The 56,820-nt window shown below is 70.8% G+C and carries 49 protein-coding genes and 1 pseudogene (2 of these 50 only partly in view); 17 read left to right on the forward strand and 33 right to left on the reverse strand.

The window, feature by feature from the left end; genetic code table 11:
* The 6 genes from IEY95_RS26880 to IEY95_RS26905 all read right to left on the reverse strand — a co-directional run.
* Positions 1-346, reverse strand: the start of a protein-coding gene (locus IEY95_RS26880; RefSeq protein WP_189188700.1) for a 2,3-dihydro-2,3-dihydroxybenzoate dehydrogenase. 452 nt of this gene lie to the left of the window's left edge; only the first 346 of its 798 coding nucleotides appear in the window; its start codon is at positions 344-346; its stop codon lies off the left edge, out of view.
* Positions 343-1,881, reverse strand: coding sequence for an amidohydrolase family protein (locus IEY95_RS26885; RefSeq protein WP_189188701.1), 1,539 nt, complete (start codon positions 1,879-1,881; stop codon positions 343-345). The genes IEY95_RS26880 and IEY95_RS26885 overlap by 4 nt, the downstream gene beginning before the upstream one ends.
* Entirely contained in the window at positions 1,881-2,219 is a 339-nt protein-coding gene (locus IEY95_RS26890) for a phosphopantetheine-binding protein (RefSeq protein WP_189188702.1), read from the reverse strand. The genes IEY95_RS26885 and IEY95_RS26890 overlap by 1 nt, the downstream gene beginning before the upstream one ends.
* Before the next feature lie 82 nt (positions 2,220-2,301).
* Positions 2,302-4,023, reverse strand: coding sequence for a (2,3-dihydroxybenzoyl)adenylate synthase (locus IEY95_RS26895; protein WP_189188703.1), 1,722 nt, complete (start codon positions 4,021-4,023; stop codon positions 2,302-2,304).
* Positions 4,020-5,099: a ketoacyl-ACP synthase III family protein gene (locus tag IEY95_RS26900; protein ID WP_229703401.1), complete on the reverse strand. Its 1,080-nt coding sequence runs from the start codon at positions 5,097-5,099 to the stop codon at positions 4,020-4,022. The genes IEY95_RS26895 and IEY95_RS26900 overlap by 4 nt, the downstream gene beginning before the upstream one ends.
* Before the next feature lie 11 nt (positions 5,100-5,110).
* Positions 5,111-6,505: a salicylate synthase gene (locus IEY95_RS26905; RefSeq protein WP_229703402.1), complete on the reverse strand. Its 1,395-nt coding sequence runs from the start codon at positions 6,503-6,505 to the stop codon at positions 5,111-5,113.
* 165 nt (positions 6,506-6,670) lie between these two features.
* On the opposite strand from IEY95_RS26905, the gene IEY95_RS26910 reads away from it, so the two are divergent.
* Positions 6,671-7,075 (forward strand): VOC family protein, encoded by a 405-nt coding sequence (locus IEY95_RS26910; protein WP_189188705.1) that lies wholly within the window; start codon positions 6,671-6,673, stop codon positions 7,073-7,075.
* A gap of 230 nt (positions 7,076-7,305) precedes the next feature.
* On the opposite strand, the gene IEY95_RS26915 is transcribed toward IEY95_RS26910, so the two are convergent.
* Both IEY95_RS26915 and IEY95_RS26920 read right to left on the reverse strand, forming a co-directional pair.
* Positions 7,306-7,950, reverse strand: a complete 645-nt coding sequence (locus IEY95_RS26915; RefSeq protein WP_229703403.1) for a site-specific integrase — start codon at positions 7,948-7,950, stop codon at positions 7,306-7,308.
* Positions 7,951-8,225: 275 nt separating this feature from the next.
* Entirely contained in the window at positions 8,226-9,818 is a 1,593-nt protein-coding gene (locus IEY95_RS26920) for an FAD-binding oxidoreductase (RefSeq protein ID WP_189188706.1), read from the reverse strand.
* Positions 9,819-10,000: 182 nt separating this feature from the next.
* On the opposite strand from IEY95_RS26920, the pseudogene IEY95_RS50775 reads away from it, so the two are divergent.
* Both IEY95_RS50775 and IEY95_RS26930 read left to right on the forward strand, forming a co-directional pair.
* Positions 10,001-10,307 (forward strand): annotated as a pseudogene (locus tag IEY95_RS50775) (transposase); the annotation flags it as partial.
* A gap of 404 nt (positions 10,308-10,711) precedes the next feature.
* On the forward strand, positions 10,712-11,659 hold the full coding sequence (locus tag IEY95_RS26930) for a right-handed parallel beta-helix repeat-containing protein (protein WP_189188707.1): 948 nt from the start codon (positions 10,712-10,714) through the stop codon (positions 11,657-11,659).
* 258 nt (positions 11,660-11,917) lie between these two features.
* On the opposite strand, the gene IEY95_RS26935 is transcribed toward IEY95_RS26930, so the two are convergent.
* On the reverse strand, positions 11,918-13,048 hold the full coding sequence (locus IEY95_RS26935; RefSeq protein ID WP_189188708.1) for a helix-turn-helix transcriptional regulator: 1,131 nt from the start codon (positions 13,046-13,048) through the stop codon (positions 11,918-11,920).
* Between the two features lie 1,066 nt (positions 13,049-14,114).
* On the opposite strand from IEY95_RS26935, the gene IEY95_RS26940 reads away from it, so the two are divergent.
* Together IEY95_RS26940 and IEY95_RS26945 are read left to right on the forward strand one after the other, a co-directional pair.
* Positions 14,115-14,645, forward strand: a complete 531-nt coding sequence (locus IEY95_RS26940; RefSeq protein WP_189188709.1) for a winged helix-turn-helix transcriptional regulator — start codon at positions 14,115-14,117, stop codon at positions 14,643-14,645.
* Between the two features lie 278 nt (positions 14,646-14,923).
* Positions 14,924-16,876 carry an NAD-binding protein gene (locus IEY95_RS26945; protein WP_189188803.1) on the forward strand — a complete coding sequence of 651 codons (1,953 nt, stop codon included), beginning with the start codon at positions 14,924-14,926 and terminating at the stop codon, positions 16,874-16,876.
* 132 nt (positions 16,877-17,008) lie between these two features.
* On the opposite strand, the gene IEY95_RS26950 is transcribed toward IEY95_RS26945, so the two are convergent.
* On the reverse strand, positions 17,009-18,865 hold the full coding sequence (locus tag IEY95_RS26950; RefSeq protein WP_189188710.1) for a S9 family peptidase: 1,857 nt from the start codon (positions 18,863-18,865) through the stop codon (positions 17,009-17,011).
* A gap of 206 nt (positions 18,866-19,071) precedes the next feature.
* Between IEY95_RS26950 and IEY95_RS26955 the strand changes: the two genes are divergently transcribed.
* A complete protein-coding gene (locus tag IEY95_RS26955) occupies positions 19,072-19,446 on the forward strand; it encodes a nuclear transport factor 2 family protein (protein WP_189188711.1) in 375 nt (124 codons plus the stop codon).
* 44 nt (positions 19,447-19,490) lie between these two features.
* Positions 19,491-20,354 carry an SURF1 family protein gene (locus IEY95_RS26960; protein ID WP_189188712.1) on the forward strand — a complete coding sequence of 288 codons (864 nt, stop codon included), beginning with the start codon at positions 19,491-19,493 and terminating at the stop codon, positions 20,352-20,354.
* 143 nt (positions 20,355-20,497) lie between these two features.
* Here the strand turns inward: IEY95_RS26960 and IEY95_RS26965 are convergent, their stop codons facing one another.
* The 4 genes from IEY95_RS26965 to IEY95_RS26980 all read right to left on the reverse strand — a co-directional run bounded on the left by IEY95_RS26965 (position 20,498) and on the right by IEY95_RS26980 (position 25,055).
* Entirely contained in the window at positions 20,498-21,640 is a 1,143-nt protein-coding gene (locus tag IEY95_RS26965; RefSeq protein ID WP_229703405.1) for a hypothetical protein, read from the reverse strand.
* A complete protein-coding gene (locus tag IEY95_RS26970; RefSeq protein ID WP_189188804.1) occupies positions 21,637-22,212 on the reverse strand; it encodes a SigE family RNA polymerase sigma factor in 576 nt (191 codons plus the stop codon). The genes IEY95_RS26965 and IEY95_RS26970 overlap by 4 nt, the downstream gene beginning before the upstream one ends.
* A 469-nt stretch (positions 22,213-22,681) precedes the next feature.
* Positions 22,682-23,746, reverse strand: a complete 1,065-nt coding sequence (locus IEY95_RS26975; RefSeq protein WP_189188713.1) for an aspartate-semialdehyde dehydrogenase — start codon at positions 23,744-23,746, stop codon at positions 22,682-22,684.
* Positions 23,747-23,777: 31 nt separating this feature from the next.
* Positions 23,778-25,055, reverse strand: a complete 1,278-nt coding sequence (locus IEY95_RS26980; RefSeq protein ID WP_189188714.1) for an aspartate kinase — start codon at positions 25,053-25,055, stop codon at positions 23,778-23,780.
* 397 nt (positions 25,056-25,452) lie between these two features.
* Between IEY95_RS26980 and IEY95_RS26985 the strand changes: the two genes are divergently transcribed.
* Positions 25,453-26,172, forward strand: coding sequence for a sulfite exporter TauE/SafE family protein (locus tag IEY95_RS26985; protein WP_189188715.1), 720 nt, complete (start codon positions 25,453-25,455; stop codon positions 26,170-26,172).
* Positions 26,173-26,202: 30 nt separating this feature from the next.
* Positions 26,203-26,493, forward strand: a complete 291-nt coding sequence (locus IEY95_RS26990; protein ID WP_189188716.1) for a hypothetical protein — start codon at positions 26,203-26,205, stop codon at positions 26,491-26,493.
* Positions 26,494-26,509: 16 nt separating this feature from the next.
* Here the strand turns inward: IEY95_RS26990 and IEY95_RS26995 are convergent, their stop codons facing one another.
* From IEY95_RS26995 to IEY95_RS27005, 3 genes are all read right to left on the reverse strand, one after another.
* Entirely contained in the window at positions 26,510-27,169 is a 660-nt protein-coding gene (locus tag IEY95_RS26995) for a DUF5063 domain-containing protein (protein WP_189188717.1), read from the reverse strand.
* Complete coding sequence (gene recR, locus IEY95_RS27000; protein WP_018529216.1) at positions 27,162-27,761, reverse strand: recombination mediator RecR; 600 nt, start codon at positions 27,759-27,761, stop codon at positions 27,162-27,164. The genes IEY95_RS26995 and recR overlap by 8 nt, the downstream gene beginning before the upstream one ends.
* Before the next feature lie 77 nt (positions 27,762-27,838).
* Entirely contained in the window at positions 27,839-28,183 is a 345-nt protein-coding gene (locus IEY95_RS27005) for a YbaB/EbfC family nucleoid-associated protein (protein ID WP_189188806.1), read from the reverse strand.
* A 278-nt stretch (positions 28,184-28,461) separates the two neighbouring features.
* On the opposite strand from IEY95_RS27005, the gene IEY95_RS27010 reads away from it, so the two are divergent.
* The gene (locus tag IEY95_RS27010; protein ID WP_189188718.1) at positions 28,462-29,202 is read left to right on the forward strand and encodes an SLATT domain-containing protein; all 741 of its coding nucleotides are present in this window, start codon (positions 28,462-28,464) and stop codon (positions 29,200-29,202) included.
* A gap of 124 nt (positions 29,203-29,326) precedes the next feature.
* Here the strand turns inward: IEY95_RS27010 and IEY95_RS27015 are convergent, their stop codons facing one another.
* From IEY95_RS27015 to IEY95_RS27040, 6 genes are all read right to left on the reverse strand, one after another.
* Complete coding sequence (locus tag IEY95_RS27015) at positions 29,327-30,274, reverse strand: NmrA family NAD(P)-binding protein (RefSeq protein WP_189188719.1); 948 nt, start codon at positions 30,272-30,274, stop codon at positions 29,327-29,329.
* A gap of 213 nt (positions 30,275-30,487) precedes the next feature.
* Positions 30,488-31,939: a M20/M25/M40 family metallo-hydrolase gene (locus IEY95_RS27020; RefSeq protein WP_189188720.1), complete on the reverse strand. Its 1,452-nt coding sequence runs from the start codon at positions 31,937-31,939 to the stop codon at positions 30,488-30,490.
* 135 nt (positions 31,940-32,074) lie between these two features.
* Positions 32,075-33,607 (reverse strand): substrate-binding domain-containing protein, encoded by a 1,533-nt coding sequence (locus IEY95_RS27025; protein WP_189188807.1) that lies wholly within the window; start codon positions 33,605-33,607, stop codon positions 32,075-32,077.
* Positions 33,608-33,735: 128 nt separating this feature from the next.
* Positions 33,736-35,697, reverse strand: a complete 1,962-nt coding sequence (locus tag IEY95_RS27030) for a serine/threonine-protein kinase (RefSeq protein ID WP_189188721.1) — start codon at positions 35,695-35,697, stop codon at positions 33,736-33,738.
* 79 nt (positions 35,698-35,776) lie between these two features.
* Positions 35,777-36,277, reverse strand: coding sequence for a MarR family winged helix-turn-helix transcriptional regulator (locus tag IEY95_RS27035; protein ID WP_189188722.1), 501 nt, complete (start codon positions 36,275-36,277; stop codon positions 35,777-35,779).
* Positions 36,274-36,903 carry a type 1 glutamine amidotransferase family protein gene (locus IEY95_RS27040; protein WP_189188723.1) on the reverse strand — a complete coding sequence of 210 codons (630 nt, stop codon included), beginning with the start codon at positions 36,901-36,903 and terminating at the stop codon, positions 36,274-36,276. The genes IEY95_RS27035 and IEY95_RS27040 overlap by 4 nt, the downstream gene beginning before the upstream one ends.
* A 170-nt stretch (positions 36,904-37,073) precedes the next feature.
* Between IEY95_RS27040 and IEY95_RS27045 the strand changes: the two genes are divergently transcribed.
* From IEY95_RS27045 to IEY95_RS27055, 3 genes are all read left to right on the forward strand, one after another.
* Complete coding sequence (locus IEY95_RS27045; protein WP_189188724.1) at positions 37,074-38,429, forward strand: aspartate aminotransferase family protein; 1,356 nt, start codon at positions 37,074-37,076, stop codon at positions 38,427-38,429.
* 248 nt (positions 38,430-38,677) lie between these two features.
* Entirely contained in the window at positions 38,678-39,391 is a 714-nt protein-coding gene (locus tag IEY95_RS27050; protein ID WP_189188725.1) for a GntR family transcriptional regulator, read from the forward strand.
* Positions 39,392-39,537: 146 nt separating this feature from the next.
* Positions 39,538-40,188: a putative DNA-mimic protein gene (locus IEY95_RS27055; RefSeq protein WP_189188726.1), complete on the forward strand. Its 651-nt coding sequence runs from the start codon at positions 39,538-39,540 to the stop codon at positions 40,186-40,188.
* A 411-nt stretch (positions 40,189-40,599) separates the two neighbouring features.
* Here the strand turns inward: IEY95_RS27055 and IEY95_RS27060 are convergent, their stop codons facing one another.
* Positions 40,600-41,883, reverse strand: a complete 1,284-nt coding sequence (locus IEY95_RS27060; protein WP_189188727.1) for an adenylosuccinate synthase — start codon at positions 41,881-41,883, stop codon at positions 40,600-40,602.
* A 192-nt stretch (positions 41,884-42,075) separates the two neighbouring features.
* Here IEY95_RS27060 and IEY95_RS27065 point away from each other — a divergent pair, with 192 nt between their 5' ends.
* Entirely contained in the window at positions 42,076-42,930 is an 855-nt protein-coding gene (locus IEY95_RS27065) for a diacylglycerol kinase family protein (protein WP_189188728.1), read from the forward strand.
* Positions 42,931-43,236: 306 nt separating this feature from the next.
* Here IEY95_RS27065 and IEY95_RS27070 read toward each other — a convergent pair whose 3' ends face one another.
* Positions 43,237-43,746 (reverse strand): GbsR/MarR family transcriptional regulator, encoded by a 510-nt coding sequence (locus IEY95_RS27070; RefSeq protein WP_189188729.1) that lies wholly within the window; start codon positions 43,744-43,746, stop codon positions 43,237-43,239.
* A 103-nt stretch (positions 43,747-43,849) separates the two neighbouring features.
* Between IEY95_RS27070 and IEY95_RS27075 the strand changes: the two genes are divergently transcribed.
* Both IEY95_RS27075 and IEY95_RS27080 read left to right on the forward strand, forming a co-directional pair.
* A complete protein-coding gene (locus IEY95_RS27075; protein ID WP_189188730.1) occupies positions 43,850-44,767 on the forward strand; it encodes an ABC transporter ATP-binding protein in 918 nt (305 codons plus the stop codon).
* Positions 44,764-46,377 carry an ABC transporter permease gene (locus IEY95_RS27080; RefSeq protein ID WP_189188731.1) on the forward strand — a complete coding sequence of 538 codons (1,614 nt, stop codon included), beginning with the start codon at positions 44,764-44,766 and terminating at the stop codon, positions 46,375-46,377. The genes IEY95_RS27075 and IEY95_RS27080 overlap by 4 nt, the downstream gene beginning before the upstream one ends.
* A 76-nt stretch (positions 46,378-46,453) precedes the next feature.
* Here the strand turns inward: IEY95_RS27080 and IEY95_RS27085 are convergent, their stop codons facing one another.
* The 8 genes from IEY95_RS27085 to IEY95_RS27120 form a co-directional block, all read right to left on the reverse strand.
* Positions 46,454-47,674: a cytochrome P450 gene (locus tag IEY95_RS27085; RefSeq protein WP_189188732.1), complete on the reverse strand. Its 1,221-nt coding sequence runs from the start codon at positions 47,672-47,674 to the stop codon at positions 46,454-46,456.
* An 86-nt stretch (positions 47,675-47,760) separates the two neighbouring features.
* On the reverse strand, positions 47,761-48,555 hold the full coding sequence (locus IEY95_RS27090) for a response regulator (RefSeq protein ID WP_268240514.1): 795 nt from the start codon (positions 48,553-48,555) through the stop codon (positions 47,761-47,763).
* Complete coding sequence (locus IEY95_RS27095) at positions 48,552-49,904, reverse strand: sensor histidine kinase (protein WP_189188733.1); 1,353 nt, start codon at positions 49,902-49,904, stop codon at positions 48,552-48,554. Before IEY95_RS27095 ends, IEY95_RS27090 begins: the two co-directional genes overlap by 4 nt.
* A gap of 466 nt (positions 49,905-50,370) precedes the next feature.
* Positions 50,371-51,051 (reverse strand): response regulator, encoded by a 681-nt coding sequence (locus IEY95_RS27100; RefSeq protein ID WP_189188734.1) that lies wholly within the window; start codon positions 51,049-51,051, stop codon positions 50,371-50,373.
* On the reverse strand, positions 51,048-52,541 hold the full coding sequence (locus tag IEY95_RS27105) for a sensor histidine kinase (protein WP_189188809.1): 1,494 nt from the start codon (positions 52,539-52,541) through the stop codon (positions 51,048-51,050). The genes IEY95_RS27100 and IEY95_RS27105 overlap by 4 nt, the downstream gene beginning before the upstream one ends.
* 211 nt (positions 52,542-52,752) lie before the next feature.
* Complete coding sequence (locus tag IEY95_RS27110; protein ID WP_373294556.1) at positions 52,753-53,976, reverse strand: acyltransferase family protein; 1,224 nt, start codon at positions 53,974-53,976, stop codon at positions 52,753-52,755.
* Positions 53,977-54,052: 76 nt separating this feature from the next.
* Positions 54,053-54,949 (reverse strand): alpha/beta hydrolase, encoded by an 897-nt coding sequence (locus tag IEY95_RS27115; RefSeq protein ID WP_189188811.1) that lies wholly within the window; start codon positions 54,947-54,949, stop codon positions 54,053-54,055.
* 436 nt (positions 54,950-55,385) lie between these two features.
* Complete coding sequence (locus IEY95_RS27120; protein WP_189188735.1) at positions 55,386-56,363, reverse strand: alpha/beta hydrolase; 978 nt, start codon at positions 56,361-56,363, stop codon at positions 55,386-55,388.
* Between the two features lie 184 nt (positions 56,364-56,547).
* Here IEY95_RS27120 and IEY95_RS27125 point away from each other — a divergent pair, with 184 nt between their 5' ends.
* A protein-coding gene (locus IEY95_RS27125; RefSeq protein ID WP_189188736.1) for a TetR/AcrR family transcriptional regulator crosses the window boundary here: on the forward strand, positions 56,548-56,820 show its beginning. The gene runs 354 nt beyond the window's last position; the window shows 273 of its 627 coding nt (coding positions 1-273); the start codon lies at positions 56,548-56,550; the stop codon falls past the right edge of the window.

The following is a 56,820-nucleotide window of genomic DNA, read 5'->3' on the forward strand; positions in this document are numbered from 1 at the left end:
TGAACTCCCAGTCCTCGTCGCTGTATCCGGTGACCTCCCCGGTGCGCAGCACCCCGGCCGCGTTCACCAGGTGGTCCAGTGGCCCGAGTTCGGCCTCGGTGCGCTCCACCGCGGCGTCCACCTCGGCGCTGGAGCGCACGTCGGCGCCCAGCGCCAGCACGCTCGCCCCGTCGGCCTCCAGCTCCTTCACCAGCGGCTCCAGGGCGGCCCCGTCGGCGTCGAGCAGGGCGACCCGGGCACCGGCGGCGGCAAGCTCGCGGGCCACGGAAGCACCGATGCCGCCGGCGGCGCCGGTGACGAGGGCCGTACTGCCGTACAGGGCGGCCTGCACCTTGGACTCGCTCATCCCGCCTGCCTCCATCCCGTGTGATGTGCGGCCGCCGCCCGGCGGCGCCGTTCAAGCGTCTCGGTCCGGCGGCGCAGCACCGCCGCGACCGTGTCGGCGTCCACGCCCAGGCAGCGCACCGTGAAGGAGGACAGGGCCTCCAGGTACTCCGCCTCCAGGGCGTCCTCGTCGAGCTCCGTGGAGCGGCCGTCCTCGATCAGGACCCGGCCGGCGACGACGACGGTCTCCACGTCCATGGAGCCGCCGAGCGACAGGAACCCCTCCAACGGGCGCGGATTGAGCAGATAGCGCCAGTCGCCGGCGGGCACTAGCAGCAGGTCCGCCTGCTTGCCCGGCTCCAGGCTGCCGATCCGCTCGCCCTGGTCCAGGCCCCGGGCGGGCAGCCGGGTGGCCATCGCGAGAGCGTCGGTGGGCAGCACCTCGGTCGGGTCGGCGTACATCTCGTTGTAGAGCTGCCACACCGCCCGCATCGCCTCCGGCATCCCGCCGAGCGGTACGGCGGCCCCGTCGGTCGACACCGACACGTCCAGCCCGGCCCGCCGGAATTCCGGGATCACCCGGGTCTCGGAGACGGTGGACTCGCCGGCCTGCCCGTACTTCGCGGGCGAGTGGCTGATGTGCGCGCCCGCGTCGATGAGCAGCGCCCGCTCCCCCGGGTCGGCGAAGCCGCAGTGCACCGCCATGAACCGGTTCGACAGCAGCCCGGCGTCGGCGAACCGCCGTACCGGAGTGGCGCCGTAGTAGGCCAGCATCACGTCGGCCTCGTTGCGCAGCGCGCCCACGTGGGTGGCGAACGGGACGTCGTAGCGGGCGATCAGGTCGGCGAACCCGGCGGCGAGTTCGTCACTCATGTTGGTGCCGTAGACGGCGGTGGGCCAGGCCCGTACGAGACCGTCGGGGTCGGCAGCGCACTCGTCGAGCAGTTCCTCGATGCGCTGGAGCTCGAGGTCGGTGTCGCGGGTGCGCCGGAAGCGGCTGTCGCCGGGGGCGCAGACCGCGTCGGCGGCCCAGGTGCTCACCGTGACCCGCATCCCCAGATCCCGGGCGGCCCGGGCCAGCGCCTGCGGCTGGTTGAGGGAGCCGACGTCGCCCAGCGTGGTGACACCAGAGCGCAGCTGGGTCCACATCGAGTAGCGGGCGATGGCGAGGGCCTCGTCGGGGGTGAGCCGGTCGACATGGTCGTGGAAGGTGTCGAAGACGACGGAGATCTGCGGCACGTCGCCGCCCAGCGCCATGAACACCGGTTTGTCGTCGCGGTCCGAGGCGGAACGCAGCGCGCCCTTGAAGGGGAAGCGCATCGCGAACATCTCGTGCCAGTGGGCGTTGACGAAACCGGGCAGGATCATCCGGTCGTGGGCGTCGATGACGCGCAGCCCGCCGGCTCGGTGCTCCGGCCGGATCGCCGCCTCGACCTCGGCGCTCGGACCGGCGGCGACGATCAAGCCGTCCGCCGCGAGCACCGCGCCGTCGGGCACGACCCGGTCGGTGGTGTCCGCGGGGTAGAGCACCCCGCCACGGATCAGCAGGGCGCCCATCACGCCGCTCCCGTCTCACGCACGGCCCACGCCTCGCCGAGGTGCCGGTGCCAGGCGTCGAGGGTCGGGGCGCCGGTGAGCGCGGCGAAGTCGACGGGGATGCCCTGCCGACGCCACCGGGTCACCAGCAGCATGGCCTCCAGCGACCCGAGCCCGAGGTGCACCAGATGGGCGTCACCGTCGATCTCTTCGGGCGGGACACCGATGGCCTGGCCGACGTCACGACGCAGCTCGTCGAGGGAGAGGGGGGTGGTGCGGCGGGGGGCGCGGGGCCGTACGGAGGAAGTGGGGGAGGAAGGGGCAGTAGGGGCAGGAGATGGGGTGGTGGGTACGGTCATGGTGTTCACCTCGTGGGTGTCGATGCGGGCGGTGATGGCGGCGCCGGGGCGGACCTGTCGCCTCGTCGGTGTCGAAGGGGCGTCACCTCGTCGGTGCCGGAACAGGGGCGGGCGCGACGGCCGCAGCAGCCGGGGTGGGCGGGGCCTGCCCCCAGTCGCGGGAGTACTCCGGGTCGGCGGCGGCCGCCGACAGGACCTTCTTGTCGATCTTCCCGAGCGGTGTGAGCGGCAGGTCCGCCACATACTCGGCGCGGTCCGGCAGCTTGAAGTCGGCCAGCCCCCGCTCCTGCAGCGCGGCCTTGAGCGCGCTGAGCGGCGGCGCCTCCTCCTCGGCCCGGCTGACGAGGAACGCGTAGATCCGCTCCCCGAGGAACTCGTCGGGCACCGGTACGACGGCCGCCGTGGCGATACCCGGAACGGTGACGAGGTGTGCCTCCACCTCCCCGGCGGCGATCTTGTCCCCGCCCCGGATGACGACGTCCTTGATCCGCCCCTCGACCACGAGCCGCCCCTCGGGGGTGATGCTGGCCAGGTCGCCGGTGCGGTAGAACCCGTCTTCGGTGAAGGCCCGCGCGTTGTGCTCGGGAGCCCGGTAGTAGCCGCGCAGGGTGTACGGCCCGCGGGTCAGCAGCTCCCCGGCCTCACCGACCGGAACCGGTGCACCGGTCGACGGGTCGACGATCAGCACCTCGTCCGCCTCCGACACCGGCCGCCCCTGCGTGTGCAGCACGGCGTGCGGATCGTCGTCCGGCCGGGTCATCGTGAGCAGCCCCTCGGCCATGCCGAACACCTGCTGCAGCCGGCACCCGAGTTCCGGCGCGATCCGCGCGGCCAGCTCCGGTTCGAGCCGGGCCCCGCCGATCTGCAGGACCTCGAGGCTGGACAAGTCCGCGTCGGACCACTGCCGCTCCTCCAACCAGAGCCGGGCCACGGTCGGCACCACCGAGGTCAGGGTGACGCGCTCGGCCTCGATCAGCCGGAAGCAGTCGTCGGCGGTGGGATCGGGCGCGAGCACGACGGTCCCACCGGACGACAGTGTGCCGACGACTCCGGGACAGCCCCAGGCGAAGTTGAACTCCACTGGCAGCGCGGCGAGATAGACCGACCCGGGCCCGAGTCCCGACTGCCCGGCCACCGTGCGGGTCTGGTACGCGTAGTCGTCATGGGTCCGCGGAATGAGCTTCGGCAGCGCGGTCGTACCACCCGACAGCAGGAAGAAGGCCACGTCGGACGGGTCGTTGGCGGGCAACGGCAGCGGCTCGGCGTCGACCTTCTCCAGGGGTACGACGAGGCCGTCGCCGTCCGCGGCGCCCGTGCCGCTGGTACCGTCCATGACGAACACCCGCCGCAGCGCGGGGAGTTCGGCTGCGAGCTGCCGCCCGAGGGCGGTGTGGTCGAAGCCGCGGAAGAGACCGGGCACCACATACCCGGACGCCCCCGACAGCTCGCACAGGTGCCGCACCTCCTGGGCGCGGTGCGAGGTGAGCGAGAACACCGGCTTGGCGCCGGCCCGGAACAGGGCGAAGGCCGTCTCCACGAACTGTGCGACGTTGGGCAGCTGGAGCACGATCCGGTCGCCCGGCCGCACTCCCTCACGGACGAACCCGGCGGCCCTGCGGTCAACCCGGTCGGCCAGTTCGTCGTAGCTGATGCGCTCCGGGCCGGCGACGAGGGCCGTGGCGGCGCCGTACGCGTCGGCCCATGCGCGGGGCAGCGAGCCGAGGTCGATGCCGCGCCACTGCCCGGCGCGGCGGTAGCGCTCGGCGGTCTCGGCGGGCCAGGGTGTGCAGCCGTCGAGCATCATCGGTCGTCCTCCTTGACCATGTCGTTCGTCCGGTCGATCGTTTGGTCGTCCGCGTACTCACCAGTGATCTCCACAACCGCGCAGGCGACCTCCATGCCGGGCCCGGCCGCGAGGAGCAGCACGTGGTCGCCCGGCGTGACCTCGCCCCGGGTCCACAGGTGCTCCAGGGCGATGAAGGGGTCGGCGGCGCCGACGTGGCCGATGTCCCGGCTGAACTCCCAGGTGCCGAGGGAGGGTTCGATGTCCAGGGGTGCGAGGTAGATGCTGTGCAGCGCTCCCCTGGCGTACCCGGTGTGGCAGACGCGGGCCACCTTCTCCAGGCTGGTGCCGGCCTCGTCGAGGACGCGGTCGACGGTGTCGGCGACCACCTCGCCGAAGTGCACGCTCGGCGCGGACGTCCCCTGTTCCCACTGCCGGCGCAGATGGGCGTTGCGCTCCTCGAAGTTGAGCGAGCGGCCGACGGTGATGCCGGGCGGAAAGAGCTGCTCGCCGGCACGGTGCAGTTCCTCCAGTGCGGGCGCGGATGCCGAGCCGATGGACACCAGCCGGGCGAACCCGCCGCGCCGGGAGACGACGGCGGCCGCACCGCCGTCCGCGAGGAGGAACAGCTTGGAGGAGTTCCAGCGGTCCACGACGGGGGCGGAGAAGTTGTCGCCGGAGGTGACGAGCACGGCATCCCGGGAGGGATCGGCGGCCAGCCGGTGTGCCGCCAACTCCAGTGCGGCGAGCATGCCGAGACAGCCGGGCCCGATCTGGGCGGCGCCGATCGGACGGTCGAGGGTGTGCCGCAACACGTAGTGCGGCGCGGACCAGCCGTCGGGCCCCTGGTGGTAGGTGGCGCAGTGCAGCAGCGCCCCGAAGTCGTCCGGGTTGAGCCCGGTGGCGGCGCTGCGGCGCAGGGCGGCGCGCGCGGCGCGTACGGCCATGTCGGGAGCGGGCAGCTCACCGGCGACCCGAACGGCCCGCATGCCGGAGGTGTCCCGGTCGGCGGCGTCGTACCAGCCGTGGGCCACAGCCTCCTCGGTACTGACGGCGTCCGGAAGCCAGCTGCCGACACCCGCCAGCCATATGTCCATGCCGGCGACCCTCATCGCTGGTCCCCGTCGCGGGGGTCGTCCGTCGCCGGGACCAGGAACCGGGCGACGCTGTCGAGCTTCTCGCACGTCTCCTCGAACTCCCGCTCGGGCGTGGAGTGTCCGACGATGCCGGCCCCGGCGCGCAGCCAGGTGCGTTCGCCCTGGCGGTAGGCGCTGCGCAGCACGAGGGCCGCGTCCATGGCGCCGGAGTGGTCGACGGTGAGGACGGCGCCGCTGTACAGCCCGCGCGCCTCGGTCTCGTACCGCCGGATGGAGTCGTAGGCGGCAGCCTTGGGCACACCGGAGGCGGTGACGGCGGGAAAGACGGCGCCGAAGGCGTCCCACGCGTTCCGCCCCGGGGCGAGCCTCCCGGCAACGCGGGAGGCGAGGTGCTGCACGCTTCCCCGCTCCCTCACGGCCATGAACTCGGGGACCTCCACGGACCCCTCGACGCACACGTCGACCAGTTCGTCCGCGCCGACCTTGACCGAGATGGCGTGCTCGTAGACCTCCTTCGGGGAGCCGAAGAGGTCGGCGCGCAGGCTCTCGTTGACCAGGACGTCCTCGGTGAGGGCACGGGTGCCGGCCAGCGGCTGGCTCACGACCCGCCCGTCCTCGGAGACCTGGACGACGATCTCGGGGCTGAAGCCGATGGCCTCGGTGCCGCCGAGGTCGAGCATGAAGGAGCGGGCGGGGTTGTTGCCGCGCCGCCCGGCGACGTACGTGGCGGTCAGATCGGTCCGCCCCGGCACCTCTACGACCCGGGACAGGATCACCTTGTGCAGCTCACCGGCGTTGATGTCGTCGACGGCGTGCTGGACGGCGGCCCGGTAGTGGCTGCCGTCGGTGGCGTGGACATCGAGGGCCCGAGGCTGCCCACCACCGGCAGGCGCCTGGTCGATGACGGTGTTGACGAGAGCGTCGAGCGTGGTCTGATCGGCGGCGCGCAGGAGGGCGTGCCCCTCGCCGAAGCGGACCTCGGCGCGCGGCACGATGAGCTGCATCAGCCGCTGGTCGCCGAGGTGCCGGCGGTCGCCGCCCTTGGCGTACGACAGCTCGAAGGCGGCCCAGCCGTAGGCGCGCCAGTGGGGCACCTCGACCTGGGCGAGCAGCTCGGAGACGAGCCGCAGCGGCTGGTCGCTCCAGGGCAGCTCGACGTCGGGCACCCCGTCCTGGCGCAGCCGCGCACCGTCCCGGTCGAGGGTCAGCTCGGCGCGCACACCGCCCGCGTAGGCCCAGCTCCCCCCGTTCTCGTAGACGACGTACGACTCGTGCAGCCCGGAGTCGGCGAGCCGCGCCGCGATGAGCAAGGGGTCTTCGCTGAGCGGCAGTTGGGTCTCGTAGTAGTGACGCGAGGCAAGGGCGATCATCTGGGTGGTCCCTCCCGTGAGGCTGTTACCTTCCATGAGGTTACGGAGGTAACAGCCCCGGGTCGCCGCCCAGCCGATCAGGCCTCCTTCTCGAACTGCCAAACCGAGCTACGAGGGGGGCGAGGCATATAGGACAGGAACAGACCTATAAGAGGGCTACTTTCGTAGAGCCCAACGCCCCCCACGCAGGAGGAACAAGAGATGCTGCGAGGTCTCACGACGGTCCGCTTCCACACCACCGACCTGGAGTCCGCGAAGTCCTGGTACACCGAACTCCTCGGCATCGAGCCCTACTTCGATCGCCCCGGCTACGCGGAGTTCCGCATCGGCGACTACGAGCACGAGCTGGGCCTGCTGGACAGCAAGTACGCCGGAGTCCTGGGCGCACACGGCGAGGGGAGCGCCGTGGGCGGCCCGGTGATCTACTGGCACGTGGATGACGTCCGGGCCGCCCTGGACCGCCTGTTGTCCCTGGGCGCAACACTCCACGAACCGATCCGCGAGTTCGGCGTGGGCTTCATCGGCGCCTCGGTCGTGGACCCCTTCGGCAACACCCTGGGCATCATGCAGAACCGCCACTACCTGGACATCCTCTCCACCCGCTGACCCGGCGATGCGTGGGCCCGCCCCACACCGCACTTCACGCCCTGCGATGACACGCCCAGGACGGCTCCTTGGGAGCCATCTGGGAGCCGAATCGCTCCCGGAACCCCTCCCGGACCACCCGAGACCACGGCAGCCCAATGCCCTGACCAGGTAAAACAGCAAACCCACCGATGTGGATCAGGCCCGAACCTCATTCGGGACGAAGAGGTCGAAGCGGAGTACAGCAACCGCTATGCCTGCTGCTGACCGTCCATGTCCGACGGCTCTTCCTGCTTGCGCTTGCTCCTCTTCTTGCCGTCCTTCTGCTTGCTGCCGCCCAGGGCCTTGCCCAGCTTCCGGAGCGCTCGCCGGGTCTCCGACGAGGGCACGTGGGTGTAGACCTCCACGGTCACCGCGATCTCGGAGTGGCGCAGGTTCTGCATGGCGATCCGGGGGTGGACGTCGAGCGCGGCCAGGAGCGAGGCGCAGGTGTGGCGGGTGTCGTGGACGCGGATGCGACGGACGCCCGCACGCTCACAGCGGCGATCGAATTCGCGGGAGAAGGTTCTCGGCTCCACCGGGGTGCCGTAGCGGGTGGTGAACACACGGTCCGATTCCGTCCAGAGATCCTTTGCCTGCTCCTTCGCGGCCTGCTGCTCTTTCCGTCGGAGGAGCAGGGCGGCCAGGCAGATGTCCGGCAGCGGGAGCACCGCCTCCGAGGCCTCCGTCTTGGCCATGTCGGTGTGCAGGAGGCGCCGGCGGACGCGCTGTAGCTGGTGCTGGATACGCAGCTCCCCCGCGTCCAGGTTCACGTCCGACCAGGTGAGGCCGAGAACTTCACCCTTGCGGAGGCCGAGGACAAGGATCAGGGCGTAGGCGCAGTAGAACTCTTGCACCCGCTGCACCGCACGGCCAAGGGCAGCCGTTCCTTCGTTCTCCTTCAGATTTTCCAGTGCGGTTTTGGGAGTCTGCCGAGCAGCCCCGACAAGGTCGAACGGTCGAACGCAGCGGACTCAGTCTCATCAGGCATGCGCCGCGCTCCGAGGACAGGCGACCTCCGGCGACGCCAGGCCGACACATGCCACGTGCCGGCGCGTTCCAGTCCGCCTCACCACATAGGACACGGTGTAAGTCGACAACCTCATCCGATAGGAAACCTAGCGGTTTGGGCTCAATGCGTGCCGATTGCTTGCGGGTAGTCGAAGAAGCCGGTCGGGTCGTATTTCCGCTTCACCTTGACCAGGCGGGGGTAGTTCGTGCCGTAGTAGGCCTGCCGCCAGTTCTTCAGCGTCGGGTCGGGGAAGTTCTGGTATGCCTGGTCGGGCGACTTGCCGGGGAAGATGTCGTCGTAGAACTGCTTGAGCCAGTGGAGGTTGGCTTCGGCGACGCTGGGGAGGTCGTAGTCGGCCCACGAGGTCTCGGCGGCGAAGACGAAGAGGTCGTTTCGGTGGACGAACGCGGTCGCGCTCGGTGGTACCTGGTTGATCTCACCGCCGAGGGCGAACATCGCGAACCCGGCTCCGTCCTCGTTGTTGCTGCCAGGCCAGTCCAGCAGGCGCTCGGCTGCCGCGCTGACCTGCTGATCGGTCAAGAGAGTGCGGGAGTCCAGGATCGCCGATTTGGTGGCGAAGCGATCGATCGGTGTGGTCGCGCTCAGCAGTACGCTCGCCTCACCGGGCGTGACCTGACGAACGGACGCGCTGTTGCGGGCGCGTTCCTCGGCCGTGCCGATCTTGAGCAGCGGGTCGAGGATGGCACGCAGTTCCTGGACGGTGCCGTAGAACTGGCCGATGGCGTTGACGTTGGCGTTCGCATGGATCTGTGTCCTGGTCGTCCCGTTGGTACCGATACCCAGACGCAGATGGAACCGCCTGTCGCCCACGGTGTCCTGGGCGATGTGCTGCGCGGCGGCGATGGCCGGCAGTACGGAGTCCAGGCTCCAGCGGAGCTGGTAGAAGCCCACGGTGCCCTCGAACTGCTCGTACTGGAAGGTGAACGAGGTGTTGACGCCGAAGTTGTTGCCGGCTCCGCCGCGGCAGCCCCAGAACAGGTCGGGGTGTGAGTCCTTGCTGGCCTTGACCGTGCGTCCGTCGGCGAGCACGACGGTCGTGGCAACGAGCCGGTCGCAGGTCAGGCCGAACATCTTGTCGCTGAAGCCGATACCGCCGCCAAGCACCAGCCCTGCGACCCCGACGCTGGGGCAACGACCGGTCGGCACGAACATGCCGTGGTCCTCCAACAGCGGATGCAGGTCGCCATTGGTGACGCCGGCCCCTACGGTGACGGTACCGGCGTCGTGCACGACCTTCATCGGCCCGTAGACCCGAGAGCGGGCACCGCCCGGCACCGGGGTGGAGACGATGCTCTTCATGCGGGCCATGTTCAGCAGCAGGCCCGTGGTGGTCGAATACCCGGCGTAGTTGTGTCCCAGCCCGGTGCGCGGTACGGCGGGCAGCCCTACCGAGCGAGCCCAGCGGATCGCTTCGGACACGTCCTCGGTAGTTGCGCAGGCGACAATGCCGGCAGGCCGAATTCCGGCGTACCTGTGGTTGAACGGCAAGGCCAGCGACTCGTACACAGAGCCATACGGCCGATAGAGGGTGGCCCCGGGGGACAGCGCATCAGCCAACCGCTTCCAGTCCCGAGCGCCAACCGGCCCCGCTGCCTCAGCTGCCGCGGCCGCACTCCCCGGTGCCTGCAGCCCCAGCGCCCCACCAACGCCGCCCAGCACACCTGCCCGCAGCACGTCCCGCCTGTCGATCACAGTGCCCTACCCTCACGCAGCGGTCGCAGGCTCGTCCTGCGATCCCATCGGCCAGTTCACTGATCGTCGACCGGTGCCATCCCCGTCGGCTGCCCACTCGCCAGACCCGCCACGCGAAAGGACGAGAGACGCACCGCCAAGCGGCTCAGACACACACCAGGGCCGTTTCCCGCCCGTCCAGGGCGAACATCCACTTGATCACAGAGCGAAATGGTCTGCCCCTGTCCATCGGGATCTCCGGCGCCAATCTGCACGACAGCCAGGCTTTGATCCCGCGGCAAGGCATACCGCCGATCCGGTCCCGCCGCGGCCGGCGGCGGCGCAGGCCGAGCACGCTCCACGGTGACAGGGGCTACGACTACGACCACCTGCGGCGATGGCTACGCGGCCGTGGCATCACTACTTGGCAAAGGCGCTGACGGCTTTCCAAACGTCCAGAGGATGGGTAGACCCGCGTGGTTCTCAAACCGAGGGCTGTGCCGACGCCTCGGCCTCGATGAGTTCCCGCAGGATGCGCTCACACAGCACCCTGATCGTCTCCACTCCGTCGGCCGTACGTAGTGACTCCAGCAATCGGGGCCCAGATCGGGCTGTTGCGGGCAGGCGAGGAGCCAGTCCTATGCGCAGCCGGCGTACGGGCCCCGGTCTCTCGCCCCATGGCAACTCCCGCCCAAAGCTGTTCCACCACCCACGCAGCCCGCTTGCCGCCGTCCGTGGGCCACACCGGTCTTTTCCCCCGCCGTTCGGATGACGCGCAGGCGTCCCCGGAGCGCCTACCACCTGGCCGGGGCATCCCTGTCTTTCGAGCGTGGGCGCCCAGGCCGCCCGCGCTCGAGAATCACGGCGGGGCAGGGCCGTCGGGCACGCCCCCCACGCTAGGCGGGAGAAGTTGGATGCTTGAGCGAGCAGCCCGAACGGTGTTGCGCCGGTGGGTGCCGACGGCCACGGTGGCGGTGACGGTCGGGGCGGTCGGCCTGGTCGGGGCGGCCCCGGCCGCGGCAGCCGACCGCCCCGTGGTGAACTGCGAGGACAACCCGCAAGCTCTGCAGCCCGCGATTGACAGCGCCGTCCCCGGGGCAACGCTGCTGGTGAAGGGGACCTGCATCGGCCCTTTCACCATCGACAAGGACCTGGCCCTGATGGGCCTGGAGAATGCGGTCCTCGATGGCAATCACGCCGGCTCCACCGTGACGGTCCACCCAGGCGTCCGGGTGCAGCTGGCCAACCTGACCATCACCCACGGCACCGGTACCGGCGGCGGCATCTACAACAACGGTGGCACGGTGAGGCTCACCGGCTCCACGGTGGAGGGCAACACGGCGGGCGACGGCGGCGGCATCTACAACAACGTCCACAGCACGGTGACTCTGACCGTCTCCACGGTGCGCGACAACACCGCTCACTCCGGCGGGGGCATCATCAACTTCGGCACGGTGACGCTGACCGGCTCCTTGGTGGAGCGCAACACGTCGACGATCGATGGCGGCGGCATCTACAACAATTTCAACAGCACGGTGACTCTGACCGGCTCCACGGTGGAGCACAACACGGCGGCAAGATCCGGCGGCGGCATCTTCAACATCTTCAACAGCACGGTGACGCTGACCGCCTCCACGGTGAAGCACAACACGGCTGACGGCGGCGTCGGCGGTGGTATTTGGAACGACATCAAGAGCACGGTGAGGCTGTCCGGCTCCACGGTGGAGCACAACACGGCGGGACTCGACGGTGGCGGCATCTACAACGCCACCGGCACGGTGCCGCTGACCGGCTCCACAGTGCGCGACAACCGCCCGAACAACTGCGGCGGGCCCGATCCCGTCCCCGGCTGCACCGGCTGACCTCCCCATCCCGCGGCGGCCCCCGGCCGGCCCACCGCCGCGCGTCAGCGGCCCGCAGCGCACCCGGGATCCCGTCCCGGGTGCCACTTCAAGGGCGGCTTCAGCAAGTCCACGGGAGCGGCCGGCAAGCTGCGCTTCGACGCCCGGATCGAATCCGGGACGTACGCCAACGGCGCGCACGAGCCGGCCGCCGGCGACTTCAACGACGACCAGGTGGCCGACCTGGTCGTGCTGTCGAAGCCCCACGCTCGCGGACATTCACGTAAGTGCCGGCGGGCCGCCCTCCGTCGGGGGTCTTCCCGGGCGGGGGCGGACCGCGATGCGGGGCTGACGGCGCTGGGGCGCGTAGTGGATCAAGGTGGGGGACGGTACGCGGGGGTAGAGGCGGCCGTAGCGGGGGTAATTGGCGCGGACCGTGGCGATGCCGTTCTCGGTGGGGGCGAGGTAGGACTGATCGCCGCGCTGAAGGAGGGTGACGTACTGGCGGATCTGGAGGGCCATGACGTCCTCGAAGGGCGCGTAACGGGAAGTGCTGGTGAAGGAGATGCCCTCCATGCCGGCGTTGGCCAGCGTGACCATCAGACGCCACTGACGGACGTTCATCGCTTCGGACAGGAACCGGGTCAGATGCTTCGCGGCGGTCGGTGCCGCGTCCTTGATGAGGAGTTCGATGCGTGCGTGGGCGGCCCGTGCGCGCGTGGCGGCGGTCCTGTTCTGGGCGTAGGCCTCGTCGACCTCCACGCGGGCGCGATCGCGCAACAGGTCGCGGTACGCGTCGAGTTCGGCGTTGATGAGACGACAGGCGACCTGGGGCGGGCGTTGCAGAAGGGGGGCGATCTCCTGCAGGAGGGGTTCGTCCACGTCGACCACGGCCGGGGCGTGTTCCCGGTGGGCGCGCCGGAAGACGATGCGCAGGTGCTCGGTCAGCTCGGTCTGCCGGGCGACCGCCGCGGGGTGGCGCAGCAGAGCGCGGTCGATGACGGCGGGGCTGACGTTGAAGACGCGGGCCAGGTTCATCCGGACGGTTCCGTCGTCCCGTACCGGAAGCAGCGCCTCCCGCTCGATGTTGGAGTAGCTGCTGCGGCTTATGCCGACGTGTTCGGCCGTCTCGGTCACCGTGAGGCCGGCCTGACAACGCAGCCCGTGGATGTCCGCCAGCGCGCGCTTCGTGCGCAACTCGCGCGCGGGGATGCCGAAAAGACCGCTCAGCTCGGCGATCCGCTGGGGGTCCGGCTTGGAGGTGTTGTTCTCGTACGCCAGGATTCGGCTCTTGGAGGTTCCCAGGCGCTTGGCGACGGCCGCCGCGCTGAGCAGTCTGCCTTCCACCGGACGGGTCAGCCGCGCGAAGCGCAGTGCCTCGCCGTCGAAGTCCGCGGTACCACGAGCCACTGACAACGACCCCTCTCGTCATCGCTTCAACAACCGCTACGGTACCGTTTAGGGAAAGAATCGCGTCTAGCGATTCATCCGGGAGAGTGGTTCGACCACTTTTCGCAGCTCAATCCCTGTGTTGTGGTACCGCTTAGAGCTGAATTGGGTTCACGGCGTACGGCGCGAGCGAGAGGATTGAGCACAAGCGGGGAGGCTTTCCGGGGGGATCTCTATCGTGGGGACTGCCCCTGGAGCGCGTCGCTCCGCGACGGCTTACCGAAAGTGACCGTGGACCCGTGTCCGGCGGGAACCTGAGCACGGGCCCACGTACCGGCTATTCGGTAACTGACGGCGGGTGAGGTCCCATCCTCATCCGCCGTTGCCGTACAGGTCGAGCAGCAGCCGGATCAGCCAATACAGGCACTCCCCGACCACGCGCACCCGATGCCTGCGCGACGCGCTACCGCGGTCCGGCTCTGCGGGGCCGTGCGAGGGAGAACCGTCGTCCCGATCCAGGGTTTCCGGGCCCGATGGGTCCGGATCATCCGGGTCAGGGGGGACGGCATCGTCCCGGTCGCTTGGCCGCTCAGAGCTAGCCACGTACCTGCTCCTCTCTGTTGGGATCCGGGCCGAATGAACCCGCGCGGAGCCCACCGGAACCGGCACTGAGAAGAGCTAGGAAGAGACTACCGGGTGACGGGGCCCGATCCCGTATCGCTCATGTGGGTTAACGGTGGTTCGTCAAGGGGCTGAACCCACAACTCCCGCGCCACGAGGCGCCCGTTCGGGTAGATGAGTCGACAATCGCGCGCGAGGGGCACGAGTTCCCTTCCATCTGAAGGGGCGGTCGCTCAAGTGCTTTGCAAATGATGGCAGTTGTTACCCTCTGGTAAGGCGAAAAAAGAGTGGGCAACATCTGCAACGGATCATGACGCGGGCGGCCCGCCTCCGATTCCGATGTACCATCTTCCGCTCATCTGGCGCCAGTTGCCCCGATGCACCCCCGCGATGCCGATACGGTGCCAGGTCGCACCCGCCCGAACTGGACGCGAATCGTGGTGGGACCGGCCGTACCCTGACGGGCATGAGGCGGACCTCCTTCGCGAACTGGCCCTGTTCCATCGCCCGCACCATGGATCTGCTCGGGGACTGGTGGACGCCGCTCGTCCTGCGCGAGGCGTTCTACGAGGTGCGGCGCTTCGACGCGTTCCAGCAGTCGCTGGGGATCGCCCGGAACACCCTGGCGGAGCGGTTGCGACGGCTGGTGGACGAGGGGCTGCTGGAGAAGAAGCCGTATCAGAACGAGCCGGTGAGGTACGAGTACCTGCTCACCGCCAAGGGACGGGACTTCTTCGGCGTACTCATGGCGATGAACGCCTGGGGGGACCGCTGGCTCGCCGGGGAAGAGGGCGCGCCGATCGTCTTCCGGCACGAGCGGTGCGGGCACGAGGGGCATGCCCAGGTGGTGTGCTCCTCGTGCGGCGAGGCGATGACCGCGCAGGACACCCGGCCGCGGCTCGGGCCCGGGTATCCGGCGCGGCTGGCTGAACGGGCCGAGGTGCGGGAGCGGTTCGGGAGCGGTTCGGGGGGCGAGACGGCCTCTGCGGCCTCCTAGCGGGTCGCGTACCAGTCCTCGTTGCAGGTCGCGTACCAATCCTCGTTGCAGGTCGCGTACCAATCCTCGTTGCAGGTCGCGTACCAGTACTCGTAGCGGGTCTCGCAGCAGGCCTCGTAGCGGAGACATCTTCTACGGTGCCGTGACGCACGGGAATTTGTGGGCGCTCAACGGCCCGTCCCTGTGGAACCACCCGTACCAGTACGGCAGTCTTCTCCTCCGTGGGGAACCCGGGGAACCTTCCGTCTCAGAGCGTGTCGACCGATGCCGCCGCGCACATGGTGGTGGCCGGGGACGACGCCCTGGCACACCGGCTGGCGGCCGAGCTGCGCGGAGTGTACGGCGAGCAGGTGACCCTGGTCGTGCCGCCTGCCCAGCGGAGCGTGCGGCCGCCGGTGGTGGGGCGGACACGGGCCACGGCCCTGTTCGACCGGGTGTCCGCGGCGGTGAACCGGGCCTCCGGGAACGGGGAGTCCGGGGGCACCCGGACACTCGAACCCACGGGCTCCGAGCGGCTGTTGGAGGCCTCCGAGCTCACCGAGGCCATGCTCGCCGACGCGGGCGTCGAGCGGGCCGCGGCGCTGGCGCTCGTGTACGACGACGACGAGACCAACATCCGGGCCGCGCTCACCGCCCGACGGCTCAACCCGCGGATCCGGCTGGTCCTGCGGCTCTACAACCGGCGCCTCGGCCAGCACATCGAGGCACTCCTCGACCAGGCTTCGGCGTTGGCCGCAGCGCGAGCCGCGGCAGACGCGGCGGCCGCCGGAGTCGACGGCGGCGTCGAGGCGTTCGACGCGTCCACCACCGTGCTGTCCGACGCCGACACCGCCGCTCCCGCGCTGGCCGCGACCGCCGTGGCCGGCACCAGCAAGGTCGTCCAGACCGACGGGCTGATGCTGCGCGCGGTGGAGCGGCCGCCACCGGGGCCCGGGGAGGTCGCCGATCCCGGGCTGTGCACACTGGCGCTGCTGTCCGCGACGACCAACGACCCCGCCGGTGCCGACGGATCCGAGAGCAGTGGGGCGCAAGGGCCCCAGCTCCTGCCCGACGAGCGGGCCGTGGCCGCCGCCACCGGGCGCGGCACCGTCGTACTGGAAAACGTGTCGTACTCCGGTCCCGAGCTGTCCGCAGGGCGCAGCGTCATGCCGTTCGCGTCGCTGCTGTCGCGGCGGCTGCGCTGGTCGTTCGCGGGGCTCGTGGCGTGTGTGGTGGGCCTCGCCGTCGCGTCGATGATGGTCACCGGGGAGCCTCCGCTGCAGGCGACCTATCTGACGCTGCTCGATCTCTTCGCCATCAACGATCCCGCCATCGGGCAGCCCCTCGGGCGGCAGATCCTCCAACTCTTCTCCGGGCTCGTCGGGTTGCTGCTGCTGCCGGTGCTGCTGGCCGCCGTGCTGGAGGCGCTCGGCACGTTCCGCAGCGGGTCCGCGTTGCGGCGGCCGCCGCGCGGGCTGTCCGGTCATGTGGTGCTGCTGGGGGTCGGCAAGATCGGCACACGGGTGCTGGCGCGGCTCCGGGAGCTGCGCATCCCCGTCGTGTGCGTCGAGGCCGATCCCGAGGCCCGGGGGCTGGCGCTCGCGCGGCGGCTCCGGGTGCCGGTGGTGCTGGGTGATGTGACCCAGGAGGGGGTGCTGGAGGCCGCCAAGATTCACAGGGCCCATGCGCTGCTCGCGCTGACCAGCGCGGACACGATGAACTTGGAGGCCGCGTTGTACGCGCGGACCGTGCGGCCCGATGTGCGGGTGGTGCTGCGGCTGTACGACGACGACTTCGCGACCGCGGTGTACCGGACGCTGCGGGCCGCTTATCCCGATGCGCTCACCCGGAGTCGGAGTGTGTCCCATCTGGCGGCGCCCGCGTTTGCCGGGGCCATGATGGGGCGGCAGATCCTTGGGGCGATTCCTGTGGAACGGCGGGTGCTGCTCTTCGCCGCGGTGGATGTGGGTGGGCATCCGCAGTTGGAGGGGCGGACGGTGGGAGAGGCGTTTCGGGCCGGGGCGTGGCGAGTGCTTGCGCTGGATACCGCGGCGCCGGGTGGGCGCCGGGGCGATCCGACGTCGTCCGGCTCGGCGTCCGGCTCGGCGTCCGGCTCGCGCGGCCCCGGGCTGGTGTGGGACCTTCCCGCCACGTACGTGCTCCGCCCCGAGGACAGGGTGGTGCTGGCCGCGACCCGGCGGGGGCTCGCGGAGCTGCTCGGGCGGCGGCGTCGGGAGCAGGCTGGGGCGTAAGGCTTTTTCGCCCCCTCCGCCCCTGCCCGTCCCTTACCCGGGGGCTGCGCCCCCAGACCCCCGCTGAAAAACTGCGCAGTTCCCCGCGCCCCTGAAAAGGGGCGCGGGGAACTGCGCGACCAGCCCCGGCGGTCACCGGCCCAAGTGCCGCTCCGCGAAGTCCAGTTCCAGGCGGACCTGCTTGATGCGTTCGTCGACGACCAGGGAGCCGTGACCCGCGTCGTAGCGGTAGACCTCGTGGATGGCGTCGCGGGTGGCGAGGCGGGTGACGTAGTTGTCGATCTGGCGGATGGGGCAGCGGGGGTCGTTGACGCCTGCGGAGATGTAGACCGGGGCCTTGACCGCGTCGACGTAGGTGAGGGGGGAGGACGCCTCGAAGCGTTCCGGGACCTCCTCCGGGGTGCCGCCGAGGAGCGTGCGGTCCATGGCCTTGAGGGCCTCCATCTCGTCGTGGTACGCCGTGACGTAGTCGGCGACCGGGACGGCGGCGATGCCGAGGGTCCACGCGTCGGGCTGCGTGCCGAGGCCCAGGAGGGTGAGGTAGCCACCCCAGGAGCCGCCGGTGAGGATCAGGCGGTCGGGGTCTGCCAGACCGGACGTCACAGCCCATTCGCGGACCGCGGCGATGTCCTCCAGCTCGATCAGGCCGACGCGGTGCTTGAGCGCGTCGGTCCACTCCCGGCCGTAGCCCGTGGAACCTCGGTAGTTGACCCGGACCACCGCGTAGCCGTGGTCCACCCAGGCGGCGGGGCCCGCCGCGAACGAGTCGCTGTCGTGCCAGGTCGGGCCGCCGTGGATGTCGAAGACCGTGGGGAGGGGGCCCGTGGTGCCCGCCGGCTTCTGGACCAGGGCGTGGATGCGGCCGCCGGGGCCATCGACCCAGACATCCTCCACCGGGACCGATCCCGGGGACTTCAGGCCGGGGGGATCGAGGACGATCTCTCCCGTCGTCGAGCGGACCGCCGACGGCTCGGCCGCCGAGGACCACAGGTACTCCACCGTGCCGTCCGGGCGGGCCGTCGCCCCGGACACCGTGCCGGGAGGCGTCGGGACCCGCGTCAGCTCGCGGGAGGCGAGGTCGTAATGCCACAGATCGCTGCGTGCCTCGAAGCTGTGGGCGATGAGCAGGGCGGAACCGTCGGGGTACCACTCGGCCGCCACATCGCCGGGCAGGTCGAGGCCCAGGTCCGTCTCCTCGCCGGTCCCGATGTCCCACACCAGCGGCTCCCAGCGGCCGCGCCGCTGATGCCCGATGAGCAGCCGCCTGTCCCCGTCGACCGGCGCGAAGCCCAGCACCTCCAGGCCCAGCTCGACCGTGCCGCCCTTGGTGTCGTCGAGCTCCGCGACCGTCGAACCGTCCGGGCGCAGCACCCGCAGCGCCGAGTGCATCGCGTCGCCGTGCTCGGTGTGCTCGATGGCGATCAGCGAGCCGTCGTGCGAGAGGTCGCCGACCCCGGCCGACTCGCGGTGGCGGTAGATCTCCATGGGGGCCTCGCCCGCCCGGGCCACATGAATCGTCGAACCGTCGTCGTCCGTCGAGCGGCCCACCACCGCCGTGCGCCCGTCGCGTCCGATGGTGAGTCCGGCGGGGTAGGAGGGTTCGAGGCCGGGGACCGCCGGGGCGTCGACGTCCCCGCTTGCGGGTTCGTCGGTGAAGCGCCGGCGGCGCCAGATGCCGAACTCGTCGCCGTCCTTGTCGTCGAACCACCAGATCCACTCGCCGTCGGGCGAGAGCACCCCGTCCGTCGTGCCGTTCGCCCGCTGCGTGACCTGGCGCTGCTCCCCCGTCGCGCGGTCCCACGCGTACAGCTCGTACGTCCCCGTCGCGTTCGAGACGAACAGGGAGCGGTGCGGGGCGTCCTCCGCCCAGTCCGGCAGCGACACCCTCGGCGCCCGGAAGCGCTTCTCCCAGTCGGGCATGGCCGCGTGCCGCTCCTGCGGCTGCTCGACGGCTGCCTGCTGCTCGATGGACCCGTTGCTCTCAGTCATGGCCCCATAGTGCCTGGCCCGCCCGACGATTCGACGACGAGGTCCCCAGCCTGTGGATAACTTTCGCGGCCCTGCGCTCTCCGCCACCCGCCGACCGGCACGAGGCGAGGGAGACCGGCCAGGAACAACCGCACGAGGGATAACGCCGCATGCGCCATATGTGCAGGTCAGGGCGATTGTCAGTGGCGGGGTGCAGACTTCTCCGCATGACCGATCTGCGCAAGACAGTCGAGCGGTTCTGGGCCGCCGCCGAGGCCCGGGACTGGGCCGCGTTCTCCGACACCCTGGCCGAGGACGTCGAGTACACGCTGCCGCAGACGCGAGAGCGTATCCGCGGCCGCGAGCGGTACGTCGAGTTCAACCGTGAGTATCCGGGCGACTGGCACCTCACGGTCGAGCGCGTGATAGCCGAGCCCGATCAGGTCGTGACCTGGGCCCACTTCACCGTGGGTCTGGACGAGATGTACGCCATCTCGTTCTTCACGGGGGACGGATCGGGGCGAATAGCCTCCGTCACCGACTTCTGGCCGGAGCCGTACGAACCCCCCGCGGGCCGGGATCACCTGTCGGAGCGGTACTGACCCCGCGGCCCGGCCGTCCGCACGGGCCCCGTACCTTGGAGGGCGTGTACCGGTTCCTGCTGACGCCCCGCTGGTGGGGGATCAACGTCTTCGTGCTGTTGGCCATCCCCTTCTGCATCTTCATGGGGTCGTGGCAGTTGGGGCGGTTCGAGGACCGGGTCAATGACCACCGGGCGGCGAGCGAACAGGTCACGTCGGCCAAGACGGAGGCGGCCCGTCCGCTCACCGAGCTGCTGCCCGTGGACCAGAACACGTCGGGCAAGCAGGCCACCGCCACCGGCCGGTACGACATGCAGCTGCTGGTGCCCGACCGCGAACTGGACGGCAAGCGCGGGTTCTATGTGCTGACGATGCTGCGGATCGACGGCGGCAAGGCGCTGCCCGTCGTCCGGGGCTGGCTGCCCGGTGACGCGGACCCGGCGAAGGCACCGGCCGCCCCCACCGGCGAGGTCACGGTGACGGGTGCGCTGCAGGCGTCCGAGAGTCCGGGGTCGAACGGCGTCAGTGCGGCGGGCGGGCTCCCCAAGGGGCAGACCGGCGCGATCAGCTCGGCGTCGCTGGTGAACCTGGTGCCGTACAAGCCGTACGACGCGTGGATCACCCTCGACAAGGCGGACAGCGGGATGAAGGCGGTGCCCGCCACCGCGCCGCAGAACAGCGGCCTGGACCTGAAGGCGTTCCAGAACCTCGGCTACACCGGGGAGTGGTTCGTCTTCGCGGGCTTCGTCGTCTTCATGTGGTTCCGGCTGCTGCGCCGCGAGGTGGAGTTCGCACGGGACGCGGAGCTGGGCCTGGCCACGGATGAGGCCGACGAGCGGGTCTCGGGCGAGCAGCGGGCCGAGGACGAGACCGAGCAGCAGCCCGAGGACGGGGCGAGCACCCCCGCGTCGGCGTCGCCCACCGCCTAGGGCCTAGGGGTCCCGCTGCGTCCCAGGACGAAGGCGAGGACAAAGGACGAGGGACGAGGGACGCCACCAGGCCCAGGACGCGATGCCTCTCCCCCGCGGAAACCTAGGGAAGCCGCCACGCCCAAAGGGCCGAACGCGTCCGCTCAGGAAGCCGCCAGGATCCCTGTGTGATACACCGTGCCCGCGCACGCGTTGGACACCGTCGCCGACGATGTGGCCGTGCCCGTCTCCGCCGTGTTGGAGACCAGGACGCTGCCGTCGGCCACGCCGTCCTCCGTGACGAGCTGTGCCGAGGTGCCGCCCGTTTCGGTGGAGGTGCCGCCGGTGTCGGTGGCGCCCTCCGTGGGGGAGGGGTCCGGTGAAGGCTCCGAAGTGGTGGGACAGGTCTCCGAGGGCACCCAGGCGAACTTCACCACGTACGAGCCACCCGGCTGCAGCACCATGGAGGTGACCTCCGTGGAGGGGTCGGGCAGCCCGGTGGCCGCGTCGCCCGACACATGCGTCGCCACGAGGACCTTGGCGGGGTCCGCCGCGTTCTGCGCCGTGGCACTCACCGTGCCGGCACTGGAGACCGTACAGGCGGCCGTGGAGACGTTCGAGACGGTGAAGGAGCCGTAGACCGCCCCGGCGGAGTCCGGGGTGCCGACGGCGCCGGCCCCGCCGAGCTGCTCCGCCGTACACGCGGTCGCGGTCACAGCCGAGGGCGTCGGGTCGGCGCCGCCCGTGGTGGCCCCCCCGCCGCCCGCGTCCTTCCCCTTGTCCGGCGTGCCTGTCTTGCCGCCCTTGCCCTTGTCGATGGAGGTGCCGCCGGAGCCGCCCGCGGCCTTCCCGTCGCCACCGTCCGGGTCCTTGCCCTCGCCCGCGCCGCCCTGGGCCTGCGAGGTGTTGGCGGCTATGGACGGGTCGGCGTTCGACCCCGAGGAGTTCGAGACGTGCACGAAGGCGGGGATGGCCGTGCCGATGAAGAGTGCGGCGGCCGCCATACCGATCACGGCCTGGCGCTTGCGGGCTCGCCTGGCCGGAACGGCGCGACGCAGATGGTCAAGGGTGCCGTCGGTGGGCTCGATCTCCTGGACGGCCTGGTGGAGGAGCCGGCGCAGCGCCAGCTCGTCCGAGCCGAGCCCGTCGGGGCCCGGTCCGTCGGGTCGGTGTCCGTCGGGGCCGTGGTTCACAGTTCCGTTCCCAGCCTGTTGCTCGCGCTCGTCTTCGTGGGGCTCTTGCCGGTCCATCGGCTCATGCCACTCGTAGGGCTCGTGTCGGTCGTGGGTGTCACGTCGCTCACTCATGCCGGGGCCTCCATGGCGATACGGAGCGCCGCGATGCCACGCGAGCCGTATGCCTTCACCGAGCCCAGCGATATTCCGAGCGTCTCGGCGACCTGGGCCTCGGTCATGTCCGCGAAGTAGCGCAGGACCAGGACCTCGCGCTGGCGGCGCTGGAGTCCCTTCATGGCCTTGATCAGCGCGTCCCGCTCCAGCTGGTCGTACGCGCCTTCCTCGGCGCTCGCCATGTCGGGCATCGGCTTCGAGAGGAGCTTGAGGCCGAGGATGCGCCGGCGCAGGGCGGAGCGCGAGAGGTTCACGACGGTCTGGCGCAGATAGGCGAGCGTCTTCTCCGGGTCGCGGACGCGCTTGCGCGCCGAGTGCACCCGGATGAAGGCCTCCTGGACGACGTCCTCGCAGGAGGCGGTGTCGTCGAGCAGGAGTGCCGCGAGGCCCAGGAGCGACCGGTAGTGGGCGCGGTAGGTCTCGGTGAGATGGTCGACGGTGGTACCCGCCGCCAGACTGTCCTCAGCGCCGTCGCGCTGGTTCGGTATGCGGGCGGGCCGCGCTGCGGGCATGGGCGCGATCACCGGCATGCCGCCGGGCGCGCCGGGGCTGCGGAGTCGGCGGGGTGGACGCAGGGCTGTGCCCCTTGTCTGGACCGCTGTGAATTCGAGTACCTCTGCCACGCCAGTTGGACACGCGTCCCCCCGGGAGGGTTGTACGCATCAGGCATCGCTTTTGCGTCAGGCACCCCGTTTGACAATGCGTCAAATGCCCTCATGCGTACCAGCTCATCCCCTATGACCCATATGCCATACCGCTCCGGCCGCCCCCTGAATGGCGACCGCAAAGACGCTCCCCGCCCTCCGCACGGTTGCGGAGGACGGGGAGTGAAATCTTCGAACGCCAAGTGGGTTCGATTCAAGTGGTCCGGACCATTACTCCGGCCACAGAACCGACACAGATTCTATAAACGAATCCCCCGACGGCCACCGAGATTCCGGCTGCCGGACGTCGGGGGCGCAGAACCTGCGGACCCCGCGCGCGCCCAGAACGCAGAACCTACGCCCCGATGATCTCCGCCGCCACCAACTCCGCGATCTGAGCGGTGTTCAATGCAGCACCCTTGCGCAGGTTGTCCCCGCAGACAAACAGTTCGAGAGCGGTCGAATCGTCGAGTGCCCGGCGCACCCGGCCCACCCAGGTCGGGTCGGTGCCCACCACGTCCGCGGGCGTGGGGAACTCACCGGCGGCGGGGTTGTCGAACAGGACGACCCCGGGGGCAGTGGCGAGGATCTCCCGCGCCTTCGCCACCGTGACGTCGCCCTGGAAGCGGGCGTGCACGGTCAGGGAGTGCGTGGTGACGACGGGAACGCGTACGCAGGTCACGGCGACCTTCAGCTCCGGGAGCCCGAGGATCTTGCGTGACTCGTTCCGTACCTTCATCTCCTCCGAGGACCAGCCGTCCTCGGACAGGGACCCGGCCCACGGCACCACGTTCAGTGCCACCGGCTCCGGGAACGGCCCGGTGTTGTCGCCCACGGCACGTCGTACGTCACCGGGGCAGGTCCCCAGTTCCGTACCGGCGACGAGGGACATCTGTCGGCGCAGGGTCTCGACGCCCGCGCGACCCGCGCCGCTGACCGCCTGATAGCTGGACACGACCAGCTCGCGCAGTCCGAACTCGGCGTGCAGCGCGCCCAGGGCGACGATCATGGAGAGCGTCGTGCAGTTCGGGTTGGCGATGATCCCGCGCGGGCGCACGCGCGCTGCGTGCGGATTGACCTCGGGGACGACGAGGGGGACGTCCGGGTCCATCCGGAAGGCGCCCGAGTTGTCGACGACGACCGCGCCCTTGGCGGCGGCGATGGGCGCCCACTGGGCGGCCACCTCGTCCGGTACGTCGAACATCGCGACGTCGACCCCATCGAAGGCCTCCTCCGACAGGGCCACGACCTCGACCTCCTCGCCGCGCACGGTCAGCTTGCGGCCGGCCGAGCGCGGCGAGGCGATCAGACGGATCTCGCCCCAGATGTCCGCGTGCTGGGACAGGATCTGGAGCATGACCGTGCCGACGGCTCCGGTCGCTCCCACGACCGCCAGCGTCGGTCCCGCGGGCCTGGCCATCAGCGGCCGGTGCGGCCGTGCGGACGGTGGGTCATCGTCCGGTGCCTCCGTAGACGACGGCTTCGTCGCTGTCGGAGTCCAGGCCGAAGGCGGTGTGGACGGCGCGGACGGCCTCGGGGACGTCGTCGGCGCGGGTGACCACGGAAATACGGATCTCGGAGGTGGAGATCAGCTCGATGTTCACCCCCGCGTCCGAGAGGGCCTCGAAGAACCCGGCGGTGACGCCCGGGTTGGTCTTCATGCCCGCGCCGACCAGGGAGATCTTGCCGATCTGGTCGTCGTAGCGCAGCGAATCGAAGCCGATCACGGCCTTCGCCTTCTCCAGGGCGTCGATGGCCTTGCGGCCCTCGGTCTTGGGGAGGGTGAAGGAGATGTCCGTCAGCCCGGTGGAAGCGGCGGACACGTTCTGCACGACCATGTCGATGTTGATCTCGGCGTTGGCGATCGCGCGGAAGATCGAGGCGGCCTCGCCCGGCTTGTCCGGCACGCCCACGACCGTGACCTTGGCCTCGGAGGTGTCGTGCGCGACACCGGAAATGATGGCCTGCTCCACCGGCTTGTCCCCTTGCTGAATCGGCTCGTTGCTGACCCAGGTGCCCTGCAGCCCGGAGAAGGAGGAGCGCACATGGATCGGGATGTTGTAGCGGCGCGCGTACTCCACACAGCGGTGGAGCAGCACCTTGGAGCCGGACGCGGCGAGCTCCAGCATGTCCTCGAAGGCGATGTGGTCGATCTTCTTCGCCTTCTTCACCACCCGCGGGTCGGCGGTGAACACGCCGTCCACATCGGTGTAGATCTCACACACCTCGGCATCCAGCGCTGCCGCCAGCGCCACCGCCGTGGTGTCGGACCCGCCCCGACCGAGGGTGGTGATGTCCTTCTTGTCCTGGCTGACGCCCTGGAACCCGGCGACGATGGCGATGTTGCCCTCGTCCAGCGCGATACGGATCCGGCCGGGCGTGACGTCGATGATCCGCGCTTTGTTGTGGACCGAGTCGGTGATGACACCCGCCTGGCTGCCGGTGAAGCTCTGGGCGCTGTGGCCCAGGTTTTTGATCGCCATGGCCAGCAGGGCCATGGAGATCCGCTCTCCGGCGGTCAGCAGCATGTCGAACTCTCGTCCGCTGGGCATCGGAGATACCTGCTCGGCGAGATCGATCAGCTCGTCCGTCGTGTCGCCCATCGCGGAAACCACCACGACCACCTGGTGGCCGTTCTTCTTCGCTTCCACGATTCGCTTGGCGACACGCTTGATGCCCTCGGCATCGGCTACGGAGGAGCCTCCGTACTTCTGCACGACAAGGCCCACGTGCGCTCCTCGCTCAGTCTGTCTCTGCACCGCACAACTGCGGTCGGCTCAGTCTAACGAGCGGCCGGAAATCCCTTCCGAGGTCTCGCATCGTGAGATGTCCCGCTCACGACGTGATCACTCCGGAGACGTCAGGTCAGCCGGGACTTCCGGCCGCTCCGAGACCGCACCTGCCCCCGCTCCCGCACACCACTCCGAAAAGTGCCCCGTGTCACACGGCTTAAGTTTCAAGCACCAGGGTTCCGCCTGCTCGCGTGCTCCTGATGGAAGACGACGAACGGCCGTCCAGCGGACGTGCAGGGCTGATGCAACTCCCGCCCAACTCACTCAGCGCGACTGGTCGGTCACTCACCGGCCGGGTCGAGTGCGGGAGCGCGCGTGGGGGCAAAGGCCTTCCATGACGGGTGAGTTGCTGCTGGGTGTCATCGTGCTGGTGGGGTCCTGTGTGCAGTGGCTCACGGGGATGGGCTTCGCGCTCGTCGCGGTGCCCGCGCTGGTGCTGTTGCTCGGTCCGGCCGAAGGGGTGGTCCTCGCCAACTGCGCCGCCGGGGCGATCAGTGTCGTGGGGCTCGCGGGCGGGTGGCGGAGGGTACGGCCGCGCGCGATGGTGCCCCTGTGCGTGGCGGCGGGGTGCACGGTCCCGGCCGGAGCGTGGCTGGCCCGGCGACTGCCGGAGCCCGTACTGCTGGTGCTCATGGGCGCGCTCGTGACCGTCGCCGTGGCGCTGGTCATGCGGGGCGCGCGGGTGCCCGCCCTGCGCGGGACCAAGGGCGCGGTGGCCGCGGGGGCGGCGGGCGGGTTCATGAACTCCGCGGCGGGGGTCGGCGGTCCGCCGGTCTCCCTCTACGCGGTCAACGCCGGTTGGACGGTACGGGAGTTCGTGCCGAACGCGCAGTTCTACGGGGTGGTGGTGAACGCGTTCTCGGTGGCCGCGAACGGGGTGCCCCACCTCGACGGGCCGGTCTGGGCGCTGGCGGTGACGGGAATGGCGGCGGGGGCCGCGGTCGGCAGGGTGCTCGCACAGCGCGTACCCGAGAAGGGGGCCCGCCTGCTGGTGCTGCTGCTCGCGCTGACCGGCGGGGTCACGACGCTGGGGAAAGGGTTGTGGGGGCTGTGAAGGCGGCAACAGCCGTCATGGGCATCCTCGGTGTGGCTCGACTTCACGGACACCGCCGGCCGGCCCGTCGCCGAGCCCGAAGAGGCGATCGACGGCTCCCTCTACGTCCCGCACGGCCCCCGGGACGCCGAGGGCCGGGTGGCGACAACCGTCGTCTACAACCCGGCACACCCGGAACAGGCGCAGGTCGCCGGCGCCCTGGACCAGGGGGCCCTCGACCTGGCGAGGCGCCACTGGGTCGCGCTGACCCTCGCACTCGTCCTGCTCGGCGCGGGCATCAGCAGCGGTATCGCCGCATGGCCGCAGCGCACGGGGAGATGAAGACGGCGGGCGGGAGCTACTTGACCGTACGCAGGCCCAGCGGCCCCGCGATCTCCTCCGCCATGACCTTGCCCGCCTCCTCCGCGAGGGCGTCCTCGCCGAGGCCCTGGTCGGTGTCGAGGCCGTCGAGCTCCTCCAGGGGCTGGTTCAGCCGCACATGAGCCACCACGGACTGCAGGGCGCGCAGGGTCGCGGAGGCGGTGGAGCCCCAGTTGGAGAAGTAGGAGAACTGCCACCACCAGAGGGCTTCCGTGGTGCGGCCCGCGCGGTAGTGGGCCATGCCGTGGCGGAGGTCGGTGATGACGTCGGCCAGGTCGTCGGAGATACGGGCCGGGACGGGGGCCTTGCGCGGCTCGTACGGGTCGAAGACCTCGGAGTAGACGTCGATCGGGTCCAGCATCGTCGCCAGGCGTTCGCGGAGTTCGTCGACGTCCGGCTCGGGGCCCAGGTCGGGCTCGTAGCGCTCGTCGGGGACGATGTCCTCGTGCGCGCCGAGACGGCCGCCCGCCAGGAGGAGCTGGGAGACCTCCAGGAGGAGGAAGGGCACGGCCGAATCCGGCTCGTCGCCCTTGGCCACCTCGGTGACGGCGACCAGGAAGCTCTCTACCTGGTCCGCGATCTGGACCACGAAGTCGTCGGGGTCCTGGCTGGTCGCGTGCAGCGTGGCGTCAGACATCTAGGAGTCGTCTCCCCTCGAAGGCGCGGCCGAGCGTGACCTCGTCCGCGTATTCCAGGTCGCCGCCCACAGGGAGGCCGCTGGCCAGGCGGGTGACCTTGAGGCCCATGGGCTTGATCATGCGGGCGAGGTACGTGGCCGTGGCCTCGCCTTCCAGATTCGGGTCGGTGGCGAGGATCAGTTCCGTGACCGTGCCGTCGGCCAGGCGCGCGAGGAGTTCCCTTATCCGGAGGTCGTCCGGACCCACGCCCTCGATGGGGCTGATCGCCCCGCCCAGTACGTGGTACTTGCCTCGGAACTCGCGGGTGCGCTCGATCGCCACCACGTCCTTCGGTTCCTCCACCACGCAGATCACCGACAGGTCGCGGCGCGGGTCGCGGCAGATGTTGCACAGCTCCTCCTGCGCGACATTGCCGCAGGTCGCGCAGAAGCGGACCTTGGCCTTGACCTCCATGAGGGCCTGCGCGAGCCGGCGGACGTCCGTCGGCTCGGCCTGCAGGATGTGGAAGGCGATCCGCTGCGCGCTCTTGGGACCGACGCCGGGCAGCCGCCCCAGTTCGTCGATGAGGTCCTGGACCACGCCTTCGTACAACGGACTGCCTTTCCCGGGTTTCTGGATCCTGCTTGGTCTTGTCGTCCTGTGCGTACGGTAGTTGGCCGCCGCCTGTCTTAGAAAGGCAGGCCGGGGATACCGCTGCCGCCACCGAGGCCCTGGGTGAGCGGGCCGAGCTTCTGCTGCTGGAGCGCCTGCGCGTTCTCGTTCGCCGCCTGGACGGCCGCGACGATCAGATCGGCGAGGGTTTCCGTGTCCTCGGGGTCGACCGCCTTCGGGTCGATCACCAGGGAGCGGAGCTCTCCGGAGCCCGTTACGGTCGCCTTCACCAGGCCACCGCCCGCCTGGCCGTCGACCTCCGTGCGCGCCAGCTCCTCCTGCGCGTTCGCGAGGTCCTGTTGCATCTTCTGGGCCTGCTGGAGCAGCTGCTGCATATTGGGCTGGCCACCACCGGGAATCACGATCAGCTCCTGGTTCGTACGGCTTTCCGGCAGGGTTTTCCCGCCTGGCACGAGCCTACGTGCTTCAGTGGGCGATCGCTCCAGCACTCTTTCGAGTGAGGCGATCTGGATTCCTATACCTGATCAAGGCCCTCTTCCGGGCGGAAAAGTGGTGAAATCCGGGCCATCGCCACCCATTGGGAGGTAGGAAGGGTGCGGCGCTCAGGCACCACACGTCACGATGCGTCACGCAGCGTCGTCAGTGCAGCGTCATCACCGTCGTCAGTAGGGAGTGCCGGGTGAGTCAACCGGAGATGCAGCCCGAGGGGCCGCCCCAGGACGGGCGGAGCGACGAGGCGGCGGAGCTGCGGCCGGGCGACCTGACGGGCCGGCCGTTTCCGCTCGGGGACTGGGGGGAGCCTGCGGATCGGCTCCACGAGCTGTACCGGTGGGTGGAGCGCGGAGCGCTCGACACGGCTTCCTGGTATCTCACGGACCGGGTGTGGAAGCGCTGGGGTGCGCGGGTGCTGCGGTGCGGGGCCGCGGCGGGGGCCGTGGCCGGGGCCGCGCTGCCGCTGCTCGATCTCACCGGGGTGGTGGGCGGGGTCGCCCCGTGGGGGTATCTGGCGTTGCTGCTCGGGGTCGCGTGCGTCGCGGGGGACCGGTTCTTCGGGGTGACCTCGGGGTGGATAAGGGACGTGGCCACGGCTCAGGCAGTGCAGCGGCGGCTGCAGGCCTTGCAGTTCGACTGGGCGTCCGAGAGTGTGCGGGAGGTTCTGGGGCCGACGGAGGGGACGGCGGGTGAGGCCGCGGAGCGGTGTCTGGGGGTGCTCCGACGGTTCTCCGAGGATGTGACGGAGCTGGTGCGGGCCGAGACCGCGGACTGGATGGTGGAGTTCCGGACGGGGTCGGCGCCGCTGGGTATCCAGTCCTCCCTGGCCGGTTCGCCCCGGCCCGAAGGTGCGCCGTCCGGACGGCCGCCGTTGTCTCCGGGGGCCCGACCCAACATGCCTCGGCAGCGGCCGCCGGAGCCTCGGTAGAAGCAGGGATGCACCTCCTCCGCCCCTGCCCTCCCCAAACTCTCGCTTCGCTCGAGCAGGGGGACCTCATCGCACCAGGGGCCTGCGCCCCCAGCCCCCCGCTTCGGCCTCGACGGCCTCGTCCTCAAACTCCGGACGGGCTGAATGCCCCGGCGTGCACGTTGGCCCACTGCGCGAATGTGCGGGCTGGGCGGCCCAGGAGCTTCTGGACCGTGCGGAGGACCTCGGTGCCTCGGTCGTCGTGGAGGGTGCGGTTCATGATCGCTTCCACCACTTCCGGCGGGAAGCCGTAGCGGGTCATGCCGGTGCGGGTCGCCTCCTCGGGGACTTCGCGTACGCGCAGGGGACGGCTCAGGATGTCCGCGAGGATCGACAGTTCCTCCGTCGGGGTCAGCGCTTGTGGGCCCGACAACTCGTAGGCAGCGCCCGCGTGTTCATCACCCCGTGAGGTCAGCGCCGCGCACGCCACCGCCGCGATGTCCGCCGGGTCGATGCTCGCCGCCGGGCGGTCGGCGAACGGGATGGGGACCTCGTCGGCCGCGCGGACCGCCGACGCCCACTGGAGCGCGTTCGACATGAACCGGCCCGGGCGCAGCAGGGTCCATGCCCACCCGTTGGCGGGAGAGGTCACCGCCCTTTCCGCCTCCGCGTGCCAGCGGGCGATGACATCGGCACCGCCTCCCGCATCCCGTCCGTCTCCACTGTCTCCATCCTCGCCGACGTTCTCTCCAGCCCCTCCGCCCCCTCCGTTCAGCACCGACAGCTTCACCAATCGCTCCACCCCCGCCCGGGCAGCCGCTTTCGCGAGGGCCGTGTCGTGGGTCGGGCCGGGGGCCGATCCCACCGCCTGGGACGACATCAGGAAGGCGCCGCGCACGCCCGCGAACGCCTGGTCCAGGCTCGCGGGGTCGTTCGCGTCGCCGTAGACCGTCTCCACCCGCCCCTCCACCCCGGTGGAGAACCGCGTCTGCGCGGGCCGGCGCGTCATCGCGCGCACCGACTCCCCGGCCTCGGCCAGCTGTCGTACCAGCTCGCCGCCCACATGCCCCGTCGCTCCGGTCACCAGGATCATGGTGTGCCTCCCTCGGAAGTCGTCCGGATGTCGTTCGACTCCGGATTCCTTCCAGGGTGGTCGCACAACTGCCCGTCGGCGTCCCGCCGCAGGAGGCCCCTCCCCTGCTTCCCCCGGAGTACCGAAGTACGGGAGCACGGGAGCACGGGAGTACCGAAGTACGGGAGCACCGAAGTACCGAAGTGCCGGAGTACCCGAGTACGCGGCCGTACGTCAGATCTGCGGCTCCGGGAACGCCACCGGGCTCCGGTACCCGGCCCGGTTCACCGCGCGTACGCCGAAGAAGACATTGTCCTTGGAGAGGTCGACCTCGTACGTCGTCACGTCGCCCGCCGCGATGACGTGGGTCCACTCGGGGGCCGTGGTCTCGCGCCAGACGATCTCGTAACCCGCGAGGTCGAGTTCCGTGCCCCGGGTCCAGACGAGCTGTGTGGAGTTCGTGAGGGTGGAGGTGACGATCTTCGCGCCGCGTGGGGTGCCCGGCGCCTGGGCCAGGGTCCACAGCGCCGCCGCGTTGACCTTCGCGACCCGCCCGACGAAGGCGAAGTCGCAGAACTCCGGCAGGTCGCCGAGCTGTTGGCCGTTCTCGTCGACGCGTACGTCCTGGTGCTGATGGGCGAAGTCCTCGGCCGGTTCGGTGAACCGGGCGGCGGGGTAGGCGCGTTCGAGGAAGGGGATGTGGTCGCCGCCCCGGCGGTAGCGGTCCCGGCGGTAGACGACTCGGATGTGCATGCCGGTCGCGTCGTTGTCCGCCACGTCGCGCACGAAGCGGGCCAGCTGGCGGGACGGGGAGTCGTTCTCGCCGCCGACCGAGCGGCGCGTCGCCGCCTGCTCCGGGGTCTCCGAGCTCGGGACGCCCTCCGCGAACAGGCGCAGGGTGTGGGGGTCCCGAGTGCCGTCGTCCGCCGTGGAGCTGCCGACGATGTCGTTGGTGAACATGCCCTGGACGTCCGCGCCGGCCGCCTTGAACTGCTCCGCCATGTGCGTGGCGCCGTACAGTCCTTGCTCTTCCCCGGCCACCGCTGCGAACACGATCGTCGAGGCCGGGCGGCGCGTCGCCATCACGCGCGCGAGTTCCATGGCCACGGCGACACCCGACGCGTCGTCGTCCGCGCCCGGGGCGTCCGAGGTGGCGTCCATGACGTCGGTGACCCGGGAGTCGTAGTGGCCGGACACCACGTACACGCGCTCGGGGGTGACCGATCCCCGGAGCGTCGCGATCACGTTCGTGATGCGGGTCGCCGTCGGGATCCGCGTCGCCGGCTGTTGGACGTACGACTGGAGGTCCACCGTCATACGGCCGCCGGACGCGGCGGCGTACGAGCGGAGTTCGGCCGCGATCCAGTCACGCGCGGCACCGATCCCACGCGCCGCGTCGTCCTGAGTCGAGAGGGTGTGGCGGGTGCCGAAGGAGACCAGCTTGCGGACCGTCGCCTCCATGCGGTCGCGGTCGATCTCCTGGAGAAGGGCGCGGAGTTCACGGGTGGGCGACTGGGCCGTCGCAGGCGGCTGGGCCGATGAGGGTCCCCCCATCTCGAGCGAAGCCGAGGGCTTGGAGGAGGGCGGTCGGGCCCCGGACGCGTTCGCCTCGGCCGGTGAGCCCAGCGTTGCCGCCCCCACCCCCGCCGCCGTGGTGGTCAGGACCGTTCTCCTGCTGGGGCGCATGTGTCCTCCCGGGGCTGACGCGAAGCGTTGGAACCGGACCCCGTAATGGTTGTGTACGCGACAACTTTCGGGCAAGGGCGCATACCTACGGGACGGACGTGCCCCCGAGCACCGGAACCGATCGAACGGTGAACGTCACCCGTCGCCGCAGATCTTCAGCCCCACCGGCGTCCCGCACGGCAGATGCCCGTGCGTGCGGATCACGTCCTGGCCGCTGCCCCGGCTGATGTAGGAGAGGAAACTGGAGGCGAGGGAGTCGGCGGGCGGCTGGCCGTAGGTGTAGGCGTACTCGATCTCGCGGTACGGGTAGTCGGAGGTGCCGTGCTCCAGATCCTCGACGGACGGGGTGTGTCCGTCGAGGTTGAGCCTCTGCAGGCCCTTGTAGCCGATGGCGTTGTTGAGTTCGCTGTAGCCGATCGCGCCGGGGAGCCGGGCGACCGTGCTCAACACCTGGTCGGTGGAGTCGAGTTCGCAGCGCACGACGGGGGCCGTGGCATCGTCCTTGTGGACGCAGTCCAGTGAGGAGTTCGCGATCTCACCGCGCCCCAGCACCCGCCGCTGGAAGACCTGCCGGGTACCGGAGTTGGCGTCCCTGCTGACAAGGAGAACGGGCCGGTCGGGACCGCCGAGCTGCATCCAGTTCTTGATCTCGCCGCGGTAGAGACGGCGTACGTCGGCGAGCGAGAGGTTCTTCAGCGGGATGTCGTCGTTGACGACGAGCGCGAAGACCGAGACGGCGACCCGGTTCTCGCGCAGTCGCGGGAGACCGCTCGGCTTCGGGCCGTCGGAGAGGGCGACGACGGGTGGCGAGCCGTTCTTCGACTTCGCTCCGGCGGCGTCGAGTTCGCGCACCCCGGCGGTGCTGCCGTGCGGGTCCACGGCGATCGTGGCGCCCGCGCAGTCCTTCTCGTACTTCTTGGCCAGCTCGCGCATCACGGGCTCGAAGGCGGTCGAACCGGTGACCGTCAGCGTGCCCTTCTCACAGCCGACCGGGGGCGGGGTGTCGTCGCGCAGCACGACGATCAGCGCGAGCGTGACGACGCACACGGTCAGCATCACGGTGATCATCCGGGCCGCGCGGCTGAACAGCGGCGGCTGATCGTCGGGGGTCGTACTGCGGTTGGGGCTGACCTCGCCGTCCCGGATGCCGCCGATGAGCCGTACCTCGCTGCCCACACGTCCGCCCGACAGCAGCACGAGCAGCTTGAAGTGCTCGCCCCGGTTGAGCGGCACGCGCGGGATGCGCAGGGTGCCGTCGTCGTAGTCGAGGCCCGCGGACGGGGTGAAGTGGTCCATGAGGTGGTCGGTGCCGGGCGGCTGGGTCACCGAGACACCGCGGATCGTGCGGTCGGCGAACACCGCTGTCAGACCGTGGAGTTCGCGGCCCGTGTAGTCGTTGTCGGCGATGCTCTGCGAACCGTCGTTCTCGACCCGCAGCAGGACGAAGGTGGCGTCCGCCATGCCCGGCGCCTCGTCGAACCAGCCGAGCCGCACGTTCGCCCGCCCCGAGCTCACGTTCTCGCCGATCGGGTTGTCCATCTGGACGCGGTACCCGATCCTTTTGCGCCGCGGCACCCGGCGCTCGTACCAGACCATTCCCGCGGAGGCCACGATGCCCACGACAGCGGTCGCCACGGCCACGACGTTCTCTGCGCTCAGCCACTCCACTTGAGCCACTCCCCCGAGCCTCACCGTGCGGTCACGGTACGACTCGGGCCGGAAACAGCCGACATACGAGAAATGAACTTCAACAGCCTTTCAATATGAACCAGTTGGCCGCCGAGACTGATCCCTCATCAGCCGCCCTTCGTGTACGTCAGCGCCTCACCGGAGTCCTTGTTCACACGACGCAGGCTGCCGTCCGAGAGGAGCGTGACCTCGGAGGCGGCGCCCGGTGAGCAGGAGGTGGCCGGCCGGCCGACGGTGACTTCGGAGGGGCCGATCTCCAGGGGGCCACCGGCGCTCGGGGCCTCGGCCAGCTTGGCCTGGAAGACGCAGTGGTAGGTACCGCTGCCGGCCGGGCCGTCCGCGGTGAGCGAGAGCACCGTGTCGCCCACCTCGCCCTGCTGGATGGTCAGTCGGCGGGTGTTGTGGCCGGTCGCGTTGTCGATGCTGGTGTTCCAGGTGCCGAGGAACGCCTCCGGGATCGTGCCGCCCTGGGGTGCCGACGCGCTGGGCGACTCGGACGTCGGGGACGGCTCCGACGTGGTCGGGCCGGGCGTCGTGGGCGCGCTGGACGCGGGCGACGCCCCGGAGCTCTTGTTGTCGTCGTCGCTCCCGCTGCCCTTCATCAACGCGTACACACTGCCGCCCGCACCGAGCGCGACCACCAGGGCCACGACGATCAGGACGGCGGTGGACCGGCTGCTTCGGCGCGGGGGTTCGGGCTGGTGGGGGGCGACTCCGGGACCGTACGGGGGTGTTGCGCCTCCCGGGCCGTACGGATGGGGGGCGACCCCTGGGCCGTACGGGGGTGTCGAGCCGTACGGCCCCGGCTGGCCCCAGCCCTGCTGGGGATAGCCGTACGCGGGGTGGGGCGTGCCCGGGCCGGTGGGCTGGGGGTGCTGCTGGGGGTAGCCGTACGCGGGGTGCGCGGTGGCGGGCGGCGCGGTCGGCGGAGGTGTCTGGCCGACGCCCGCGATCATCGTGGGGAGGTGGTTGACGGGGCCGGGCTGCCCGGGCGCGGGCGGGGTGGCGCCCTCCTCGGCCGGGGTGGGGGCGTGTTCCGGGGAGGCCTCGGGCGGGGCGGACGGGGGCTTGGAGAAGTCCGGGGCCGCAGCCGGCGGTGCCGGCGGCAGGGCGGGGGCGCTCGGTACCGGGGTCCCGCCCGACGCCTCGTCGGGGTTCTCCGTGTCCAGCAACTGCACCGCATGCCGCCCGAGTTGGGCGACCAGCGCACTGGGCAGCCACGGGTCGCGGGTGCGCCCGTCCGAGACGGTGTCCTCGGCGCCGGTGCGCTCCAGGATCAGGTCGAGGGTGGGCCGGGCGGCGGGGTCCTTGCGCAGACAGTCACGTACGAGGTCGGCGAGGCCCTCGGGCAGGCCCTCCAGGTCGGGCTCCTCCTGCGCGATGCGGAACATCATCGCGTGCACACCGCTGTTGGTCGACCCGAAGGGAAGGGCGCCGGTGGCGGCGTACGCGAGGACCGAACCGAGACAGAAGACGTCGCACGCGGGCGTGATGCGGTCACCGCGGACCTGTTCGGGGGCCATGAAACCGGGCGAGCCGACGAGCGCGCCGGTGCGTGTGAGGCCGCCGTCGGTCACCGTCTCCAGGGCACGCGCGATGCCGAAGTCGATGACGCGCGGCCCGTCGATGGTGACCAGCACATTGGACGGCTTGAGGTCGCGGTGGATCAGCCCCGCGGCGTGGATGTCCTGGAGCGCGTGCGCGAGTCCGGCGGCGAGGATGCGCACGGAGCGCTCGGGAAGCGCGCCGTGGTCGTGTCCGACGACGGCCTGCAGGCTGGGCCCGGCCACATAACCGGTGGCCACCCACGGGATCTCGGCCTCCGTGTCGGCGTCGAGAACGGGCGCCGTCCAGTATCCGCCCACCCGCCGCGCGGCCTGCACCTCCTGCCGGAAGCGCGCCCGGAACTCCTCCTGTTCGGCGAGTTCCTCGCGTACGAGTTTGACCGCGACGGTACGTCCCCGGTCGGACCGGGCGAGATACACGTGCCCCATCCCGCCGGCGCCGAGGCGCGCCAGCAGCCGATACGCCCCGATCCGCTGCGGATCCCCCGCCCCCAGCTTCTCCATGGCTGTGCCCACCCTCCCCCGTATGTGTGCAACAGACCGAGGATAATGCGGCCGTACGGAGAGGTGGATGGGGCGGTGTCTACGGTTCCGTAACAGCCGATGCTGTTTCTGTGACCGGCGCCGCGATCTCCGCGACCGGTGCCGTGAGGTCTTCGAGCACCGCGGACAGGTGCTCCAGCACGCGTGCGGTCTCCGCGAGTTCGGTGTCACCGAGTGCCTCGGCGAGGCGGTCGGCGAAGGTCGCGTGGCCGGGCCCGATCCTGGCGATCGCCGCGCGGCCCTGCTCGGTCGGGGAGAGCAGCTTGGCACGGCGGTGGGCGGGGTTGGGGAGATACTCCGCGAGGCCCTTGTCCACCAGGAGGTCGGCGATGCGCTGCACGCTCTGCCGGGTGATGCCCATGACGCGGGCGATCCCGGACACGGGCAGAGGCTCGCCGAGCACCGCGCCGAGCACCTGCCACCAGGCGGCGGTCAGCCCGGCGGGCTTGGCCAACTCATCGGCGATCGACAGGAATTGACCGTTGAGCCGGAAGGCCGCGAGGGCGCTGCGGCTGAACAGTTCCTGGCGCTCCCGGCTCATCGCGCGGCCTGTTCCAGGACGGCGTGGGCCGCCGCGTCGGAGTCGTGGAACAGCCGGTACCAGGCGTCCAGCACCTCGCCCTCGTACACGCCGAGGAGCCGGAAGACCTCGCGGGCGAAGGCGACGGGTTCGGTGGGACCGGCCGTCACGAGCCTGCCGTCGGTGACGGCGTCGGCGTCCACGTACCGCTCGCCGCCCGCGTACCCGGTGGCGGCGAGGTAGAAGGACACGGCGCTGGTGTGGTCACGGTCGTCGAGCAGCCCTTCGCGGGCGAGCCCGGCCGTGGCCCCGCAGATCGCGGCGACGGGCACACCGGCGCCGAGGAAGGCGCGGGCCTTGCGGGCGAACGGAGCGAGATCGTCGCTCGCGTCCCAGAGGTCCGCGCCGGTGAGGATCAGCAGGGAGCTGTCCTCGGGGCGGACGTCGTCGAGCGCGAGGTCGGGCTGGATGCGGACCCCGCCGATGGTGGTGACCGGCTCCCGGGTGGGGCCGACCGTCCGGATCTCGTACCCGGCGCGGGCCAGATACGCGGTCGTGTGCCCCGTCTCCCAGTCGGCGAAGGTGTCGTAGACGGCGAGGTGGACGGGTTTGCGGCGCGGGGCACTCGGGTCGGTGGCGGCGCTCATGGCTCCTCCTCGGGCAGGCCGAAGTTTATGTAAGCATGCTGTCAATTCGACAGCATGCTGTCAAGAGGATCGACCTGACGGCCAAGCCCGACAGACTGTCGCGGAAAGCCCCCGACCACAGACAGGACGCCGATATCGCGTCCACTCCGTGGACATTTACGCTTCGCCGCATGACCCCTCAGCCCAACCCCCAGGTCGGCGCCGCCGTGAAGGCCGCGGACCGCGCGCACGTGTTCCACTCCTGGTCCGCGCAGGAGCTCATCGACCCGCTCGCCGTCGCCGGCGCGGAGGGGTCGTACTTCTGGGACTACGAAGGCAAGCGGTATCTGGACTTCACCAGCGGGCTCGTCTTCACCAACATCGGATACCAGCACCCGAAGGTCGTCGCCGCGATCCAGGAGCAGGCCGCAACCCTGTCCACGTTCGCGCCCGCCTTCGCCGTCGAGGCGCGCTCGGAGGCGGCCCGGCTGATCGCCGAGCGGACCCCGGGCGACCTGGACAAGATCTTCTTCACCAACGGCGGCGCCGAGGCCGTCGAGAACGCCACGCGCATGGCCCGGCTGCACACCGGCCGTCCGAAGGTGCTCTCCGCCTACCGCTCCTACCACGGGGCCACCTCCACCGCGATCAACCTCACCGGTGACCCGCGGCGCTGGCCGAACGACATCGGCGCGGCGGGTGTCGTGCACTTCTGGGCGCCCTTCCTCTACCGCTCGCCCTTCCACTCGGACACGGAGCAGCAGGAGTGCGAGCGGGCGCTGCAGCACCTCGAGGACACGATCGCCTTCGAGGGCCCGGGGACGGTCGCGGCCGTGATCCTGGAGACGATTCCGGGCACGGCGGGGATCATGACGCCGCCGGCCGGCTATCTCGCGGGCGTTCGGGAGATCTGCGACCGGTACGGGATCGTCTTCGTCCTCGACGAGGTCATGGCCGGGTTCGGGCGTACGGGCAAGTGGTTCGCGGCGGACCACTTCGACGTGACGCCGGATCTGATGACCTTCGCGAAGGGCGTGAACTCCGGGTACGTACCGCTGGGCGGTGTCGCGATCTCCGGTGCGATCGCGGAGACCTTCGCCCGTCGGCCCTATCCCGGTGGGCTCACGTACTCCGGTCACCCGCTCGCCTGTGCCGCCGCCGTCGCCACCATCAACGTGATGGAGGAGGAGGACATCGTCGGGCAGGCCGCGCGGATCGGTGAGACCGTCATAGGCCCCGGGCTGCGCGATCTCGCCGAGCGGCACCCCAGTGTCGGTGAAGTGCGCGGTACGGGCGTCTTCTGGGCCCTGGAGCTGGTGAAGGACCGGGAGACCCGGGAGCCGCTGGTTCCGTACAACGCTGCGGGTGAGGCGAACGCTCCCATGGCCGCGTTCGGCGCCGCCGCGAAGGCGCACGGTCTGTGGCCCTTCATCAACATGAACCGCACCCATGTCGTGCCGCCGTGCAACGTCACGGAGGCCGAGTCCAAGGAGGGTCTGGCGGCGCTGGACGCGGCGCTCTCGGCCGCGGACGAACACACGGCGTAGGCCGTAAGGGGCTTTCTTCGCCCCCGCCGCCCCTACCCGTTCCCGTACCAGGGGGCTCTGCCCCCAGCCCCCCGGGTCGTTTTTCGGCCGCGGGTTCGTGGGGCTTGTCGCGCAGTTCCCCGCGCCCCTCACGGGGCCGGGAGGGCGGGAAAATCCACTGCCCAACCCCCACCGCGTATGGTGGCGTGCTCGGAGTGATACGCGAGTAGACCGACCACGTAACCCACGCGATGGGGGAGCGAGACACCATGCCCGGCACCGGCAGCAATGGGGCCGTCACCCGCAGCACCCTGCGGCAGCAGATCGCGGACGCGCTCCGCGACGAGGTGCTCGCGGGCCGTCTCCAACCGGGCCAGGAGTTCACGGTGAAGGAGATCGCCGAGCAGTACGGCGTCTCCGCCACCCCCGTCCGCGAGGCCCTGGTCGACCTGTCGGCCCAGGGCCTGCTGGAAGCGGACCAGCACCGCGGCTTCCACGTGCACGAGTACTCGGCGGCCGACTACCGCGGCATGATCGAGGCCCGCAGCCTGGTCACGGACGGCATGTTCCAGAGCCTCGTCGCCGGCTGCATGCAGCAGCTCAACGCCTCCCGCGCCGCCGTCGCCCTCGCCGCCGTCCGCCGCCGCGGCGAGGAGGCCCAGCGCGCCGCCACCGCCGGCGACCTGAACATCCTCATCGGCTACGACCTCCGCTTCTGGCGCGAGCTCAGCGGCCTCTTCGGCAACCCCTACCTCGCCGACTTCCTGCACCGGCTGCGCGTCCAGTCCTGGGTCTGCACGGTCCAGCACCTGCGCCGGGTCGACGACCTCAAGGGGTACCTGTGGTCCGGCCACACGGAACTCGTGGACGCGCTGGCCCGCCGCGACCCGGAGGCGGCCCAGGCGATCGTCGCGGCGTACAACGAGCACTCGCTCTCCCTGATCGAGCGCCTGGACGCAGATTCCGGCCCGCCCGGCGTCTGAGGACGAGCCCTTCGGGCGATCGGGGGGGGTGAGAGGGGCCGAACCCCCGCGAACCCGACGAGTTGTGCACCGAGCCTTCCCAAGACCGCCACGCGCACTACGCTGCCTTGACCACCCTGCACCCAAGGAGCAAGAGGAGCCGTCTGTTGGCCTGTGACCTGTGGTTGGTCCCGCTCGTCGACGTGCTGTGCCACACCCCCGACAACCCCTTCGCCGAGGAACTCGCCCTCTACGACAAGGTGCTGGGCGAGGCCGGACTCCCGCCGGTCCCGGTGTACGCGTACATGCCGGGTCTGTCCGGCGACGTGGCCCCGGTCGCGGGCTTCGACTACGACGCGCTGCACTTCCTGCGCCGCGCGTACCTCCTCCAGATGTGCGGGCTCGCGGTGACACCGGTGGACGAACTCGGGGGTGACTACGAGCAGCTCCTGGAGATGTTCGAGTCGAACGCCCAGCAGTCGCATCTGGTCTGGCACTACGACCACGCGGGTGCGTACGTCCCCGTCGACTTCCCGCACCCCCTCGCCAACGAGGAACTCCTCGCGGGCGGCGGCCCCCTGGGCTCCTCCCAGACCCTCCTGCGCGAACTCGAGTTCGTCGCCCCGTCGATCGGCATCGACCCGGCCAACCCGCCCGCCGCCCCGCAGCCCCCCATGGCCCCCACGGAGCTGGAGGAACCGGCCGCACCCGCCCCCTACGACGCCAGCCCCTTCGCCCGCGAACGTCATGTCTGGCTGGGCCTGCACGCCGCCGCGACCCGGAGCCTCGCCCAGGGGTCGATGATCATCTTCAGCTGAACCGGGGGCGCGGGGCGGAGCCGCAGCCCGAGCCCGGTGAACGCCATCTTGCCGGTGATCGGCTCGACGCGCGCGTAGTAGTACGCCAGTGAGGTGCCCTGGATGATGTCACCGGCGGTTCAAGGGGTTCACGGGCATACGGGGCTCCTGGGAGTGGGGTGGCGAGGGCAGGTGAACGGGCCGTGCGAGCCGTGCGGGGACTACACGCGTGGATCGTGGTCGCACCTCGCCCCGCCGAAACCAGGAACAGTCCATGTCCCGGTCAAGGAAGGGCATGGCATGACAACGCCCCCGGGTCGGCCGAAGCCTCACCGGGGGCGTGTCCAAGGGCCTTGCCGGCCTTGGGAGTTGACCAGGAGCCGTACTCGACGAACGAGTTGCTCAAGAGCCTTGTCGGACCAAAGAGCCTTCTCAGATGAACGAGTTGATCTCGATCGTCTCGTCACGGCCCGGGCCGACACCGATCGCGGAGATCGGCGCGCCGGACATGTCCTCGAGGGCCTTGACGTACGCCTGGGCGTTCTTGGGGAGGTCCGCGAAGGTCTTGGCCTTCGTGATGTCCTCCGACCAGCCCGGAAGCGTCTCGTAGACCGGCTTCGCGTGGTGGAAGTCGGTCTGGGAGTACGGGAGCTCCTCGACGCGCTTGCCGTCGATCTCGTACGCCACGCAGACCGGGATCTCCTCCCAGCCGGTGAGCACGTCCAGCTTGGTGAGGAAGAAGTCGGTCAGACCGTTCACGCGGGTCGCGTACCGCGCGATGACCGCGTCGAACCAGCCGCAGCGCCGGTCACGGCCGGTGGTCACACCGCGCTCGCCGCCGATCCGCCGCAGCGCGTCGCCGTCCTCGTCGAAGAGCTCGGTCGGGAACGGGCCCGAGCCGACGCGCGTCGTGTATGCCTTGAGGATGCCGATGACCCGGCTGATCTTCGTGGGTCCGACACCCGCACCGGTGCAGGCACCACCCGCGGTCGGGTTGCTGGACGTCACAAAGGGGTACGTGCCGTGGTCGATGTCGAGGAGCGTGCCCTGGCCGCCCTCGAAGAGCACGACCTTGTCCTGCTCAAGGGCCTGGTTCAGGATCAGCACCGTGTCCGCGACGTACGGCTTGAGCCGGTCCGCGTAGGTCAGCAGCTCCTCGACGACCTGGCCCGCCTCGATGGCGCGGCGGTTGTAGAGCTTGGTGAGCAGCTGGTTCTTGACGTCGAGGGCCGCTTCGACCTTCTGCGTCAGGATCGACTCGTCGTACAGGTCCTGGATGCGGATGCCGACACGGTTGATCTTGTCCGCGTACGTCGGCCCGATGCCGCGCCCGGTCGTCCCGATCTTCCGCTTGCCGAGGAAGCGCTCGGTGACCTTGTCCACCGTCACGTTGTACGGCGTGATGATGTGCGCGTTTCCGCTGATCAGAAGCTTGGAGGTGTCGACGCCGCGCTCGTTGAGCCCGTTCAGCTCGGAGAACAGGACCGAGGGGTCGACGACGACTCCGTTTCCGATCACCGGAGTGCACTCCGGCGTGAGGATTCCGGAAGGGAGGAGGTGGAGGGCATACTTCTGATCGCCCACGACTACCGTATGGCCGGCGTTGTTGCCGCCCTGGTAGCGCACCACATAGTCCACAGATCCACCGAGCAGGTCGGTGGCCTTTCCCTTGCCTTCGTCACCCCACTGAGCACCGAGCAGCACAAGTGCGGGCACAGGCGTACACCCCTTCCGGGCGGGGCATGTCCAAGGTCGGGGACGTACGCGGCTGCGTTTTGGATACGGCTGCGTACGCCGGCGACCTCCTTTGGCCGCGACCGTCGGACCGGATGCCCCGGAATAGACGAAGCCCCTGGCGCAATAGCGCAAGGGGCTCTTGCACCAAGATGCTACCCGAGGAAGCGAGGCATGACCGAGGTGGCGGCTTCCGACCAGCTCCTGGTGGTCATCGACCCGGTCGCCCGACGGACGGACGGCGAGTCTGTACGGATCGCGAAAGACGTGCTCAGCGCGGGTGCGGCGACGAAAGTGTGCCTCCCCGAGGGGCCCGAGGAATTCGCCCGGGCGCTGGCCCGTCGGGGGTCGCGGAGGCCCGTCGTCGTCGGCGACGACCGGGCCCTGCTGCGGACGGTGTCCCTTTTGCACCGGCAGCGGGAGCTCGCCGCCTGTGCGCTGTCACTGGTGCCGGTGGGGGGCGTGCTCTCGCTGGCCCGGTCACTGGGGGTGCCCACGGGGGCCGTGGCGGCGGCCCGGGCGGTGCTCGACGGCGCCGAGCGGCGGATGGATCTGCTCGTCGACGACAGCGACGGGGTGGTGCTGGGGGCGCTGCGGATCCCCTCGGGGCCCTCCCCCGCCCGCGTCCCCTCCCCCGTCGACGGGGATGCCGGGGCCCACCCTTGGCTGCGCTCCTGCCAGTCCCTCGTCCGGACCCTCGTGGCCCGGCCCCCACGGTCGGCCTCCGTGCCCGGACCCGGTCCCTCCCGGCTCCGCGTCGAGGTCGACGGCGTCACGGTCGTCGACCTCGACCAGCCCGTGGAGACGGTGTCAGTGACGCCGGGCTTCCCGGCGGGCGGCGCGGAGGTCGAGGTCCGGCCGGTGTCCGTGGGCGCGGAGGCGTCGCCCCTCCGGGCCGTGGGGCGACGGGTCACCGTCTCCGGCGCCGATTTCCGGTATCGGGCGGACTCAGTGGTGGGCGGGCCGGTACGGACCCGGACGTGGACGGTGCGGGAGGGGGCGTGGGGGTTGACGTTGCCGGTGGGGTGACGGTGGGGAGCTCTTCGTCCCCGTCGCCCCTGCCTGTGGGGCTCGCCGTGCGGCTACCGACCTACTGGGCTTGTCGCGCGGTCACCAACCTGTGGGGCTCACGCCGCAGCTACTGACCCGTTGAGCTTGTCGCGCGGTTACCAACCCGTGGGGCTCACCGCGCAGCTACGGACCTGTTGAGCTTGTCGCGCGGTCACCGACCTGTGGGGCGCCTCGCACAGCCACCGACCCGTGGGGCGCCTCGCACAATCACCGACCTGCGGGGCGCCTCGCGCAGCTGTCGGCCCACGCTTTCGGCGAGGGCTCTCAGCCCTCGCCGAAGTGCTGCTCCCGATACACCCGCCACCGCTCCATCATCTGCGCGATCTCCCCGTCGACGAACTCGAAGAACGCCAGCGTCTCGGAGAGACGCCGACCGGCGGGCGTCTCCCGGCCCAGGCTCTCGACCCCCTCCCGCAGGGCGTACTCCCAGCGCTTGAGCACCGCTTCGCGGTTGGTCAACGCCTCGTACCACTGATTGCTGTGCACGCGATAGCGCTCACGGCGCGACCCGGGTTCCCGCTCGCGCGAGACCATGTGCTGCTGCGCGAGATAGCGCACCGCGCCGGACACCGCGGCCGGGCTGATCTGCAGCTGCTCGCCGAGCTCGGCGGAGGTCAGGGTGCCGGTGTCCGAGGCGAGCAGCGCCCCGAAGACGCGCGCCGGCATCCGCTGCATCCCGGCCTCGACGAGCTGCGCCGCGAAGCTCTCGACGAACTTCGAGACCGCTTCCGGGTCCCGCTCCGCCTTACCGGACCCCGCTGTCGTCTCCGTCATCCCTGGATCCTCTCCCCTGCTCGCGCGCCGTCCTCAAGTGTATCCGTCATTCATATGCTTCCTTAACTTCACAAATTTGTGAATGTAGCGTACGTTCTGAACCATGACGAAGGCAAACCCCGCCATTGAGGTATCCGGACTGCACAAGTCGTTCGGCAAGACGCACGCGCTGGACGGCCTCGACCTGGACGTCGAGACCGGTGAGGTGCACGGCTTCCTCGGCCCTAACGGCGCCGGGAAGTCCACCACCATCCGAGTCCTGCTGGGCCTGCTGCGCGCCGACTCCGGCGCGGCCCAGATGCTGGGCAGGGATCCCTGGGCGGACGCGGTGGAACTGCACCGCCGGGTCGCGTACGTCCCCGGCGACGTCACGCTGTGGCGCAACCTCTCCGGCGGCGAGGTCATCGACCTGTACGGGCGACTGCGCGGAGGGCTCGACAAGACGCGCCGGGCCGACCTGATCGAGCGGTTCGAACTCGACCCCACCAAAAAGGGACGCACGTACTCCAAGGGCAACCGCCAAAAGGTCGCCCTCGTCGCGGCCTTCGCCTCGGACGTCGACCTGCTGATCCTGGACGAGCCCACCTCGGGCCTCGACCCGCTGATGGAGGAGGTCTTCCAGCGGTGCGTCGAGGAGGAACGGGACCGCGGCCGCACGATCCTGCTGTCGAGTCACATCCTCAGCGAGGTGGAGGAGCTCTGCGACCGGGTCAGCATCATCCGCAAGGGCCGGACCGTCGAGAGCGGCTCGCTCGCCGACCTGCGCCACCTCACCCGCACGAGCGTCACCGCCGAACTCGCGGGCCCGCCCAACGGGTTGGCACACCTGCCCGGCGTCCACGGCCTCGACGTCCAGGGAAAGCGCGTGAAGCTCCAGGTCGACACGGACAAACTGGACGCCGTACTGCGGTCGCTGACCGACTCCGGCGTACGGTCGCTGACGTCGACGCCACCGACGCTGGAGGAGCTCTTCCTGCGGCACTACCAGGAGGATGTCCGCACGGAGGCGATGGCGCGATGACCGCCACGACCGTCGCGACCTATGCGGTACGAGCCGGCGGATCCCGTCAACTGGCCGGAACCGGCACGCTCCTGCGGTTCGCACTGCGCCGCGACCGTTTGATGATGCCGCTCTGGGTCGGCGTGATCGGCCTGCTGGTGATCTCCATGCCGAACTCGCTGAAGACCGTCTACGGCACCCCGGCCGAACGCGCCGACGTGGCCCGGCAGATGCTCACCAACAGCTCCCTGCGCGCCACGTACGGGCCGGTGTTCAGCGACTCGCTCGGCGGACTCACCGCCTGGCGCATCGGCGGCTACGCCGGAGTGTTCGCCGGGATCATGAGCCTGCTCATCGTCGTCCGCCACACCCGTGACGAGGAGGAGAGCGGGCGCCAGGAACTCATCTCCTCGGCGATGGTCGGACGCCGGGCGCCGCTGACCGCCGCGCTGCTGGCGGCGTTCGTCGCGAACGGCGTCCTCGCGCTGCTCGTCGCGGGTGGGCTCGCGGGGCAGGGCGGCGGCGGAGCACTGGCACTGGGACTCGCCGTCGCCGGTGTCGGGATGGTCTTCGCCACGATGGCGGCGATCGTCGCCCAGCTGACGGAGAGCGCGCGGCTCGCGAAGGGGCTGACGGGCGGGCTGCTCGGCGCCGCCTTCGTCCTGAAGGCGGCGGGCGACTCGGCGACGAACGACGGCTCGTCGCCCCTGACCTGGATCTCCCCGGTCGGCTGGCTGGAGGAGCTGAGGTCCTTCGCGGACGAACGCTGGTGGGTACTCCTGCTGTTCGTCGCCGCGGTCGCCGTGCAGGGCGCGGTCGCCTACGAACTCGCCGGGCGGCGCGACGTCGGCATGAGTTTCCTGCCGACGCGGCCGGGGCCCGCGGCGGGGCGCCTCGGTACGGCCGGGGCGCTGGCCTGGCGGTTGCAGCGGGGCGCCGTGCTCGGCTGGAGCCTCGGGTTCCTGGCCGCCGGGGCCGCGTTCGGCGGGATGACGAAGGGCGCATCGGACCTGGTCGGGAACAACGACAAGACCCGGGAGATCATCGAGCGGATGGGCGGGCAGGCCGGCATCACGGACGCGTTCCTCGCGACGATGGTGGGGATGCTGGGCATGGTCGCGGCGCTGTTCGTGGTGTCCTCCGTGCTGCGGCTGCACGGCGAGGAGACCTCACAGCGGGCCGAGCCGGTGCTGGCGAACGCGGTGGGGCGGCTGCGCTGGGCCGGTGGCCATCTCGTCATCGCCTTCGGCGGCGCGGTCCTCATCATGCTGCTCGGCGGGCTCGGCCTGGGCCTCGGCTACGGCGCCGGCATCGGGCCCGTCCTCGCCGCCTGCCTCGTCCAGGTCCCGGCCATCTGGACCCTGGGCGCCCTGGCCGTCCTCCTGCACGGGCTCTCCGCCCAGTGGGCGCTGGGGGCCTGGGCAGCAGCAGGCCTCGCCCTCCTCCTCGGCTGGATCGGTCCCGCCCTGAACGTCCCCCAAACCGTCATGGACCTCTCCCCCTTCGGCCACCTCCCGAAGCTGCCGGGCGGCGACATGGCCTGGACGCCGGTGCTCTTCCTCACGGGAATCGCGGTGGTGCTGACCGCGGCGGGGTTGGCGGGGTTGCGGCGGCGGGATCTGAGTACGTGAGGAGGACCGGGGTGCGGCTGGGGTGGGTAGGGGCGGGGGCTTGTCGCGCAGTTCCCCGCCCCCCTGACGGGGCTCGTCAGAGCGTCACCCGCAAGGCTTCCAAGCCCCGGATCACGAAGTTCGGCTTTCGGGTCGGCTCCTCGGAGAGGGTGAGTGTGGGGGCGTGGGTCAGCAAGGCGGCCATGGAGGAGGCCAGTTCGATGCGGGCCAGAGGCGCGCCGATGCAGTAGTGGATGCCCGCACTGAAGGAGATGTGGGGGTTGTCCTTGCGGGCGAGGTCCAGCTCCTCCGGGGCGGCGAAGACCGCGGGGTCGTGGTTGGCGGAGCCGAAGAGCATGGCGATCTCCGCGCCTCGGGGAATGGTCGTACCGTCGATCTCGATGTCGTCGAGGACCCAGCGCTCGAAGAGCTGAAGCGGCGTGTCATAACGCATCAGCTCCTCCACCGCCGTGGGAATCAGGGAGTGGTCCGCGCGGAGGGCGGCCAGCTGCTCGGGGTGGCGGAACAACGCCCACCAGCCGTTCACCGTGGAGTTGACCGTCGCCTCGTGCCCCGCGTTCAGCAGCAGCACGCACGTCGAGATCATCTCCTGCTCGGTGAGGCGGTCGCCCTCGTCGTACGCCGCGATGAGCCCCGAGATGAGGTCGTCCCCGGGCTCCTTGCGCCGGACCTCGATCAGCTCCCGCAGATACTCGGTGAACTCGACGGACGCCCGGACCGCCTTCGCCGCCGTCTCCCCCGACGGGTTCAGCTCGTACATCCCGCAGATGTCCGCGGACCACGGCCGCAACGGCGCCCGGTCCGACTCCGGAATACCCAGCATCTCGGCGATCACGGCCACCGGCAGCGGCTCCGCGACATCGGTCAGCAGATCGCCGCCGCCCGCCTCCACCAGTCCGGCGACCAGTTCACCCGCCAACCGGTCGACGTACGGCTTCAACTGCTCCACCGTGCGCGGCGTGAACGCCTTCGACACCAGCCGCCGGATGCGCGTGTGGTCCGGGGGCTCCAGGTCCAGCATCCCGTGGTCGTTGAGCACATGGAACGGCTCGTGCTCGGCCGGCGGCGCCGTCCGCCCGAAGTCCTCGTGCGTGAAACGGTGCTGATACGTCCTGCCCAGGCGTCGGTCCCGCAGCAGCGCCGACACATCCGCGTGATGCGGCACCAGCCACTGATGGGTGGGCTCGTAGTAGTGCACCCGGCCCCGCGCACGCAGCTCCTCGTACGCCGGGTACGGATCCGCCACGAACGCCGGGTCCCACGGGTTGAAGGCCTGCGGAGTCTCCAAAGCTGCCATGGACGGACGCTAGCCCGACGCACCCCCCTCTGAACAGGGGCATCTCGACGAGCAGCCCCCGCCCGGCCCACGGACCACACCCCTGATCACCTGGGCGTGACCAGCCGCGCCTCGTAGGCGAACACCGCCGCCTGCGTACGGTCCCGCAGGCCCAGCTTCACCAGGATGCGGCTCACATGGGTCTTGATCGTGGACTCGGCCACGACGAGACGCTCGGCGATCTCCGCGTTCGACAGGCCCTGGGCGATGAGGACCAGCACCTCCGTCTCCCGCTCGGTCAGATCCCCGTACGCCGCCTGCGCCGTGGCCGAGAGCCGGGGCGCGTCCGCCAGCTTGGAGAACTCGGTGATCAGCCGCTTGGTGACGGAAGGGGCGAGCAACGCCTCGCCGGCCGCCACCACCCTTACCCCATCGGCGAGTTGGCGCGCCGAGGCATCCTTGAGCAGGAAGCCGGAGGCTCCCGCGCGCAGCGCCTGGTACACATACTCGTCGAGGTCGAACGTCGTCAGGACCAGCACCTTCGCGGCGCCGTCCGCGGCGACGATCTCCCTGGTCGCCTCGATCCCGTTCATCTCCGGCATGCGGATGTCCATCAGCACGACGTCCGGGGCGAGCTCACGGACCCGCTCGACCGCGTCCCGGCCGTTGACCGCCTCCCCCACCACCTCGATGTCCGGCATCGCGCCCAGCAGCACGGAGAAGCCCTCGCGGACCATTACCTGGTCGTCGGCTATCAGGACGCGGATGGCGCCCCTGCCTGCACCGCCGGCGCCGCTGAGGTCGTTGGTGCCGCTGGTGCCGCTGGTGCCGCTGGTGCCGTCGGTGCCAGTGGTGCTGTCGGTTCCTTTGGAGTCACCGGTGGCCTTGGTGCCTTCCGTCATGCGGGCTCCTCGGCGGGGGGTACGGGCAGGAACACCGTCACCTCGTAGCCCCCGTCGTCCGTGCCGCCCGCCGTCATCTCGCCGTCCAGCATCGTGACCCGCTCGCGCATGCCGGTGATGCCGTGCCCCGCGCCGTGGGTGGACTTCGTCAGACTCGTCGCCGGCGTGGGGCCGTTGACTATCCGCAGGCCGAGCCCGCCGAGGACGTACCCGATCTCGACGCGGGCCGCCGCGCCCGGCGCGTGCCGGAGGCTGTTGCTGAGGGCCTCCTGGACTATGCGGTACGCCGACAGCTCTACGCCCTGCGGGAGTTCGCGTACTGCGCCGGTGACCGCCTTCTCCACCGTCAGGCCGGCGTCCCGCACATTGGCGAGGAGCGCGTCGAGGTCGGCGAGGGTGGGCTGGGGGGCGTCCGGAGCTTCGTAGTCCTCGGCCCTCACGACACCGAGGACGCGGCGCAGCTCGGTCAGCGCCGCGACCGCGTTCTCCCGGATCGTGACGAAGGCCTGCTCCAGCTCCGGCGGCGGGTTCTCCACCCGGTAAGGGGCGGCCTCCGCCTGGATGGCGACCACCGACATGTGGTGGGCGACCACGTCGTGCAGCTCGCGGGCGATCGTCGTGCGCTCTTCGAGGAGCGTGCGCTTGGAACGCTCCTGCGCCGTCTCCGACTGCTGGGCGGTGACCTCCTGCTCCGCCTCACGGCGTATGTGCAGGACGGTGACGACCAGGAGAGCGAGGGCTGAGACGAACAGCAGCGGCACCGTGTTGGTCCCGTAGTAGTGGCCCGAGCCGAGGGTTGTCTCGGCACCCATCCCGTATGCGGCGGTCAGCAGCCACATCCAGGCGGCGGTACGCGGCCTCGTCCTGAGCGCCACGACCGTCAGCACCGTCAGGTGGGCGACGAAGGTGCCGGGCAGCCACGGCCATTCGCTCCAGCTGGAGCCGAACACGGCGACGACCGGTGTCGCCGCGAGGGAGACCCAGAAGGCGCCGATCGGCCGGATCAGCGTCAGCAGGACCGGGATCAGCGCGAGGAAAGCGCACAGCAGCGTCCTGATACTGGCGTGGCCCTCTCCGTCACCGTCGGCCGTGGCGACGGCCATCGCCAGCAGTCCGGCCGCGGCGACCGCGGCGTGCGGGGTCCAGGCCGCGTACTCCCGTATCCCCTCGGGCAGGCGTCGGGTGAGCGGGCCGTCCACTCGCATCCGCGGCAGCGGGCGATAGGCGAAGGCGTCATGGAACAAGTCCTGCCGCAGCCCGCGCAGGGCGTCCGCGGCCAGCCGGAACTCCGGGCTGCGTGGCTTGGCCCCGCCCGGCGGCGTCATCTGCGTCTGGGTCGTCTCGGTCACGTTCAAAAAGGTATGCCGCGGTGGGGGGCGCGGTCGTCACCTGCGAGGAGGGTCCTTGTGGGTCCGTCTCAGGTACTACGGGTAGGGCCGGGGGTCCTTCGGCGGGGGTGGTCGGGCGCCGGTGGTCGTCCGGACTCGCCCTTCGCCGGGGGTGGTCGGGCGGCCGTGGTCGTCCGGACTCACCCTTCGCCGGGGGCGGGCCGGGCGGCCGTGGTCGTTCGCGCTCGCCCTTCGCCGGGGGGTGGGTCGGGGCCGTGCCGGTACATCCGCCCGTATCCGGACGGATCAACTGTGGGGTGCCTGGTGGGCGTCGGCTGTGGATCCGTCCGGATTCGGACATTCGATGTACCGGCACGGCCCCTTCCGTGGGTGGGCGAGTGCGGGTGCGTGGGGGGATGCGTCGGTGGCTGTGGGTGCGTGGCGCGTGCCGTGTGTGTCGGCGGTGGCGCGGGTCCCCTGCCTACGGTCAGTAGCCCGCGGGGCGGACCAGGCCGGACTCGTAGGCGAAGACCGCTGCCTGGGTGCGGTCGCGTAGGCCGAGTTTTACGAGGATTCGGCCTACGTGGGTCTTCACGGTCTGTTCGGCGACGACCAGGCGTTGGGCGATCTCCGCGTTCGACAGGCCCTGAGCGATGTGTGCGAGGACTTCCGTCTCCCGCTCGGTCAGCTCGCCCACGCGCTGTTTCAGGGGTGCGCGGGGCGTGGAGTCGAGGCGGGAAAACTCGGCGATGAGGCGGCGGGTGATGCCAGGCGCGAGCAGTGCGTCGCCCGCAGCGACCACCCGTACCGCCTCGGCGAGTTGGTCGGCGGACGCGTCCTTGAGCAGGAACCCGGAGGCACCGGCACGCAGGGCGTCGTACACGTACTCGTCGAGGTCGAAGGTGGTGAGCACCAGCACCCTGATCCGGGGTGTCTCGTCGGTGATGCGGCGGGTGGCCTCGATGCCGCCGAGTTCGGGCATGCGGATGTCCATCAGAACGACGTCCGGGGCGAGTTCGGAGACCTTGGCGATCGCGTCCAGGCCGTCGACCGCCTGACCGACCACCTCGATGTCGGGCTGGGTGTTGAGCAGCACGGTGAAGCCCTGCCGGACCATCTGCTGGTCGTCGGCGATCAGTACGCGAATGGTGCCGCTCGCGCTCGTCATGGGGTCTCTTCTCCTGTCGGACCTGTGGAGTTGTCGTCGGTGGAGCCGTCGTCGGTGGAGCCGTCGTCGGCGGGAGCGGCGCCGTTGCGGGGCAGAAAAGCCGCCACCGCGAAGCCGCCGCACGACGTCTCCGAGGTCACGAGGGTGCCACCGAGCATCGCCACCCGCTCGCGCATGCCGAGCAGACCGTGCCCGGCGCCAGGGGACGGCGGGGCGGGACGCTCGGGTCTGGAGTTGACGACCCGTACCTGAAGGCCGCGCGGGAAGTGCCAGAGTTCGACACGGACCGCGGAACCGGGCGCGTGCCGCAGGGCGTTGCTCAGCGCCTCCTGGATGATCCGGTACGCCGACAGCTCCACGCCGGGTGCGAGGGGGAGCTGCTCGCCGGAGATCTCCGTGGTCACGTCCAGCCCGGCGGCCCGGGTGTTCTCGACGAGGGCATCGAGACGGTCGAGCGTGGGCTGCGGGGAGTCCGGGGCGGCACCCGTGCCCGCACCGAGGCCGTACGGGTCGTCGGGGTTCTCCGAGCGCAGCACACCCAGGACGCGGCGCAGCTCGGTCAGCGCCTCCAGCGCGTTCTGCCGGATGCCTTCCAGGTTCTCCTTCAGCTCCTCGGTGGGGTTCTCGACGAGGTGCGGGGCGACCTGGGCCTGGATGGAGATGACCGACATGTGGTGGGCGACCACATCGTGCAGCTCGCGCGCGATACGGCTGCGCTCCTCCAGGAGCGTGCGGCGGGCCCGCTCCTCCTCGGTCAGCGAGGCCTGCTCGACCAGCTGCGTACGAGCCTCTCGGCGGCCTCGGAGGGCGGTGCCGAGAAGGACCACGGCGGCGAAGACGACGACCGCCGGCACTCCCGTCGAGCCGTAGGCCTGCGCGCCGATCAGGCCTTGCACGAAGTACGTGGCCAGGGCGGTCAAGGACAGCGCGCCGACGGCCACACGCGTGGGTACCCGTAGGGCGAGGAAGAACAGCACGAAGGCGTGCGCGATGATCGCGGGCGGGCTCCACGGCCAGTCCAGGTTGCCCCGGGGCGCGACCCCCACCGCCATGTGCGAGCGCGCGGCCAGGGCGGCTACGACGGTCGCGGCCAGTGAGAGCCACCAGGCCGGAACGGGCCGCCACAGCGCCAGGACGATCGCCACGCCCTGCGCGAGCCCGGTCACCGTGCCCAGGCCGAAGCCCAGGTGATAGCTGCTGTTCAGCGTGTCCGCGCCGGCGAGCCCGACCCCGAGGGCGATCCAGCACATCACGACGTGCGGCAGCCGGCGCAGCCAACGCGGCCGGGTCAGCGGCGGCAGCGGCGCGGCCGACGGGGAGGCGAGATCGCTCAGGACCGCGCGCACCAGAGCACTGACGCCCTGCGCCCGGGCCGGGCGGGTGGAAGGGCTCGAAGGGGTCGAAGGGGTCGAAGGGGTCGAAGGGGTGGGACGGCCCTCGGGGGGTGCGCCGCTGCCGGAGGCTTCCTGGTGGTCGCGCTTGCCCGTCATTTCCCGAGGGGTGGACTTGCGCATGGCTTCCTGACGGGGGGACTTGCGCAGTGCGGCCTGCGGCTCGGGATTGCCCGTGGCGTCCTGCCGCTCGGGATGGTCCCCAGCGTCCTGCGGATCGGCCTCGGGGCCGTGGGACATGGGAGGCGTGGGAGGCATGGAGGGCTCGCTGTTCGGGTCCCGGTGCTCCTCGCTGGTCACGTGGGCAACCCTAGGCACGAGGGGTCGCGTTCGCTCCGGCCGGGCCGAGGCTTCGGTGGACACGGACGACTCGGGACGGGCGGCCAGTGCGCCGGCGGGGACCCTGCTCGTAGGTGCGAAAAGCGGACCAGCAGATGGTGAGGACCAGGGCGAAGACGGGGAGCCAGGCCAGTCGGGCTGCCACCCAGCCCAGCCCGTCCGGGATGGTGTGCAGGCCGGGGAGACGGCCCGCGAGGAGACCGAGTGCGGTGACCGCCATCATCGAGGTCTGGTGCCACAGGAATATCGTCATCGCGGAGAGATTGACGAAAGCTGTCCCCGCCCAGACCAGCGGGCGCCGCATCACCCGGCGCAGCGGCTCGCGCAGCAGCAGGGCGAGGCCGCACTGGGACAGGCCGAAGGTGACCGCGGCCAGCGTCGGCGGGTTCAGATTGGAGACCGTCGCGCCGGGCACGCCGACCATCGAGGCCGGGTAGCCGGCCCACGCCACCAACGCCGCAGTCGCGGCCGCGCCGCCGGTCAACAGCGCCCAGCCCGCGCGCCGTCGATCCAGTTCACCGCGTGTCCAGGCCGCGCCCAGGGTGTACGGCACCAGCCAGCCCGCCGCCACGTTCACCCAGCCGAGCCAGGACGGGCCGCCGAGACCGAAGCGAATGAGGTCCACATGGAGAACGACGGCCAGCGGCCACAGCGGGTTGATACGCGTCACCAGGGGCGTCACCGCCGTCAGGACCGCGAAGACCACGAGGAACCAGAGCGGGGACAGCGCCAGCTTCACCAGGGTGTGGACGGTCGCGAAGTCCGCGCCCGACACGAGCAGGCAGGCCGTGGCGACCGTCCAGAGGGTCAGCACCGCCGCGACCGGTTTGAAGAGGCGGCTCAGCCGGGCGCGCAGCCACTGCCCGTACGTCGTCCCGCGCGCCCGCGCCGACGCGTAGCTCTTCGTCGCCACATGGCCGCCCACCAGGAAGAACACGGCGAGCGTCTGGAAAACCCAGGAGATCGGGGCCAGCCAGGGCATGTGCTGCAACGGGCTCGCCGTGCGCAGCGCGCCGCCGTCCGCGACCAGGGCCGTCACCAGCCAGTGGCCGAGGACGACGCCGAGGATCGCGAGGGCGCGCAGGGCGTCCACGGCGCGGTCCCGCTCCGCCGGGGTGACCTCGTCGATCCGGCGGGCTCCGTCCCGCAAGCCGTGAACCGCCGCACGCACACCGCCGCGTACTCCTGCCCGTATGGAAGGTGCGCCCACCCCTGTGCCGGGATCGGCGGCCCCTGCACCTTCCCGTCGGCGGGGCTCACGCAGACTCAACTCACGCACGGGTCACCTCCGAGGTGTCGCCGAGGACGATGCGGGCGAGGTTGTCCAGGGACACCGAGCCCGGTTTGAAGTAGTCGCTGTGGCCGCCGTCGCCCGCCGCGAAGACATGCGCGCCGAAGGCGGGGGACACGGGGTCGGTGCCGAAGCCGATGGTGGTGCCGAAGAGGTCGGCGCTCGCGTGCGGGACGTTCGCGACCCAGTCGTCGGCGCCCCGGGCCGCCCAGACGCGGGCGGACGTGTGCAGCGCCGCCGCGGAGTCGGCGCCGGTGCCCGGGCTGCCGAGGAGGGCGATGTCCTCCACGTCCAGGCCCTGCGCCGCGCGGCCGCAGACCACTGTGCCGTACGAGTGACACAGCAGGGACAGGTGCGCCGACCGGCCGACGACGCCACGCAGTTCGCGTATGAACCCCTTCAGGCGCGGGGCCGCCTCCTCTGCGCGGCCCGTCGTCATGACCGTGGTGCTCACGGTGCCCGGAGTCTCATAGCCGAGCCATGCGACGACGGCCGTGCCCGGGCCGAGGCGATCGTGCAGGGCGAGGGCGCCGGCGCGGAAACGGCCGTACGTCTCCAGAGTGGTGTCGGAGCCGGGGACCAGGACGGCCACGTGGTCGGCGTGGGCGAGGTCGCCGAAGATCTCGACGGCCTGGCCCGAGCCGCGGCCGTCGAAGGAGAGGAAGTGGCGGGAGGGATCGGCCATGGCGCGGTCGGCGGCGGCGCGGGTGCGATCGCCGTGGTCCGCGGCCATACCGGCCGCCTCCGCGGCGTTGGCACGATTGGCCGCGTACGCCTCGTCCAGCGTCGATGCCGTCACCGGAGTGAGGACCGCGGGCGCCGGGGCGGGGATCCGGGGCCGGGCGGCGGCGGACACGGGGACGACGACGGCCCCCATGACGAGCACGGCGAGCAGCGTGCGCCGCAGCCGCCGGACGACTCGGCCACCACGGCCACCACGGCCCGCCGATCCCACTCGCGCAGCCGTCGGCTCCCCTGCGCCCGACGGCTCCGGCCCCTCCGAAGCCGGCCCCTCCGGCCCCGGGTGCTCCCGCCCCAGCCGATCCGACGCGGGCGACGTCGAGTCAGTCGAGTCAGCGGATCGGTCCGCTCTTCCCTTCGCGCTCGGCTTCGCCCGGAATCCCACGGTGTCCTGTCCTTCCCTTCCAGTTCGCCCGCTCATCGGGCGTCTCTGGAGGGGAAGTTACGGACCGTGACGTGTCGTCGGCGTCCCGCTGGGGAGCTCACTTGAGAGGTAGCTCTCAAGTATTACGGGTATGACCGGGGCGCCTCACAGGAGAGACAACTCCCGCAGCCGACAGGCCAGTTGTACGTCACCAGGCCAGTTGGGCGATCTCCTCGGCCACCACGGCGCACGCGTCCGCCGCCGGATCGATCAGGGGGAAGTGGCCGACCTCCTCCAGGAGCGTCAGGCCGACCACCTCTCCCGCCTTGGCGGCGGCATCGGCGTACGACTCGGCGACCGCCTGCGGGACGACGATGTCGGTGCGGCCCTGTACAAGAGTGGTGGCGATGCCGGTGGGGAGAAGCCGCGCCGGGTCGGCGTAGGGCAGACGCTCCGCGAACCGCCCTTCTCCGCCGAGGAGTTGGCGAGCCGCACCGCCGCACACGTCGAGCTTCTCCGCGACCTGGAAGTCCGCGATCGGGGCGAGGGCGACGACACCGCGCAGGGGAGCGGGCCGGTCGGTGCGCCAGGGGGCGTCGGCGGGCAGGAGGTGACGGGCGGCTGCCCACAGGGCCAGGTGGCCACCCGCCGAGTGGCCCGTGACCACCGTGCGCCGGGGATCGGCCTGCGGGAGCCTCTCGCGTACAAGGGCGGGCAACGCGTCCAGCGCGGCCGCGATGTCGTCGAAGGTGTCCGGCCAGCGCCCCGCGATCGGACCCGCGGCGCCCTGCCCCTGAGCCGGGACCGGGACGCTGTTCGGCTCGGGGGCCGCGGCGCCCCGGCGGTACTCGACATTCGCCACGGCGAAGCCGCGGCGGGCCAGGAAGTCCGCGAACGGGGTGACGTGCCGACGGTCGTACGGCGCACGCCAGGCGCCGCCGTGCAGGACGACCACGAGGGGGGCGAGGACCGCGGGGTCCGGCTCGCGCGGGGCGTAGAAGTCGATCACCTGGTCGGGGTGGTCGCCGTACGACGCGGTGAGGTCGGGGTCCACGGGCGGGTGCGAGAAGGCTGACGCCTCTTCCGCGGCGTCACGCTGTAGGGCCGCCTCGTGCTCGGCGGCGGCGCGCTCTGCGGCGGCTCCGTCGGCGGCGTCGTCCCGGGCTGCGGCGTCGTCGTCCTGCATGCTCCAACCTCTCAGCGGTGAAACGGATTTGGCGGACCAGGGGAGAATGCGGCCGTTGGCGGGGACGGTATCAGGCCCGTGACGTGCGTCGACACGGGGTTGTCACGCTCGGTGAGGGTTAAACGGTCCTGTTGTTTCGTTACGCTGGCAGGTAGCGTCCGCAGGCCCGCAGAAGGAGGTCGTCATGTCCGCCGAGCCCGGCACGGTACGTCCCGGGGGGCGTACCGCCCGTGTCCGTACCGCCGTGTTGCGGGTCGCCGGGGATGTGCTCGCCGAGCAGGGGTTCGCGCATCTCGATCTGGCCGATGTGGCTCGGCGGGCCGAGGTGGGGAAGACGACGGTGTATCGACGGTGGGGGTCGGTGACGGGGCTGGTCGCCGACTTGCTCAGCGATATGGCCGAGCAGTCGCTTCCCCGTACGGAGACGGGGAGCGTGCTCGGGGATCTGCGTGCCAAT

Origin of the sequence: Streptomyces albiflavescens (assembly GCF_014645835.1) — a bacterium.
Lineage (GTDB): Bacteria > Actinomycetota > Actinomycetes > Streptomycetales > Streptomycetaceae > Streptomyces > Streptomyces albiflavescens.

What these genes read in the sequence shown, in the direction of transcription:
- IEY95_RS26970 (WP_189188804.1), bottom strand. Translation starts at nt 22,212, where the DNA reads ATGCCGGTGATCGCGCCCATGCCCGCAGCGCGGCCCGCCCGCATACCG.
- IEY95_RS26975 (WP_189188713.1), bottom strand. Translation starts at nt 23,746, where the DNA reads ATGGCCAGGCCCGCGGGACCGACGCTGGCGGTCGTGGGAGCGACCGGA.
- IEY95_RS26910 (WP_189188705.1), top strand. Translation starts at nt 6,671, where the DNA reads ATGCTGCGAGGTCTCACGACGGTCCGCTTCCACACCACCGACCTGGAG.
- IEY95_RS27020 (WP_189188720.1), bottom strand. Translation starts at nt 31,939, where the DNA reads ATGCGCCCCAGCAGGAGAACGGTCCTGACCACCACGGCGGCGGGGGTG.
- IEY95_RS27115 (WP_189188811.1), bottom strand. Translation starts at nt 54,949, where the DNA reads ATGGGGGCCGTCGTCGTCCCCGTGTCCGCCGCCGCCCGGCCCCGGATC.
- IEY95_RS27030 (WP_189188721.1), bottom strand. Translation starts at nt 35,697, where the DNA reads ATGGAGAAGCTGGGGGCGGGGGATCCGCAGCGGATCGGGGCGTATCGG.
- IEY95_RS26950 (WP_189188710.1), bottom strand. Translation starts at nt 18,865, where the DNA reads ATGACTGAGAGCAACGGGTCCATCGAGCAGCAGGCAGCCGTCGAGCAG.
- IEY95_RS26940 (WP_189188709.1), top strand. Translation starts at nt 14,115, where the DNA reads ATGAGGCGGACCTCCTTCGCGAACTGGCCCTGTTCCATCGCCCGCACC.
- IEY95_RS26885 (WP_189188701.1), bottom strand. Translation starts at nt 1,881, where the DNA reads ATGGGCGCCCTGCTGATCCGTGGCGGGGTGCTCTACCCCGCGGACACC.
- IEY95_RS27120 (WP_189188735.1), bottom strand. Translation starts at nt 56,363, where the DNA reads ATGCAGGACGACGACGCCGCAGCCCGGGACGACGCCGCCGACGGAGCC.
- IEY95_RS26965 (WP_229703405.1), bottom strand. Translation starts at nt 21,640, where the DNA reads ATGAGTGAGCGACGTGACACCCACGACCGACACGAGCCCTACGAGTGG.
- IEY95_RS27015 (WP_189188719.1), bottom strand. Translation starts at nt 30,274, where the DNA reads ATGATCCTGGTGACCGGAGCGACGGGGCATGTGGGCGGCGAGCTGGTA.
- IEY95_RS27080 (WP_189188731.1), top strand. Translation starts at nt 44,764, where the DNA reads ATGACCGCCACGACCGTCGCGACCTATGCGGTACGAGCCGGCGGATCC.
- IEY95_RS26895 (WP_189188703.1), bottom strand. Translation starts at nt 4,023, where the DNA reads ATGATGCTCGACGGCTGCACACCCTGGCCCGCCGAGACCGCCGAGCGC.
- IEY95_RS27105 (WP_189188809.1), bottom strand. Translation starts at nt 52,541, where the DNA reads ATGACGGGCAAGCGCGACCACCAGGAAGCCTCCGGCAGCGGCGCACCC.
- IEY95_RS27075 (WP_189188730.1), top strand. Translation starts at nt 43,850, where the DNA reads ATGACGAAGGCAAACCCCGCCATTGAGGTATCCGGACTGCACAAGTCG.
- IEY95_RS27040 (WP_189188723.1), bottom strand. Translation starts at nt 36,903, where the DNA reads ATGAGCGCCGCCACCGACCCGAGTGCCCCGCGCCGCAAACCCGTCCAC.
- IEY95_RS26930 (WP_189188707.1), top strand. Translation starts at nt 10,712, where the DNA reads ATGCTTGAGCGAGCAGCCCGAACGGTGTTGCGCCGGTGGGTGCCGACG.
- IEY95_RS26900 (WP_229703401.1), bottom strand. Translation starts at nt 5,099, where the DNA reads ATGGACATATGGCTGGCGGGTGTCGGCAGCTGGCTTCCGGACGCCGTC.
- IEY95_RS26955 (WP_189188711.1), top strand. Translation starts at nt 19,072, where the DNA reads ATGACCGATCTGCGCAAGACAGTCGAGCGGTTCTGGGCCGCCGCCGAG.
- IEY95_RS26995 (WP_189188717.1), bottom strand. Translation starts at nt 27,169, where the DNA reads ATGTCTGACGCCACGCTGCACGCGACCAGCCAGGACCCCGACGACTTC.
- IEY95_RS26905 (WP_229703402.1), bottom strand. Translation starts at nt 6,505, where the DNA reads ATGGAAGGTAACAGCCTCACGGGAGGGACCACCCAGATGATCGCCCTT.
- IEY95_RS26945 (WP_189188803.1), top strand. Translation starts at nt 14,924, where the DNA reads ATGGTGGTGGCCGGGGACGACGCCCTGGCACACCGGCTGGCGGCCGAG.
- IEY95_RS27090 (WP_268240514.1), bottom strand. Translation starts at nt 48,555, where the DNA reads ATGACGGAAGGCACCAAGGCCACCGGTGACTCCAAAGGAACCGACAGC.
- IEY95_RS27045 (WP_189188724.1), top strand. Translation starts at nt 37,074, where the DNA reads ATGACCCCTCAGCCCAACCCCCAGGTCGGCGCCGCCGTGAAGGCCGCG.
- IEY95_RS26890 (WP_189188702.1), bottom strand. Translation starts at nt 2,219, where the DNA reads ATGACCGTACCCACCACCCCATCTCCTGCCCCTACTGCCCCTTCCTCC.
- IEY95_RS27070 (WP_189188729.1), bottom strand. Translation starts at nt 43,746, where the DNA reads ATGACGGAGACGACAGCGGGGTCCGGTAAGGCGGAGCGGGACCCGGAA.
- IEY95_RS27085 (WP_189188732.1), bottom strand. Translation starts at nt 47,674, where the DNA reads ATGGCAGCTTTGGAGACTCCGCAGGCCTTCAACCCGTGGGACCCGGCG.
- IEY95_RS27100 (WP_189188734.1), bottom strand. Translation starts at nt 51,051, where the DNA reads ATGACGAGCGCGAGCGGCACCATTCGCGTACTGATCGCCGACGACCAG.
- IEY95_RS27065 (WP_189188728.1), top strand. Translation starts at nt 42,076, where the DNA reads ATGACCGAGGTGGCGGCTTCCGACCAGCTCCTGGTGGTCATCGACCCG.
- IEY95_RS26985 (WP_189188715.1), top strand. Translation starts at nt 25,453, where the DNA reads ATGACGGGTGAGTTGCTGCTGGGTGTCATCGTGCTGGTGGGGTCCTGT.
- IEY95_RS27050 (WP_189188725.1), top strand. Translation starts at nt 38,678, where the DNA reads ATGCCCGGCACCGGCAGCAATGGGGCCGTCACCCGCAGCACCCTGCGG.
- IEY95_RS27035 (WP_189188722.1), bottom strand. Translation starts at nt 36,277, where the DNA reads ATGAGCCGGGAGCGCCAGGAACTGTTCAGCCGCAGCGCCCTCGCGGCC.